This is a genomic window from Streptomyces telluris (assembly GCF_024519335.1).
Lineage (GTDB): Bacteria > Actinomycetota > Actinomycetes > Streptomycetales > Streptomycetaceae > Streptomyces > Streptomyces telluris.
This window is the reverse complement of the sequence record NZ_JANIID010000033.1, coordinates 1-55,492: the sequence shown is the minus strand read 5'-3', so window position 1 is coordinate 55,492 and position 55,492 is coordinate 1. Positions and strand designations below refer to the sequence as shown.

The 55,492-nt window shown below is 72.7% G+C and carries 52 protein-coding genes (1 of these 52 cut by a window edge); 22 read left to right on the top strand and 30 right to left on the bottom strand.

The window, feature by feature from the left end:
• On the bottom strand, positions 1-116 hold the 5' portion of the coding sequence (gene aspS / locus NQU55_RS28780; RefSeq protein WP_168094129.1) for an aspartate--tRNA ligase. It extends 1,660 nt beyond the left edge of the window; 116 of the gene's 1,776 nt are visible here — the first part of the coding sequence; the start codon lies at positions 114-116; its stop codon lies off the left edge, out of view.
• Between the two features lie 177 nt (positions 117-293).
• Here aspS and NQU55_RS28775 point away from each other — a divergent pair, with 177 nt between their 5' ends.
• On the top strand, positions 294-2,468 hold the full coding sequence (locus tag NQU55_RS28775; protein WP_168094130.1) for an ATP-binding SpoIIE family protein phosphatase: 2,175 nt from the start codon (positions 294-296) through the stop codon (positions 2,466-2,468).
• Positions 2,469-2,538: 70 nt separating this feature from the next.
• On the opposite strand, the gene NQU55_RS28770 is transcribed toward NQU55_RS28775, so the two are convergent.
• Positions 2,539-3,486 carry a pirin family protein gene (locus NQU55_RS28770; RefSeq protein ID WP_168094131.1) on the bottom strand — a complete coding sequence of 316 codons (948 nt, stop codon included), beginning with the start codon at positions 3,484-3,486 and terminating at the stop codon, positions 2,539-2,541.
• A 208-nt stretch (positions 3,487-3,694) separates the two neighbouring features.
• Between NQU55_RS28770 and NQU55_RS28765 the strand changes: the two genes are divergently transcribed.
• Positions 3,695-4,633 carry a trypsin-like serine peptidase gene (locus NQU55_RS28765; RefSeq protein ID WP_256791461.1) on the top strand — a complete coding sequence of 313 codons (939 nt, stop codon included), beginning with the start codon at positions 3,695-3,697 and terminating at the stop codon, positions 4,631-4,633.
• Positions 4,634-4,745: 112 nt separating this feature from the next.
• Here NQU55_RS28765 and NQU55_RS28760 read toward each other — a convergent pair whose 3' ends face one another.
• Positions 4,746-5,216 carry an SseB family protein gene (locus NQU55_RS28760; RefSeq protein ID WP_168091730.1) on the bottom strand — a complete coding sequence of 157 codons (471 nt, stop codon included), beginning with the start codon at positions 5,214-5,216 and terminating at the stop codon, positions 4,746-4,748.
• Between the two features lie 211 nt (positions 5,217-5,427).
• Here NQU55_RS28760 and NQU55_RS28755 point away from each other — a divergent pair, with 211 nt between their 5' ends.
• The 5 genes from NQU55_RS28755 to NQU55_RS28735 all read left to right on the top strand — a co-directional run bounded on the left by NQU55_RS28755 (position 5,428) and on the right by NQU55_RS28735 (position 10,907).
• Positions 5,428-7,254, top strand: coding sequence for an acyl-CoA dehydrogenase (locus NQU55_RS28755; RefSeq protein WP_168091729.1), 1,827 nt, complete (start codon positions 5,428-5,430; stop codon positions 7,252-7,254).
• A 152-nt stretch (positions 7,255-7,406) separates the two neighbouring features.
• Entirely contained in the window at positions 7,407-8,684 is a 1,278-nt protein-coding gene (locus NQU55_RS28750; RefSeq protein WP_168091728.1) for an RNA-guided endonuclease InsQ/TnpB family protein, read from the top strand.
• Positions 8,681-9,973, top strand: coding sequence for a M18 family aminopeptidase (locus NQU55_RS28745; RefSeq protein WP_168091727.1), 1,293 nt, complete (start codon positions 8,681-8,683; stop codon positions 9,971-9,973). The genes NQU55_RS28750 and NQU55_RS28745 overlap by 4 nt, the downstream gene beginning before the upstream one ends.
• 5 nt (positions 9,974-9,978) lie before the next feature.
• Complete coding sequence (locus tag NQU55_RS28740) at positions 9,979-10,590, top strand: DUF4232 domain-containing protein (protein WP_168091726.1); 612 nt, start codon at positions 9,979-9,981, stop codon at positions 10,588-10,590.
• 86 nt (positions 10,591-10,676) lie between these two features.
• Entirely contained in the window at positions 10,677-10,907 is a 231-nt protein-coding gene (locus NQU55_RS28735) for a hypothetical protein (protein ID WP_168091725.1), read from the top strand.
• A gap of 33 nt (positions 10,908-10,940) precedes the next feature.
• On the opposite strand, the gene NQU55_RS28730 is transcribed toward NQU55_RS28735, so the two are convergent.
• Positions 10,941-12,743 carry an NHL domain-containing thioredoxin family protein gene (locus tag NQU55_RS28730; protein WP_168091724.1) on the bottom strand — a complete coding sequence of 601 codons (1,803 nt, stop codon included), beginning with the start codon at positions 12,741-12,743 and terminating at the stop codon, positions 10,941-10,943.
• A gap of 129 nt (positions 12,744-12,872) precedes the next feature.
• Positions 12,873-13,652: a carbon-nitrogen family hydrolase gene (locus NQU55_RS28725; protein WP_168091723.1), complete on the bottom strand. Its 780-nt coding sequence runs from the start codon at positions 13,650-13,652 to the stop codon at positions 12,873-12,875.
• Positions 13,653-13,775: 123 nt separating this feature from the next.
• Here NQU55_RS28725 and NQU55_RS28720 point away from each other — a divergent pair, with 123 nt between their 5' ends.
• Positions 13,776-14,606 (top strand): maleylpyruvate isomerase family mycothiol-dependent enzyme, encoded by an 831-nt coding sequence (locus NQU55_RS28720; RefSeq protein ID WP_168091722.1) that lies wholly within the window; start codon positions 13,776-13,778, stop codon positions 14,604-14,606.
• A gap of 41 nt (positions 14,607-14,647) precedes the next feature.
• On the opposite strand, the gene NQU55_RS28715 is transcribed toward NQU55_RS28720, so the two are convergent.
• From NQU55_RS28715 to pdhA (NQU55_RS28690), 6 genes are all read right to left on the bottom strand, one after another.
• Positions 14,648-15,952, bottom strand: a complete 1,305-nt coding sequence (locus NQU55_RS28715) for an MFS transporter (RefSeq protein WP_168091721.1) — start codon at positions 15,950-15,952, stop codon at positions 14,648-14,650.
• Positions 15,953-15,971: 19 nt separating this feature from the next.
• The gene (locus tag NQU55_RS28710; protein WP_168091720.1) at positions 15,972-16,643 is read right to left on the bottom strand and encodes a GntR family transcriptional regulator; all 672 of its coding nucleotides are present in this window, start codon (positions 16,641-16,643) and stop codon (positions 15,972-15,974) included.
• A 115-nt stretch (positions 16,644-16,758) separates the two neighbouring features.
• On the bottom strand, positions 16,759-17,586 hold the full coding sequence (locus NQU55_RS28705; RefSeq protein WP_168091719.1) for a helix-turn-helix transcriptional regulator: 828 nt from the start codon (positions 17,584-17,586) through the stop codon (positions 16,759-16,761).
• Positions 17,587-17,853: 267 nt separating this feature from the next.
• The gene (locus tag NQU55_RS28700; protein WP_168091718.1) at positions 17,854-19,284 is read right to left on the bottom strand and encodes a dihydrolipoamide acetyltransferase family protein; all 1,431 of its coding nucleotides are present in this window, start codon (positions 19,282-19,284) and stop codon (positions 17,854-17,856) included.
• Between the two features lie 23 nt (positions 19,285-19,307).
• On the bottom strand, positions 19,308-20,288 hold the full coding sequence (locus NQU55_RS28695; protein ID WP_058047414.1) for an alpha-ketoacid dehydrogenase subunit beta: 981 nt from the start codon (positions 20,286-20,288) through the stop codon (positions 19,308-19,310).
• On the bottom strand, positions 20,288-21,439 hold the full coding sequence (gene pdhA / locus NQU55_RS28690; RefSeq protein WP_168091717.1) for a pyruvate dehydrogenase (acetyl-transferring) E1 component subunit alpha: 1,152 nt from the start codon (positions 21,437-21,439) through the stop codon (positions 20,288-20,290). Before pdhA (NQU55_RS28690) ends, NQU55_RS28695 begins: the two co-directional genes overlap by 1 nt.
• Positions 21,440-21,802: 363 nt before the next feature.
• On the opposite strand from pdhA (NQU55_RS28690), the gene NQU55_RS28685 reads away from it, so the two are divergent.
• From NQU55_RS28685 to NQU55_RS28675, 3 genes are all read left to right on the top strand, one after another.
• Positions 21,803-22,462, top strand: coding sequence for a response regulator (locus NQU55_RS28685; RefSeq protein WP_168091716.1), 660 nt, complete (start codon positions 21,803-21,805; stop codon positions 22,460-22,462).
• Positions 22,463-22,555: 93 nt separating this feature from the next.
• The gene (locus NQU55_RS28680) at positions 22,556-22,990 is read left to right on the top strand and encodes a pyridoxamine 5'-phosphate oxidase family protein (protein ID WP_168091715.1); all 435 of its coding nucleotides are present in this window, start codon (positions 22,556-22,558) and stop codon (positions 22,988-22,990) included.
• A 15-nt stretch (positions 22,991-23,005) separates the two neighbouring features.
• Positions 23,006-24,121, top strand: coding sequence for a phosphotransferase (locus NQU55_RS28675; protein ID WP_168091714.1), 1,116 nt, complete (start codon positions 23,006-23,008; stop codon positions 24,119-24,121).
• Between the two features lie 109 nt (positions 24,122-24,230).
• Here the strand turns inward: NQU55_RS28675 and NQU55_RS28670 are convergent, their stop codons facing one another.
• Positions 24,231-25,886, bottom strand: a complete 1,656-nt coding sequence (locus NQU55_RS28670) for a protein kinase domain-containing protein (RefSeq protein WP_168091713.1) — start codon at positions 25,884-25,886, stop codon at positions 24,231-24,233.
• Between the two features lie 383 nt (positions 25,887-26,269).
• Here NQU55_RS28670 and NQU55_RS28665 point away from each other — a divergent pair, with 383 nt between their 5' ends.
• Entirely contained in the window at positions 26,270-28,042 is a 1,773-nt protein-coding gene (locus NQU55_RS28665) for a protein kinase domain-containing protein (protein WP_168091712.1), read from the top strand.
• 106 nt (positions 28,043-28,148) lie between these two features.
• Here NQU55_RS28665 and NQU55_RS28660 read toward each other — a convergent pair whose 3' ends face one another.
• From NQU55_RS28660 to NQU55_RS28650, 3 genes are all read right to left on the bottom strand, one after another.
• Positions 28,149-28,709 carry a bacterial proteasome activator family protein gene (locus NQU55_RS28660; protein ID WP_168091711.1) on the bottom strand — a complete coding sequence of 187 codons (561 nt, stop codon included), beginning with the start codon at positions 28,707-28,709 and terminating at the stop codon, positions 28,149-28,151.
• A gap of 173 nt (positions 28,710-28,882) precedes the next feature.
• Entirely contained in the window at positions 28,883-29,515 is a 633-nt protein-coding gene (locus tag NQU55_RS28655; protein WP_168091710.1) for a hypothetical protein, read from the bottom strand.
• Positions 29,516-29,740: 225 nt separating this feature from the next.
• Positions 29,741-30,718 (bottom strand): NAD(P)H-quinone oxidoreductase, encoded by a 978-nt coding sequence (locus tag NQU55_RS28650; protein WP_168091709.1) that lies wholly within the window; start codon positions 30,716-30,718, stop codon positions 29,741-29,743.
• Positions 30,719-30,769: 51 nt separating this feature from the next.
• Between NQU55_RS28650 and NQU55_RS28645 the strand changes: the two genes are divergently transcribed.
• Positions 30,770-31,870 carry a potassium channel family protein gene (locus NQU55_RS28645; RefSeq protein ID WP_206329056.1) on the top strand — a complete coding sequence of 367 codons (1,101 nt, stop codon included), beginning with the start codon at positions 30,770-30,772 and terminating at the stop codon, positions 31,868-31,870.
• A 20-nt stretch (positions 31,871-31,890) separates the two neighbouring features.
• Here NQU55_RS28645 and NQU55_RS28640 read toward each other — a convergent pair whose 3' ends face one another.
• From NQU55_RS28640 to pdhA (NQU55_RS28620), 5 genes are read right to left on the bottom strand one after another with little or no spacing between them, the layout of a single operon-like run.
• Positions 31,891-33,453, bottom strand: coding sequence for a molybdopterin molybdotransferase MoeA (locus NQU55_RS28640; RefSeq protein ID WP_256791457.1), 1,563 nt, complete (start codon positions 33,451-33,453; stop codon positions 31,891-31,893).
• Entirely contained in the window at positions 33,450-34,529 is a 1,080-nt protein-coding gene (locus NQU55_RS28635) for an NTP transferase domain-containing protein (protein WP_168095444.1), read from the bottom strand. Before NQU55_RS28635 ends, NQU55_RS28640 begins: the two co-directional genes overlap by 4 nt.
• 35 nt (positions 34,530-34,564) lie before the next feature.
• Positions 34,565-35,956 (bottom strand): dihydrolipoamide acetyltransferase family protein, encoded by a 1,392-nt coding sequence (locus NQU55_RS28630; protein WP_168095445.1) that lies wholly within the window; start codon positions 35,954-35,956, stop codon positions 34,565-34,567.
• On the bottom strand, positions 35,956-36,972 hold the full coding sequence (locus NQU55_RS28625; RefSeq protein WP_168095446.1) for an alpha-ketoacid dehydrogenase subunit beta: 1,017 nt from the start codon (positions 36,970-36,972) through the stop codon (positions 35,956-35,958). The genes NQU55_RS28630 and NQU55_RS28625 overlap by 1 nt, the downstream gene beginning before the upstream one ends.
• The gene (pdhA, locus tag NQU55_RS28620; RefSeq protein ID WP_168095447.1) at positions 36,969-38,126 is read right to left on the bottom strand and encodes a pyruvate dehydrogenase (acetyl-transferring) E1 component subunit alpha; all 1,158 of its coding nucleotides are present in this window, start codon (positions 38,124-38,126) and stop codon (positions 36,969-36,971) included. Before pdhA (NQU55_RS28620) ends, NQU55_RS28625 begins: the two co-directional genes overlap by 4 nt.
• A gap of 183 nt (positions 38,127-38,309) precedes the next feature.
• Here pdhA (NQU55_RS28620) and NQU55_RS28615 point away from each other — a divergent pair, with 183 nt between their 5' ends.
• A complete protein-coding gene (locus NQU55_RS28615) occupies positions 38,310-38,798 on the top strand; it encodes an Lrp/AsnC family transcriptional regulator (RefSeq protein WP_168095448.1) in 489 nt (162 codons plus the stop codon).
• Here NQU55_RS28615 and NQU55_RS28610 read toward each other — a convergent pair.
• The gene (locus NQU55_RS28610) at positions 38,795-39,394 is read right to left on the bottom strand and encodes a TetR/AcrR family transcriptional regulator (protein WP_256791456.1); all 600 of its coding nucleotides are present in this window, start codon (positions 39,392-39,394) and stop codon (positions 38,795-38,797) included. The genes NQU55_RS28615 and NQU55_RS28610 overlap by 4 nt on opposite strands.
• A gap of 2 nt (positions 39,395-39,396) precedes the next feature.
• Entirely contained in the window at positions 39,397-40,917 is a 1,521-nt protein-coding gene (locus NQU55_RS28605; protein ID WP_168096020.1) for a 3-hydroxyacyl-CoA dehydrogenase, read from the bottom strand.
• A gap of 139 nt (positions 40,918-41,056) precedes the next feature.
• On the opposite strand from NQU55_RS28605, the gene paaN reads away from it, so the two are divergent.
• Entirely contained in the window at positions 41,057-42,760 is a 1,704-nt protein-coding gene (paaN, locus tag NQU55_RS28600; RefSeq protein WP_168096019.1) for a phenylacetic acid degradation protein PaaN, read from the top strand.
• On the opposite strand, the gene NQU55_RS28595 is transcribed toward paaN, so the two are convergent.
• Genes NQU55_RS28595 through NQU55_RS28585 form a run of 3 tightly spaced genes read right to left on the bottom strand, consistent with a single transcriptional unit; the run spans position 42,757 to position 45,417 of the window.
• The gene (locus NQU55_RS28595; RefSeq protein WP_168096018.1) at positions 42,757-43,527 is read right to left on the bottom strand and encodes a TrmH family RNA methyltransferase; all 771 of its coding nucleotides are present in this window, start codon (positions 43,525-43,527) and stop codon (positions 42,757-42,759) included. The two genes, paaN and NQU55_RS28595, sit on opposite strands and share 4 nt — an antisense overlap.
• A 4-nt stretch (positions 43,528-43,531) precedes the next feature.
• On the bottom strand, positions 43,532-44,752 hold the full coding sequence (locus tag NQU55_RS28590; RefSeq protein ID WP_256791455.1) for an HTTM domain-containing protein: 1,221 nt from the start codon (positions 44,750-44,752) through the stop codon (positions 43,532-43,534).
• Positions 44,749-45,417, bottom strand: coding sequence for a DUF5819 family protein (locus NQU55_RS28585; RefSeq protein ID WP_168095382.1), 669 nt, complete (start codon positions 45,415-45,417; stop codon positions 44,749-44,751). The genes NQU55_RS28590 and NQU55_RS28585 overlap by 4 nt, the downstream gene beginning before the upstream one ends.
• Positions 45,418-45,601: 184 nt before the next feature.
• Between NQU55_RS28585 and paaA the strand changes: the two genes are divergently transcribed.
• The 6 genes from paaA to NQU55_RS28555 all read left to right on the top strand — a co-directional run bounded on the left by paaA (position 45,602) and on the right by NQU55_RS28555 (position 50,403).
• Complete coding sequence (gene paaA / locus NQU55_RS28580) at positions 45,602-46,567, top strand: 1,2-phenylacetyl-CoA epoxidase subunit PaaA (protein WP_168095383.1); 966 nt, start codon at positions 45,602-45,604, stop codon at positions 46,565-46,567.
• Entirely contained in the window at positions 46,564-46,851 is a 288-nt protein-coding gene (gene paaB, locus NQU55_RS28575) for a 1,2-phenylacetyl-CoA epoxidase subunit PaaB (RefSeq protein ID WP_168095384.1), read from the top strand. The genes paaA and paaB overlap by 4 nt, the downstream gene beginning before the upstream one ends.
• A gap of 11 nt (positions 46,852-46,862) precedes the next feature.
• Positions 46,863-47,588 carry a 1,2-phenylacetyl-CoA epoxidase subunit PaaC gene (gene paaC / locus NQU55_RS28570; RefSeq protein WP_256791454.1) on the top strand — a complete coding sequence of 242 codons (726 nt, stop codon included), beginning with the start codon at positions 46,863-46,865 and terminating at the stop codon, positions 47,586-47,588.
• Complete coding sequence (gene paaD / locus NQU55_RS28565; RefSeq protein WP_168095386.1) at positions 47,582-48,085, top strand: 1,2-phenylacetyl-CoA epoxidase subunit PaaD; 504 nt, start codon at positions 47,582-47,584, stop codon at positions 48,083-48,085. The genes paaC and paaD overlap by 7 nt, the downstream gene beginning before the upstream one ends.
• The gene (locus tag NQU55_RS28560; protein ID WP_168095387.1) at positions 48,086-49,180 is read left to right on the top strand and encodes a 2Fe-2S iron-sulfur cluster-binding protein; all 1,095 of its coding nucleotides are present in this window, start codon (positions 48,086-48,088) and stop codon (positions 49,178-49,180) included.
• A gap of 83 nt (positions 49,181-49,263) precedes the next feature.
• Complete coding sequence (locus NQU55_RS28555) at positions 49,264-50,403, top strand: acyl-CoA dehydrogenase family protein (protein ID WP_168095388.1); 1,140 nt, start codon at positions 49,264-49,266, stop codon at positions 50,401-50,403.
• A 10-nt stretch (positions 50,404-50,413) separates the two neighbouring features.
• Here the strand turns inward: NQU55_RS28555 and NQU55_RS28550 are convergent, their stop codons facing one another.
• The 3 genes from NQU55_RS28550 to NQU55_RS28540 all read right to left on the bottom strand — a co-directional run bounded on the left by NQU55_RS28550 (position 50,414) and on the right by NQU55_RS28540 (position 53,284).
• Positions 50,414-50,761: a rhodanese-like domain-containing protein gene (locus tag NQU55_RS28550; protein ID WP_256791453.1), complete on the bottom strand. Its 348-nt coding sequence runs from the start codon at positions 50,759-50,761 to the stop codon at positions 50,414-50,416.
• 10 nt (positions 50,762-50,771) lie between these two features.
• Positions 50,772-51,554, bottom strand: coding sequence for a J domain-containing protein (locus NQU55_RS28545; RefSeq protein ID WP_168096778.1), 783 nt, complete (start codon positions 51,552-51,554; stop codon positions 50,772-50,774).
• Between the two features lie 320 nt (positions 51,555-51,874).
• Positions 51,875-53,284, bottom strand: coding sequence for a DUF2252 domain-containing protein (locus NQU55_RS28540; RefSeq protein WP_256791451.1), 1,410 nt, complete (start codon positions 53,282-53,284; stop codon positions 51,875-51,877).
• A gap of 217 nt (positions 53,285-53,501) precedes the next feature.
• Here NQU55_RS28540 and NQU55_RS28535 point away from each other — a divergent pair, with 217 nt between their 5' ends.
• On the top strand, positions 53,502-53,852 hold the full coding sequence (locus NQU55_RS28535; RefSeq protein ID WP_168096936.1) for an antibiotic biosynthesis monooxygenase: 351 nt from the start codon (positions 53,502-53,504) through the stop codon (positions 53,850-53,852).
• On the opposite strand, the gene NQU55_RS28530 is transcribed toward NQU55_RS28535, so the two are convergent.
• Both NQU55_RS28530 and NQU55_RS28525 read right to left on the bottom strand, forming a co-directional pair.
• Positions 53,830-54,117, bottom strand: a complete 288-nt coding sequence (locus NQU55_RS28530; RefSeq protein ID WP_168096937.1) for a hypothetical protein — start codon at positions 54,115-54,117, stop codon at positions 53,830-53,832. The genes NQU55_RS28535 and NQU55_RS28530 overlap by 23 nt on opposite strands.
• Before the next feature lie 447 nt (positions 54,118-54,564).
• Positions 54,565-55,248 carry a ScbR family autoregulator-binding transcription factor gene (locus tag NQU55_RS28525; RefSeq protein ID WP_256791450.1) on the bottom strand — a complete coding sequence of 228 codons (684 nt, stop codon included), beginning with the start codon at positions 55,246-55,248 and terminating at the stop codon, positions 54,565-54,567.
• Positions 55,249-55,492: the final 244 nt, after the last annotated feature.

The following is a 55,492-nucleotide window of genomic DNA, read 5'->3' as shown; positions in this document are numbered from 1 at the left end:
ATGAAGAGGATGCCGCCCAGGTCGCGCCGATTGTGCAGCCAGCCACTCAGTCGCACGTCGGTGTCGACGTCAGCCGCACGGAGCTCGCCGCAGGTGTGGGACCGGTACCGATGCATCGTTCATCCAAGTCGTGATCGAGGGCGTGGGCCAGCCCGCCTACGGCACAGGGCTCGTACCTGTGGCACAGGGCTGGCGTGCATACAACACGGGAGCAAGGGTACTGCGCGCTTGTGAAGATCCGCCCACCGTACCTTCGGTGGTACCCATTGCGGAGACCTGCATAAAGTGGGGCAATGCGCACCGAGGACGTACTGGCCGCCACCGCGACCGGCCTGTGGCACTGGGACGACGCCACGCGCATCGCCACCTTCGACGCCGAGGCCGCCCGGCTGCTGGGGCTCCCGGCCACCCGTACGGAGCTGACGGATTCCGCCACCAGGGCCCGGTTCCACGCGGTGGACTGGGTGGAGTTCCAGGGCATCATCAGCCTGGCCGTGGCGGAGGGCATCCTCGTCGAGGCGCGGCTGCGGGTCGTGGACGACGAGGGGCGGGTCCTGCGGACGGTGCGCGCCCGCAGCCGCCCGCAGCTGCGGGCCGCGGTCGCCGGGCGGATGGACTTCGTCCTGGTCGGCACGGTGCAGGAGGTGCCGGAGCCGCAGTCGGGGGCGGCGGCGCGGACGACCGTCACGGGCGACTGGCGGCGCAACCGGGAGGCCTTCCTACTGGACGCCGGGCGGGCGCTCGCGGAGGCCCGCTCCACCGCCGAGGTGCTGCGGGTGGCCGCGGGGCTGTCGATGCCGGGCTTCGAGCCGTCGGGCCTCGCGGTCTTCAGCGGGGAGGGCAGCCGGGTCCGGGTGATCGGGCACCACGGCTACGCCCCGGGCAGCGCGGAACCGTTTCTGGACCTGCCCATGGACGCGGCCTACCCCGCCGCCGAGGTCATCCGCACCGGCCGGGCCATCTACCTGCCCGCTCCCGAGGACTACCAGCGCCGCTTCCCCGAGGCCTGGGAGGACGTCGCGCACTTCGGGCGGCAGTCCTGGGCGTTCCTGCCGCTGATCAACGCGGGCCAGATCATCGGGGCGTGGATGGCCGGGTTCAGCGTGCCGGTGTCCTTCACCCCCGACGAGCGGTCCGTGCTCACCACGGTGGCCAGGATGCTCGCCCAGGCCCTTAGCCGGGCCAGCGTGCACGAGTCCGAGCGCGAACTGACCGTCGGCCTGCAGCGGTCCATGATGCCCACCCTGCAGCAGGACATCCCCGGCATGGCCGTCGCCGCGCGCTACATCCCCACCGGCGGCGGACTGGAGGTCGGCGGCGACTGGTACGACATGATCCCGCTCCCGCTCGGCCGGATCGCGCTCGTCATCGGCGACGTCCAGGGCCACGACGTACGCGCCGCCGGGCTCATGGGCCAGCTCCGGATCGCCCTGCGCGCCTACGCCTCCGAAGGCCACCACCCCGACGCGGTCCTCTCCCGCGCCTCCCGCTTCCTGGCCGGCATCAACGCCTCCGAGACCGAGGGCGACGAGGCCGAGCCGCGCTTCGCGACCTGCCTGTACATCGAGGTCGACCCCGAGAGCGGGCGGCTCGACATCGCCCGCGCCGGCCACCCCAACCCGGCCATCCGGCTCGGCGACGGCACGATGCTCGTCCGCAACACCGCCGGCGGCCTGCCGCTCGGCATCGACCCCGACACCGACTACCCCACGACGCGGCTCGTCCTCGAACCCGGCGAGACGATGATCGTCTGCACGGACGGGCTGATCGAGACCGGCGGCCACGACCTGGACAGCGGGTGGGACCGGCTGCGCGGCGTCATCGAAGGGCAGCCCCTGGAGCTGACGGGAACCGGCAACGGCAGCGGGCCGGACGGCGACCTGGAGGCGCTCGCCGACGCCCTCGTCCAGGCCGTCCACGGCCCCTCGTCCCACTACACGACCGGCCCGCTCCTGGACCGGCGCGAGGACGACATCGCCGTCCTCCTGCTCGCGCGCGCCGTCGGCGCGGCCGGCGCGGAGCCCGCGGCCGTACCGCGGCCCGTACGGCGCACCGTCCTCACCATCGCCCAGGCCGAGCCGGAACGGATCGCCGAGGCGCGGCAGCAGGTCCGCGACCTCATGCACGACTGGCCGGACGGCGACCAGGTCGACTCCGCCGTCCTCATGGTCTCGGAGATGGTCACCAACGTCCTCGTCCACACGGACGGGGACGCGGTGCTGATCGCCCGGATCACCGGCGACCGGGGCGCGCGCTGCGTCCGCGTCGACGTCTCCGACAGCAGCGACGAACTGCCCCACCGGCGCCACCCCGGGGAGATGGCCTCGTCCGGGCGCGGCCTGGTGCTGATGGAGCTCCTGGCCGGGGCGTGGGGGGTGGACCCGCGGGGCGAGGGCAAGAACATCTGGTTCGAGCTGTACGAGAAGGAGGCGGTGGGGGCGGACGCGGCGGTGGGGGTGGCGGGCTAGGGACGGCGGGCCACGGGCGGCGCCACCCCGCCCGCGCCGAGCCCGCACGGTCCCCCGCCGCGCGTGGCGGCTACGCCGCCGGAATGACGCCCAGGCGACCCGCCTGGTAGTCGTCGAAGGCCTGGGCCAGTTCGGCGTGGGTGTTCATGACGAACGGCCCGTAGTGCTGCATCGGTTCGCGGATCGGCCGCCCGCCGAGCAGCACGACCTCGAAGTTCTCCGTCCGGGACTCCTGCTTCTTGCCGGCCCGGATGGTCACCGAGTCGCCCTGCCCGAAGACGACCGTCTGCCCCATCGCGAAGGGCCGCCCCTCGGCGCCCGCCGACCCGTGCCCGGCGAGCCCGTAGGCCAGGGCGTTGAAGTCGGTGCGCCACGGGAGCGTCAGCTCCGCGCCGGGGCTCACGGAGGCGTGGATCATCGTGATGGGCGTGTGCGTCGCACCCGGACCCTCGTGCCCGGCCACGTCGCCGGCGATCAGCCGGACCAGCGACCCGCCGTCCTCGGAGGCCAGCAGCCTGACGCTGCCCCCGCGGATGTCCTGGTACTTCGGGGCGATCATCTTGTCCTCGCGGGGCAGGTTCACCCACAGCTGCAGCCCGTGGAAGAGGCCGCCGCTGGTGACGAGCTCCTCCGGCGGCGTCTCGATGTGCAGCAGCCCGGAGCCGGCCGTCATCCACTGCGTGTCGCCGTCGGTGATGACGCCACCGCCGCCGTGCGAGTCCCGGTGGATGAAGGTGCCGTCGATGATGTAGGTCACCGTCTCGAACCCGCGGTGCGGGTGCCAGGGGGTGCCCTTGGGCTCGCCGGCGGCGTAGTCCACCTCGCCCATCTGGTCCATCATGATGAACGGGTCGAGGTACTTGTAATTGATCCCCGCGAAGGCCCTGCGCACGGGGAATCCCTCGCCCTCGAACCCCGTCGGAGCCGTGCCGACGTACAGCACCGGCCGCTGCGGGGCGCCCGCCGGGGCGGAGACCCGCGGCAGGGTCAACGGGTTCTCGACGGTCACTGCTGGCATGACGACCTCCTCGGTTCGTTCACCGTTCAATTTAGTTGAAGGATGAACAACCTGCAAGGACTCCCGTATTCCCGCGACGGATACCCATGGCGGACGCGACGGCGGACGCGACGGCTGACGCGACGGCGGACGTCATGGCGGATCCCACGACGAACCCCACGACGGATCCGCCCGGTCGCTCCCGCCGCGGATCATGGACACTGGATCAATGCGCCAGAACGCCACCGGCCCCCGCCCGGCCGCCGTCACCGCCTTCGTCGCCGCGGTCGTGGCGCTGGCCGGACTCGGCGTCGTCGTGGCGAACCACGGCCTCGCGACGGACTCCCCCGTGGCCGACGGCGACGCCTCCGGCCACTTCGCCCAGCCGAAGGAGAAGGGGGACGAAACCGCGGAGGCCATGCGGTCGGCCGTCCGCACCGAGAAGAACACGGCCCCCCTCAAGCCCGCGGGCAGCGGCAGGACCGACCCGCTCCCCGCCTCCGAGCCCCTGCGCGCCACGGAGGCCCCGGCCTCGCCCGCCGTCGGCCCGCTGTTCTACACGGGCCAGGGCGAGCCCGGGCACGGCTGCAGCGCGAGCGTCGTCCACAGCCCCGCGGGCGACCTGATCGTCACCGCCGCGCACTGCGTCTACCTGGACGGCTTCCGCACCGACATCGCCTTCGTCCCGGGCTACCGCGACGGCGTCGCCCCGTACGGGGTCTGGGTGCCGACGTCGGTGGACATCGCCCCGGAGTGGGCGGCCGACCGCGACCCGGACCACGACGTGGCGTTCCTGCGGGTGCGCCGGCCGGACGGGGACGGCAAGCCGATCGAGCAGGTCACGGGCGCGGAGCGGATACGCTTCCGGCCGCCTGCGGACCGCCCGGCGCGGGTGATCGGCTACCCCCTGGGCGAGGAGCGCCCGGTCTCCTGCCAGAACCGCACGCGGACCCACAGCCCCACCCAGCTCCGCTTCGACTGCGCGGACATGCCCAACGGCACCAGCGGCGGCCCGTTCCTGACGGACGTCGACCCCGCGACCGGGCTGGGCACGATCAACGGGGTCGTGGGCGGTCACGAAGAGGGCGGCGACGAGGAGACGTCGTACAGCTCGTACTTCGGCGACGGCATCGAGTCCCTCTACCGGAGGGCAACGGGCAAGGGCTGAGCCCCGATCCTGAGGCCTGAGCCCCGGGCAGGGGGCCCGGCGTCCGGCACCCCGCGCCCCGCACCCCGCGCCCCGCACCCCGCGCCCCGCGCCCCGCGCCCCGCCTCCGGCGTCAGCCGTAAAGCCGTCGCATCGTGAAGTCCACCATCTGCTCGACCGCCTTCGCGTCGAACACCATCCGGTGGTCGCCCTCGATGTCCAGCACGAAGCCGTAGCCCGTCGGCAGGAGGTCGATCACCTCCGCGCCCGTGATGACGAAGTACTTCGACTCCTTGCCCGCGTACCGCCGCAGCTCCTTCAGCGAGGTGAACATCGGGATCACCGGCTGCTGGGTGTTGTGGAGCGCGAGGAAGCCCGGGTTGTCGCCGCGCGGGCAGTAGACCTTCGACGTGGAGAAGACGGTCTGGAAGTCCTCCGCGGACATCGACCCCGTGGTGAAGGCCCGCACCGCGTCGGCGAGCGACGGAGGGGACGGCTCCGGGTAGAGCGGCTGTTCGCCGTAGACACCGGGACCGCCGGGCTGCTGCGGCGGCGGTGGCGGCGCGTAACCCTGCGTGCCCGCGTTCTGGTCGTAGCCGTACATGGGCCAAAGCGTAGCGGCGTACGCCGCGTCCGGGGCACGGGCGGCCAATCTCCGCCGGACCGGCCCCGGCTTGCCCGAACCCGGTCGATTGAGACTGGTCACAGTAGGTCGAACAGGGGTTGCGTCTTATTACCCGTGGGTAGCATCATGCAGATTACTGCCCGGTACGTATTTGAGGGTTCGTCCTCCCAGTCACTACGGAGCCGTTGTCATGGGCCACTACAAGTCGAATCTCCGCGACATCGAGTTCAACCTCTTCGAGGTTCTCGGCCGCGACAAGCTGTACGGCTCCGGCCCGTTCGCGGAGATGGACGTCGAGACCGCCAAGGACATCCTGTCGGAGATCACGCGCCTCTCGGAGAACGAGCTGGCCGACTCCTTCGCGGACACCGACCGCAACCCCCCGGTCTTCGACCCCGAGACCAACACCGCCCCGATTCCGGACACCTTCAAGAAGAGCTACCAGGCGTACATGGACGCCGAGTGGTGGCGTCTGGGCATCCCGGAGGAGATCGGCGGCACCACCGCCCCGCGCTCGCTGATCTGGGCCTACGCCGAGTCCATCCTGGGTTCCAACCCGGCCATCTGGATGTACTCCTCGGGCCCGGCCTTCGCCGGCATCCTCTTCGACGAGGGCACCGAGCAGCAGAAGCACATCGCGAAGATCGCGGTGGAGAAGCAGTGGGGCTCCACCATGGTGCTGACCGAGCCCGACGCGGGCTCGGACGTGGGCGCCGGCCGCACCAAGGCCGTGCAGCAGGAGGACGGCTCCTGGCACATCGAGGGCGTGAAGCGCTTCATCACCTCGGGCGAGCACGACATGGCGGAGAACATCCTCCACTACGTCCTCGCCCGCCCCGAGGGCGCCGGCCCGGGCACCAAGGGCCTGTCCCTCTTCCTCGTGCCGAAGTACGAGTTCGACTTCGAGACCGGTGAGCTGGGCGAGCGCAACGGCGTCTACGCCACCAACGTCGAGCACAAGATGGGCCTGAAGGCCTCCAACACCTGCGAGATGACCTTCGGCGACAAGCACCCCGCCAAGGGCTGGCTCATCGGCGAGAAGCACGACGGCATCCGCCAGATGTTCATGATCATCGAGTTCGCCCGGATGATGGTCGGCACGAAGGCCATCGCCACCCTCTCCACCGGCTACCTCAACGCGCTGGAGTACGCCAAGGAGCGCGTGCAGGGCCCGGACCTGGCCAACTTCATGGACAAGACCGCGCCCAAGGTCACCATCACGCACCACCCCGACGTGCGCCGCTCGCTGATGACGCAGAAGGCGTACGCGGAGGGCATGCGCGCCCTCGTGCTCTACACCGCCTCCGTCCAGGACGAGATCATGGTCAAGGAGGCCGCGGGCGAGGACTCCAAGGCGCTGCACGGCCTCAACGACCTGCTCCTGCCGATCGTCAAGGGCTACGGCTCCGAGAAGTCCTACGAGCAGCTCGCCCAGTCGCTGCAGACCTTCGGCGGCTCCGGGTACCTGCAGGAGTACCCGATCGAGCAGTACATCCGCGACGCGAAGATCGACACCCTCTACGAGGGCACCACGGCCATCCAGGGCCAGGACTTCTTCTTCCGGAAGATCGTCCGTGACCAGGGCCAGGCCCTGAACACCCTCTCCGAGGAGATCAAGAAGTTCCTGGCCACCGAGGCCGGCGGCGAGGACCTGGCCGGCGCCCGCGGCGCGCTCGCCAAGGCCGCGGTCGACCTGGAGGCGATCGTCGGCAAGATGATCACCGACCTCACCGCCACCGGCGAGGACGTCAAGAACATCTACAAGGTCGGCCTGAACACCACCCGCCTGCTGCTGGCCTCCGGCGACGTCGTCGTCGCCTACCTGCTGCTCAAGGGCGCGGCCGTGGCCGCCGAGAAGCTCGCCGACGCCTCCGCCAAGGACAAGGCGTTCTACACCGGCAAGATCGCGGCGGCGAAGTTCTTCACGACCGAGGTCCTGCCGCGCGTCTCCGTCGAGCGCACGCTCGCCGAGGGCGTCGACAACTCCCTGATGGAGCTGGACGAGGCCGCGTTCTGATACCGCTGACGTAGCTGAGACCCTCGGGGCGGGGCCGGGTGCTGTAAGCACACCCGGCCCCGCCCCGAGGGCGTTCCGGGAATCCCAACGCTCTGCCGGTCCGGCCTCCTAGAGTCGGACAGGTCGCACGAGAAGCGCGGGAGGGGGGTCCCATGCTGGTCGGCCGCAAGTACCGGCTCGCTCTCGACAGCGAGCAATCGGAAGTGGCGGAGGGCTTCGGGGACATCTGCCGAGCGGTGTGGAACACCGGCCTGGAGCAGCGGCGTGCGTACCGCCAGCGCGGCGGCTGGATGAGCTACGTCCAGCAGGCCCGCGAGATGGCCGAGGCGAAGTCCGAGCATCCGTGGTTGCGGGCGGCACCTTCGCACATCCTCCAGCAGACGCTCCGTGACCTCGACCGTGCCTGCCGCGCGCACGGCACCTTCTCCGTGCGGTGGAAGTCCAAAACCCGTTGGCGTCCCTCGTTCAGGTTTCCCGACCCGAAACAGATCACGGTGGAACGCTTGAACCGCAAGTGGGCCCGGGTGCGGTTGCCGAAGCTGGGATGGGTGAGGTTCCGCTGGACCCGCCCCCTCGACGGAGCCGTAAAGGCGGCCACCCTTTCCCGGGACGGTGCCCAGTGGCACATCAGCTTTCTGGTGGAGACCGGCCGGAAGGCTCCCGCGGTCTCACTCGAGCGCGGCAGGGTCGGAGTGGACCGGGGTGTTGTCTTCGCTGCCGCCACCGACGACGGCCGCTTCTTCGATCGAACGTTCATCAGCCCCGGCGAGGCGGCGCGGTACCGACGCCTCCAGCAGCAGCTCGCCCGCACCCGCAAGGGTTCGAAGCGCCGTAAGAGCTGCATGGGGAAGATGGGCCGCATCATGCGCCGGGTCCGTAACCGCCGCCGTGACTTCCACGCCAGGACTGCGTGCCGGATCGTGGACGGCAACGCCCTGGTGGTCCTCGAACGACTGCCCGTACGGAACATGACCGCCTCTGCCAGAGGCACCGTGTCCCGGCCCGGAACGAAGGTCCGCCAGAAGGCGGGCCTGAACCGTGCCATCCTCGACAAGGGCTGGCACGGCCTCGAACTTGCCATACGCAACCGCGCCCGGAAGACCGGCGCAGTGGTGCGGAAGGTCAACCCGGCCTATACGTCGCAGACGTGTCCCGTCTGCGGACATGTGGATTCGAACTCCCGTAAGAGCCAAGCGAAGTTCGTATGCACGTCCTGCGGATACGCGGAGCACGCCGACACGGTCGGGGCGAAGAACACACTGGCCCGTGGACATACGGGTTTCAGGGCGTGGAGACCTCGGGGTTGCCCGGTCCGTGAAGCGCCAACCGACAGCCGGGGCAACCCGGCCGCGAGCAGCCTGGGTCACCGGGCTGGTAATTCCCCGGCTTCAGCCGCGGGAAGGAACGTCAACCTTATTCTGGGCGCATGAGCTCTGCGCACCGCTTCGACCGCGGCCACACCGACGACCTGATGTCCTTCCTCGCCGCCAGTCCCTCCCCGTACCACGCGGTGGCCAACACCGCGGAGCGGCTGGAGAAGGCGGGCTTCCGTCAGGTCGCAGAGACCGACGCGTGGGACGGCACGACCGGCGGCAAGTACGTGACGCGCGGTGGCGCGATCATCGCCTGGTACGTGCCGGAGGGCGCGACGCCCGCCACCCCCTTCCGGATCGTCGGTGCGCACACCGACTCCCCCAACCTGCGCGTGAAGCCGCTGCCGGACACCGGTGCGGCGGGCTGGCGCCAGGTCGCCGTCGAGCTCTACGGCGGCACGCTGCTCAACACCTGGCTGGACCGCGACCTCGGCCTCTCCGGCCGGGTCTCGCTGCGGGACGGCAGCCACCACCTCGTCAACGTGGACCGGCCGCTGCTGCGCGTGCCGCAGCTCGCCATCCACCTCGACCGCGGCGTCAACCAGGACGGCCTCAAGCTCGACAAGCAGCGTCACATGACCCCGATCTGGGGCCTGGGCGAGCCGCGCGAGGGGGATCTGATCCGCTTCGTCGCGCAGGAGGCGGGCCTGGCCGCCGAGGACATCACCGGCTGGGACCTGATGGTCCACAGCGTCGAGCCGCCGGCCTACCTCGGCCGCGACGAGGAGCTCCTGGCCGGTCCGCGCATGGACAACCTGCTGTCCGTGCACGCCGGTACGGCCGCGCTGCTCGCCGCCGTCGGCTCCGAGGGGCTGCCGTGCATCCCGGTGCTGGCCGCGTTCGACCACGAGGAGAACGGCAGCCAGTCCGACACCGGCGCCGAGGGCCCGCTGCTCGGAAACGTGCTGGAACGATCCGTCTTCGCCCGTGGCGGGACGTACGAGGAGAAGGCCCGCGCCTTCGCCGGCACGATCTGCCTCTCCTCCGACACCGGCCACGCCGTCCACCCCAACTACTCCGAGCGCCACGAGCCCGGCCACCACCCGGTGCCCAACGGCGGCCCGATCCTGAAGGTGAACGTCAACCAGCGCTACGCCACGGACGGCAGCGGCCGGGCCGTCTTCGCCGCCGCCTGCGAGCGCGCGGGCGTGCCCTGGCAGCACTTCGTCTCCAACAACTCCATGCCCTGCGGCACCACCATCGGCCCCATCACCGCCGCCCGGCACGGCATCGCCACCGTCGACATCGGCGTGGCCTGCCTGTCGATGCACTCGGCGCGGGAGCTGTGCGGCGCGGACGACCCGTTCCTGCTGGCCGCGGCGCTCACCTCCTTCCTCGAAGGCTGAGGCCCGTGCGGCACGGACGTGCACTGCGCCTCGCGGGCGCGGCGCTCACCGTCACCGCCGCCCTCGGCCTCACGGCCTGTGGCGGTGACGGCGGCAAGGACGACGGAAAGGGCAACGGCAAGGGCGCCGCGGCGGCAAGCCCGTCCGGCGACGCCGCCGAGGCGCCCTCCGTGGACGACGGCAAGCCGCAGGACAAGGGCGACGCCTGCGGCCCCGGCGACCTGACGGTCGAGGCCCGCAAGGCGCCGGGCGGCCGTCTCCTGCTGGTGGCGACGAACACCGGCGCAAAGCCCTGCACCGCTTACGGCTTCCCGTTCCTGCGCTTCGACCAGGACCAGGCGACGGCGGGCGTAGGGGAGGAGTCCAAGCCGAAGGCGCCGGTGAAGGTCGCGCCGGGGAAGGCGGCGTACGCGGGCGTCACGCCCACTGCGGCGGACGGTTCGGGCGGTCCCGGACGGGACGTCAAGAAGCTGTCGGTGACCTTCCAGACGGCGGGCGGCGACCCGCTGCCCGGCGACCCGGCGGCGCCCGCCCTGCCGGGCGGTTCGCTGCACGTGGACGACCAGGCCCGCGCCACGTACTGGGTGGACGGCGAGGCCGCCGCGCTCAAGGGCTGAGGGCTCCGGCCGATTGGCCGTTCCGGTGCGGGGTAGGCGCATGCGTGCCGGCACCGGAACGGCCAATCGATTCGGAGGCTTCAGCCATGGGCATGGGATGGTGCATCGGTCTGATCGGGATCGGGGCGGTCCTCACCTTCGCGGTGGACTGGCGCGTCGACGGCATGAACGTCCCGTTGGTGGGGCTGATCCTGATGGCGGTGGGGATCATCGGCACGTGCGCGTATGTGAGCATCTACAAGCGCCGCCACACACAGCCGCCGCGCCCGGCCGCTCCCGTGGTCGAGGTCGAGGAGGACCACCGCTATACGCGGTGATCCCCACCCCTTCTTATAAAGAAGACGGCCGCGTCAGCCGTCCAGGCCCGCCAGGACCAGCGGCAGCCGGTCCGCGCCGCCCGCGGTGATCCGCACCGGGACGCCCCAGTCCTGCTGGTGCATGTGGCACGCCGGGTACTCGTTCTCCGGGTCGTCGTCGCAGGACGCCGCCATCGCGGAGACGTGCAGCACGCCTTCCGTCACGGTCTCCCCCAGCACCAGGTCCCGGCCGAGGTCCGTGCCCTGTCCCGAGCCCTCCGCGAGGAGCTCGGGCGGGGTGGAGCTGACGAGCAGGCGCGTGGAGGGCCCGTAGCGGGTGTCGAGCTTCTGGCCGGCCGGGGCCTGGAAGACGACGTCCAGCCGCAGCCGCCCGGGGGCGACGTCCGTGGCGGCCCGCTGCGTGCGGTGGGCCACGGACTCGACCCGTACGGCCTCCTCGGGAAGGCGCAGCCGGGTGAGCCGGTGCCGGGCGGACTCGACGACGACGATGTCGTCGCCGGCGAGGACCGCGGCGGAGGGCTCCCGCAGGTCGGTCGCGAGTGTGGTGACCTCGCCGGTGGCGGGGTCGTAGCGGCGCAGGGCGTGGTTGTACGTGTCGGAGACGGCCACGGAGCCGTCCGGCAGGGCGGTGACGCCGAGGGGGTGCTGGAAGAGCGCCTGTGCAGCGTCCCCGTCGCGGTGGCCGAAGTCGAAGAGGCCGGTGCCGACGGCGGTCCGGACGGCGAAGCCTTCCCCGTCGCGCTCGACGTACCGCAGCGCGGACGTCTCGGAGTCGGCGACCCACAGGCGGTCCCCGGCCGCGGCGAGCCCGGACGGCTGGGCGAACCAGGCCTCGCGCGCGGGCCCGTCGACGAGCCCCTCGTTGGTCGTGCCGGCCGCGACCTCGACGGTGCCGGTCCGCGGGTCGTACGTCCACAGCTGGTGCACGCCGGCCATGGCGATCCACAGCCGGTCGGCGAACCAGGCGACGTCCCAGGGGGAGGACAGGGAGACCTCGCGGGCGGGGCCGGAGGTGGGCTGCCCCTGCATCCACTGGCGCCCGGTGCCGGCGATGGTTTCGACGGCGCCCGTCCGCAGGTCGTACGTCCGCAGGGCGTGGTTGACGGTGTCGGCGACGACGACCGTCTCCCCGCCCGGCAGGAGCGCGAGGCCCTGCGGCTCGCTGAAGGCGTCGGCGCCGAAGCCGCGCTCGCCGCTGCCGACGCGGCGGACGACCGTCTCGCCGTCGGCGGCCAGCTCGACCAGCTGGTGGCGCGTGGAGTCGGAGACGAGGAAGCCGCCGCCGGGCAGCACGACGGCCTTACCGGGGAAGCGCAGGTCGGTGGCGACGGGCTCGGGGGCGACGTACGGCCCGTCGCCGCGGCGCAGCGTCCCCTTGGCCGCGTGCTCGGCCTCCAGCTCCTCGACGAGCTTCTCCAGGGCGTGCGCGTGTCCCTCACCCGCGTGCTGGGCGACGACGTAGCCCTCGGGGTCGATCACGACGAGCGTGGGCCAGGCGCGCACGGCGTACTGCTTCCACGTGGCCAGCTCGGGGTCGTCGAGGACGGGGTGGTGGACCTCGTAGCGCTCGACGGCGTCGACGACGGCCTGGTGCTCGGCCTCGTGCACGAACTTCGGCGAGTGCACACCGATGATCACCACGGTGTCGCGGTGCTTCTCCTCCAGCTCGCGCAGCTCGTCCAGGACGTGCAGGCAGTTCACACAGCAGAACGTCCAGAAGTCGAGGATGATAATGCGTCCTCGCAGGTCAGCGAGGGAGAGGTCGGTGTTGCCGGTGTTCAGCCAGCCGCCCTTGCCGATCAGTTCGGGGGCGCGGACGCGTGCTCGTGGGGCCATACACCCATCCAACAGCATCGGCTGCCGCGGCCATTCCCGCGTCCGGGGAATGACACGGGCCGTTCACGAACGGCCCGTGGAACAGGGAACGCCCGGGGAACGGCCCCCCGCAGCGCATGTCCACGGGCGTCAGCGCCCGAGCACCCGGTCCTTCAGCGCCGGGAACTCCTCGCGGACCTTCGTGACCCTCGCCGGGTCGAGGTCCACGGTGAGGACCTCCTCTCCGGGGCCCGCCTCCGCGACGGTCTCGCCCCAGGGGTCGAAGACGACGCTGTGGCCGGCCTGCTCGACGCCCGCGTGGGTACCCGCCGTGCCGCAGGCGAGGACGTAGGAGAGGTTCTCGACCGCGCGTGCGCGGGCCAGCAGCGTCCAGTGGCCGCGCCGCTTGGCGGGCCAGCCGGCCGGGACGACGAAGGTCTGCGCCCCGGCGTCGACCAGGGCCCGGAACAGTTCGGGGAAGCGCAGGTCGTAGCAGGTGGCCAGGCCGAGCGTGGTGTCCGGCAGGGGGAGGGTGACGGGCTCCGTGCCGGCGGTCATCAGGACGGCCTCGCCCTTGTCGAAGCCGAAGCGGTGGATCTTCCGGTACGTGCGGACGAGTTCGCCGGAGGGCGAGAAGACGAGGGAGGTGTTGCACAGCGCCCCGCCGGGGGCCTCTTCGACGATGGAGCCGGCGTGCAGCCAGACGCCCGCGTCGCGCGCCGCGGCGGACATCGCGCGGGCCGTTGGGCCGCCCAACGGTTCCGCCGCGGCGGCGAACGACTCGAAGGCGAACGCCCCCACGTGCCACAGCTCCGGCAGGACGACGAGATCGCTGCCGGCCTGCTCGTGCACGAGCGCGGCGGCGCGGACACGCCGCTCGGCGGCCGGCTCCTGCGGATCGACGTTTATCTGAATCAGGGAAGCGCGCACAGTACCCACCACTCTCAGCACACGAAACCTCTGCCGGGTCGCCCGTGCGCAGCGTAACTTAACTGCAGAGCACCCAGACAGCACTTGCCCCGCACCCGCTGCCCAGCACGCCCGAGGGATCACGTGACCGTCCACCCGAATCTTCAGCCGGCCATCGACGCCTGGACCCACTCCATCGAAGCCATCAACGACCTGGTCACCACGCTGGCCGAGAGCGACTGGAACCGGGCCACCGAGTGCCCGGGTTGGTCGGTGCGCGATGTCGTCTCGCACGTCATCGGCGTGGAGACCGAGATGCTGGGCGAGCCGCGGCCGATGCACACGCTGCCGCGCGATCTCTTCCACGTCACCGACGAGTTCTCCCGCTACAACGAGGTGCAGGTCGACGTGCGGCGCTGCCACACGGCCCTGGAGATGACCTCCGAGCTGGAGCTCGTCGTCATCCGCCGCTCCCGGCAGCTGCGCAACGAATCGCGCGGGCCGCAGACGGCGATCCGCTGGCCGCTCGGCTCCGGCAACGAACAGCCCCTCGAACGGGCCCTGGTGGTACGGGCCTTCGACGTATGGACGCACGAGCAGGACCTGCGGCGCGCGCTCGGCGTGCCGGGCAACCTCGACTCGCCGGCGGCCGTCATCTGCCGTGACTTCCTGCTGGGCGCCCTGCCGAAGGTCGTGGCGAAGGACGCGGGCGCGCCGCCGGGATCCGCGGTCGTCTTCGACGTGCACGGCCCGCTGGAGTTCCTGCGGACCGTGCGCGTCGACGCGCAGGGCCGGGGAAAGATCGACAGCAGTGTGTCGCTGGGCCCGACGGTCACGTTCGGGATGGACTGGGAGACGTACGCCCGGCTGGCGTGCGGCCGGGTGCATCCGGAGGCGGCGGCGGGGCGGATCAAGGTGGAGGGTGACGCGGAGCTCGCGGAGGCCGTCCTCCGCGAGTTCGCGATCACTCCCTAGGCGGGGCGCGGCCGGCTCCGGACCGGCCGCCGGCCGCCCGCTCACGCCGGTACGTGCACCGTCTCCACTCTCGACGCCACGATCCGCTCGCGCTCGCGCTGCTGCGCCCGGGTGCGCAGCCGCAGGATCTGCGACAGTCCCAGCGCCTCCAGGACGAAGACGGAGGCGAAGGCGACCCGGTAGTCGTCCCCGGTCGCGTCGAGCAGCACGCCCACGGCCAGGAGCGTCGTCATGGAGGCGATGAAGCCGCCCATGTTGACGATGCCGGAGGCGGTGCCCTGGCGCTCGGGCGGGTTGGCGGGGCGGGCGAAGTCGAAGCCGATCATCGAGGCGGGGCCGCACGCGCCGAGCACGAGGCACTCGGTCACCAGCAGCCACATGGGCGCGTGCGCGCCGGGCCAGCCGGCCACCGCCGCCCACACCAGCGCGGTCGCGGCGACCGTGCCGAGCGCGAGCGGCAGCCGGGCCGCGTGGTGGCGGGCGATGATCTGCCCGTAGACCAGGCCCACGGCCATGCTGGAGAGCACGACCAGGGTCAGCAGCAGCCCCGCGGTCTCCCGGGACAGGCCCTCCTCCTCGACGAGGAAGGGCATGCCCCACAGCAGCAGGAAGACCATCGCGGGGAACTGCGTCGTGAAGTGCACCCACATGCCGAGCCGGGTGCCGGGCTCGCGCCAGGCCCGGGCGATCTGCCGGCGGACGAAGCCCTTGCCGCCGGCGGGCGCGGTGGCCGGCGGTTCGTGGCCCTCCGGGTGGTCCTTCAGGAACAGCAGCATCAGGACGAGGGCGAGCACGCCCGCGGCCGCGCTGCCGGCGAAGGTGGCGGTCCAGCCGGCCGAGTGCAGCAGCCGGGCCAGGAGCATCGTGGAGACGAGGTTGCCCGCCATGCCGAAGAGCGCGGCGACCTGCGCGATCAGCGGGCCGCGGCGGGCGGGGAACCAGCGGGCGCCCAGGCGCAGCACGCTGATGAACGTCATCGCGTCGCCGCAGCCGAGCAGGGCCCGGCTGGCCAGGGCCGTCCCGTAGGAGTGGGAGAGGGCGAAGGCGAGCTGCCCGGCGGTGAACAGCACGGCGCCGAGGGCCAGCACCTTCTTGGTGCCCAGCCGGTCGATCATCAGGCCGACGGGTATCTGCATGCCCGCGTAGACGAGCAGCTGGAGTATGGAGAAGGTGGACAGCGCGGAGGCGTTGATGTGGAAGCGCTCGGCGGCGTCGATCCCGGCCACGCCGAGGCTGGTGCGGAAGATGATCGCGACGAAGTACACCCCGACGCCGATCCCCCAGACGGCGACCGCGCGCCGTCCGCCGGGTGGGTCGCCGGGCAGCGCTGCGGCCCCCTGACTCATCGGTGGTCCCCCCGCTCGTTCATCGGATCTCGCCCCGGGCCAGGTTGCGCACCCAGCTGACGTGCTGGTCGATGACGGCGACGGCGCCCTCGGCGTCACCGGCGCGCAGGGCTTCGAGGATCTCGGTGTGCTCGCTGTGGTTCTTGGCGATGCGGTCGGGGTGGGCGTGCATCACGGCCACGCCCATCCGCAGCTGGCGGTCGCGCAGCTGGTCGTAGAGCCGGGAGAGGATCTGGTTGCCGGCGCTGCGCACGATCTCGGCGTGGAAGGCGCGGTCGCTGACGGAGACCGCGGCCAGGTCGCCGGCGGCAGCCTGGCGGCCCATGTCGTCGAGCAGTTCCTCCAGGCGGGCGATGAGCAGCGGGGAGGCGGGGACGGCCTTGGCCGCCGCGTACTTCTCCACCAGCAGCCGGGTCTCGACCACGTCCGCGATCTCCTGGGCGGAGACGGGCAGGACGAGGGCGCCCTTCTTCGGGTAGAGCTTGATCAGCCCTTCGGCCTCCAGGCGGAGCAGCGCCTCGCGCACGGGGGTCCGCGAGACGCCGGTGGCCTCGGCCAGGTCTCCCTCGGTGAGCAGCGTGCCGCCTTCGTAACGGCGGTGCAGGACGGCTTCCTTGACGTGCGCGTAGACGCGTTCGGCGGCGGGGGGCTGCTTGGTCCGCCGGAGCGGCGCGGGCGGGGCGGTTGGCATGAGCACAGCTTAGATACAACATATATACGCAGAAAGAGGGGGTCCGCGATCCGGACAAGGGGCGTCCGTGCTTACGGCCCCGTCCAGCCGGATCCGCGGCCCCGTCCCGCCGTTCTTACGGCCCCGTCCAGCCGTCCGCGGGCGTGATGAAGACGAACCTCAGGTCAGGACGCTGTATCGGCAACAGGACATGACTGGTCACCCGCACCTCCCGTCCACCGTGGAACGGCAGTTGCAGCCGGAAGACGTCGCCGTCGCGGTGCTCGACGACGTCGTGCTCCTCGGACCAGATGCGCCGGCAGTCGGCGTCCGCGTCGAGGATGTCCCGTACGAGCGTGCGCAGTTCGGCGTTGTCGGGGTTGCTGTTGGCGGCGACGCGCAGCATGGCGAGGTAGGTGCGGGCGCAGGCGTCCTCCCAGTCGAGCATCTGCTCGCGGGCCTCGGGGTCGAGCAGCGCCCAGCGCATCAGATTGGCGCCGGGCCGGATCGCCCAGGGAAACCACTCGCCCATGAGGGAATTCGCCGCGACGATATTCCAGGCCACGTCGGAGAGATAGGCGGGATAGGACACCTGCTGTTCCAGCAGGGCTTTGACGCCGTGCGGCAGATCGCCCGGACCGCCCGGTTCGCGGGAGAGTCCGGGCGGCCGGCGGCCGCACACGGCGAGAAAGAGCGTGAGCGTCTCGGCCTCGCTCAGCCGCAGTGCGCGGGCGACCCGGAGGAGGAAATTCTCGGAGAAGTCCTGGCGGCGGCCGGCCTCCAGCGCGCGGTACCAGCCCTCGCTCACGCCGGTGAGCCGGGCCACGTGGGCCTGGGAGAGGCGGCGGCCGGGGCGCGGGAAAACACCGCGCAGCTCGGGGACGGTACGTGCGTCCACGCGCGCCCGCCAGGCGCGGAGAAGACGGCTGATGGATTCCCCGTCCACGTGGTCGGCGCCGTCCACGCGTCCTCCAATTCCGACACTGCAAGTGTTGGTCAATCTTAAGTAAATTGCGCCGCACGGGCTATTCCAGCCGCTGACCTGGGTGGATTCCCGAGGCCGCTCCGCATGACGGCAGAGGCCCGGACGCTGTTCTCTCTCCTCGCTGGAGGGGGGTGAGGAGGGAGGCGTCCGGGCCTTTTGTCGTTTCTTGTTCAACTATTGGTTATTGCACCAGGTGTCATTGCCCGGTACACCGCCCCGGGGCGTTATCCCCCGGGTGATCGGCCGCTATCCCCAGGTGATCAGCCGCTGCGGATTCTCGAGCACGGCGGCCGTATCGGCCAGCACCTTCGAACCCAGCTCCCCGTCCACCAGACGGTGGTCGAAGGAGAGCGCCAGCGTCGTCACCTGGCGCGGCTTGACCTTGCCCTTGTGCACCCACGGCTGCAGCTTGATCGCACCCACGGCCAGGATCGCCGACTCGCCCGGGTTGAGGATGGGCGTGCCGGTGTCGACGCCGAAGACGCCCACGTTGGTGATGGTGACCGTGCCGCCGGACATGGCCGCCGGGCTCGTCTTCCCCTCGCGGGCGGTCGCCACCAGCTCGGACAGCGCCGTGGACAGCTCGGGGAGCGTCCTGGCGCCCGCGTCCTTGATGTTCGGCACGATCAGCCCGCGCGGCGTGGCCGCCGCGATGCCCAGGTTCACGTAGTCCTTGCGGACGATCTCCTGGTTGGCCTCGTCCCACGACGCGTTCACGTCCGGGTTCCGCTTGATCGCGACGAGGAAGGCCTTCGCGACGAGCAGGAGCGGGTTGACCCGCAGCCCGGCCATGTCGGGGTCGTCCTTGAGCTTCTGCACGAGCTTCATCGTGCGGGTGACGTCGACGGTGACGAACTCCGTGACGTGCGGCGCGGTGAAGGCGCTCGCGACCATCGCCTGGGCGGTGGCCTTGCGCACGCCCTTGACCGGGATCCGCGTCTCGCGCGCGGCGAGGTCCGTCACGGCCGCGGGCACCTCCGCGACGGCCGCCGGCTCCTCCGCGACCGGGGCAGTCGCGGCCGAGGCGGCGGCGTGGACGTCCTCGCGGGTCACGATGCCGTCGGCACCGGACGGCACGACGGAGGCGAGGTCGACCCCGAGGTCCTTGGCGAGCTTGCGCACGGGGGGCTTGGCGAGGGGACGGGCGCCCGCCGGTGCGGCGGGGGCGGGCTTCTCCGCCGCCGGGGCGGGGGCGGGGGCCACGGCGGCGCTCCCGTTGAGCTCCGCCTGTATGGCGGCGGCCACCGGCTGGGCCGGAACGACCTGCTGTTTGCGCGCGCGCCGCTTCGTGGAGGACGGCGCCGCCCCGTAGCCGACGAGCACGGCCTGCCGCCCCTGCGGCTCCTCGGGCTCGGCGGCGGCCGGCGCCGCGGCCGGTGCGCTCTGCTCCGGCGCGGCCGGCCCCGCACCGGGCCGGGTGTCGACGGAGATGATCACCTGTCCGACGTCGACCGTCGTCCCCTCGGGGAAGCGCAGTTCGTGCACGACCCCGTCGAAGGGGATCGGCAGCTCCACGGCGGCCTTGGCGGTCTCGACCTCGCACACCACCTGCCCGTCGGCGACGGTGTCGCCGACGGCCACGTACCACTTGAGGATCTCCGCCTCGGTGAGCCCCTCGCCCACGTCGGGCATCTTGAACTCGCGGAAGCGCTGGTCGTCGGCAGTCCTTGCAGTCATGGTCACGACTCTCCTCAAACCCCTCAGTACGCCAGCGCGCGGTCGACGGCGTCGAGCACCCGGTCCAGACCCGGAAGGTACTCGTCCTCCAGCCGGGACGGCGGGTAGGGCGCGTGATATCCGCCGACCCGCAGGACCGGTGCCTCCAGGTGGTAGAAGCAGCGCTCCGTGATCCGGGCGGCGATCTCCGCGCCGGTGCCCAGGAAGACCGGGGCCTCGTGGACGACGACCAGGCGGCGGGTGCGCTCCACGGACGCCTGGATCGCGTCGAAGTCGACGGGCGACATCGAGCGCAGGTCCAGGACCTCCAGGGACTTGCCCTCCTCCTCGGCCGCGGCCGCGGCCTCCAGACAGGTCTTCACCATCGGCCCGTAGGCGGCGAGGGTGAGGTCCGTGCCCGGGCGGGCGACGCGGGCGGCGTGCAGGGGGGCCGGGATGGCCTCCGTGTCCAGCTCGGACTTGTCGTGGTAGCGGCGCTTGGGCTCGAAGTAGATCACCGGGTCGTCGCTCTGGATGGCCTGCTGGAGCATCCAGTAGGCGTCCGAGGCGTTCGACGGGGAGACCACCTTCAGACCCGCCACGTGGGCGAACAGCGTCTCGGGCGACTCGCTGTGGTGCTCGACGGCACCGATGGCGCCGCCGTAGGGGATGCGGATGACGACCGGCAGCTTGATCTTGCCGAGCGCGCGGGCGTGCATCTTCGCCAGCTGGGTGACGATCTGGTCGTACGCCGGGAAGACGAACCCGTCGAACTGGATCTCGACGACGGGGCGGTAGCCGCGCAGGGCCAGGCCGATCGCGGTGCCGACGATGCCGGACTCGGCGAGCGGGGTGTCGATGACCCGGTCCTCGCCGAAGTCCTTCTGCAGGCCGTCGGTGACGCGGAAGACGCCGCCGAGCTTGCCGACGTCCTCACCCATGACGAGGACCTTGGGGTCGTTCTCCAGCGCGGTGCGCAGCGAGGCGTTGATCGCCTTGACGATCGAGAGCTTCTGGGCGGTCATCAGTGGCTCTCCTCGGCGAACGAAGCCTGGTAGGCGGCGAACTGGGCGCGCTCCTCGTCGACGAGGGCGTGGCCGTCGGCGTAGATGTTGTCGAAGATCGCCATGTTGTCCGGGTCCGGCATGGTGCGGACGCGGTCGCGCACGTGCTTGGCGAGCTCGTCGGCCTCGGTCTCCAGGGCGGCGAAGAAGGCCTCGTCGGCGTGGCCCTCGCGCTCCAGGTACGCGCGCAGGCGCGCGATGGGGTCCTTGGCCTCCCACAGCTCGCGCTCCTCGTCGCGCCGGTAGCGCGTCGGGTCGTCGGAGGTGGTGTGGGCGCCCATGCGGTACGTGAAGGCCTCGATCAGCATCGGGCCCTGGCCGGTGCGGGCCCGGTCGAGGGCGGCCTTGGTGACGGCGAGGCAGGCGAGGACGTCGTTGCCGTCGACGCGGACGCCGGGGAAGCCGTAGCCCTGCGCGCGCTGGTAGAGCGGGACGCGGGTCTGCTTCTCGGTGGGCTCGGAGATGGCCCACTGGTTGTTCTGGCAGAAGAAGACGACCGGGGCGTTGTAGACGGCCGCGAAGGTGAACGCCTCGGCCACGTCGCCCTGGCTGGAGGCGCCGTCGCCGAAGTAGGCGATGACCGCGGAGTCGGCGCCGTCCTTGGTGATCCCCATGGCGTAGCCGGTCGCGTGCAGCGCCTGCGAGCCGATGACGATCGTGTAGAGGTGGAAGTTGTTCTCGTTCGGGTCCCAGCCGCCGTTGTTCACGCCGCGGAACATGCCGAGGAGGTTGGTGGGGTCGACCCCGCGGCACCAGGCCACGCCGTGCTCGCGGTAGGTCGGGAAGACGTAGTCGTCGGGGCGGGTCGCCCGGCCGGAGCCGATCTGGGCGGCCTCCTGGCCCAGCAGGGAGGCCCACAGGCCCAGTTCGCCCTGGCGCTGCAGCGTGGTCGCCTCGGCGTCGAACCTGCGGGTCAGCACCATGTCGCGGTACAGGCCACGCAGTTCCTCGGCGGTCAGGTCGATGGAGTAGTCGGGGTGCTCGACCCGCTCGCCCTCCGGCGTCAGCAGCTGTACGAGCTCGGGTGCGCCCGCCGCCGCGGCGGTCTTGGCGCCGGCGCGCTTGCTGCCGCCGCGGCGCGGCTTGCGCGCGGCAGTGCTGTCCACAGTCACGTGTGCTCCTCCGTCTGTCCGGCCCCCGGGGTCGCCGGCGGCCAGAGGGGGTTCCCCCGCCGTGAGGCAGGAGAATGCTCGCTCGATCCCCGACGGCACACGGGGTGGGTGTGCCGAGGCCGGAACCGGGCGTGACAGGCGCCCCGGCGAAAGGCCTGCAATAAGCACGTTACCCAGAAGGCCGCATTCCTGCGAAACCCCGCCTGACCTGCAATTTTGCTTGGATTTCCAAGTAAATCGAGAAAGCGGGGCGACGCTCCTGGTCACGACCTTGTGAGCACAGCCCGTGCGGGCTGCCGGAACGACGGCACGTTATCCCGGAGGACAAGAGCAGGGGAAGACTCGGTGTGTGAGACTGGCCCTGTGCCCGAACAAGGAAAAATCACGGTATTTCTGCTCGACGACCACGAGGTCGTCCGGCGCGGGGTGCACGAGATGCTCTCCGTCGAGGCCGACATCGAGGTCGTCGGGGAGGCCGGTACGGCCGCCGACGCGCTGGTGCGCATTCCGGCCGTGCGGCCGGACGTCGCCGTTCTGGACGTTCGCCTTCCGGATGGCAGCGGCGTCGAAGTCTGCCGGGAAATCCGTTCACAGGATGAGCGGATCAAATGCCTGATGCTCACCTCCTTCGCCGATGACGAGGCGCTCTTCGACGCGATCATGGCGGGCGCGTCCGGTTACGCGCTGAAAGCCATTCGCGGCAATGAGCTGCTCGCCGCCGTACGGGACGTGGCGGCCGGGAAATCCCTGCTCGACCCGGTGGCGACGGCGCGGGTGCTGGAGCGGCTGCGCGACGGCAAGGCCCCCAAGGGCGACGACCGGCTCGCGAGCCTGACCGACCAGGAGCGCCGGATCCTGGACCTGATCGGCGAGGGCCTGACCAACCGCGTGATCGGCGAGCGTCTGCACCTGGCCGAAAAGACGATCAAGAACTACGTCTCCAGCCTGCTCTCCAAGCTCGGCATGGAGCGGCGCTCCCAGGCGGCGGCGTACGTGGCCCGGCTGCAGGCCGAGAAGCGGTGAATCTACGGTAAACCGGTGATTCGGGACCTATGGCCCACGCCAAAGGGGCGGGTGTCCCTGGAGGCGGGTGAGGCGGGCGTGCACAGTGGTGCCATGCTCTCCGCGCCGCCCGACCGATACCGAGCCCTCGAACTGCTCGGCAGCACCCCGTACGGCCGCCTTTCGGTCAGCATGCGCGCACTCCCCTTCGTCACCGTCGCCCGCCACGTCGTCTCCGGCGGGAGCGTCCTGCTCCGCCTCCACGGCGACTTCGGCTACGCCCAGGCCTGCGACGGCAACGTCGTCGCCTACGGCGCCGACAACTTGAGCGACCGGCGCGAGGGCGACGAGGCGGTGTGGACCGTGCAATTCGTCGGCACGGCACGCCTCTTCATCCCGTCCGGGGACGACCTGGAGCGCTTCGGCCGGCCGCCCCGCACGGCGGACGCCGCACCCTTCCGCCCCGAATACCTGTGCATCGAACCGCAGTTCATCACCCTGCATCACCTTGAAGGGGTCCCCGCGCGACAGGCCGCACACTCAGCGTGATCTAACATTTGGGACGTGCCACGCTCACTTGTCACCGATGTCCCGCCCACCGCCCCACCCGACATCGGACCCGGCATCGGCACCCTGCGCACCCTGTTGCGCCGCTACGACCGGGCCGGCGAGCCCGTCTCCTGCATCCCGCTGACCGAGGGCCTCCTCAACCGCGGCTACCGCCTCACCACCACCCGCGGCGACTTCTTCCTCAAGCACCACCTCGACGGCGACCAGGCCGCCATCGCCCGCCAGCACGGCGTCACCCTGCGCCTGGCCGCCCTCGGCCTGCCCGTCGCCCCGCCCGTCGCCCGCACGGACGGCACGACCGTCACCGTCCTCGGCGGCCGCTGCTACGCCCTCCACCCGTGGGTCGACGGCCGCCACCGCGACGGCGGCGAACTGACCCGCGCCCAGTCGCGCAAGCTCGGCGCCCTGCTCGGCCACGTCCACACCTGCCTGGCCAAGGTCTGCCGCGAGGAGCCCCCCGACGCCCCGCCGGGGGCCGCGGAAGGCCCTGGAGGGGCCTGTGAGGGCCTGGGAGGGGGCCGGCGGCCCGCGGACGCCTCGGCGGATCCCCAGGACACGTACGCCCTCATCGAGGAGCTCCTCGGGCTCGTACGCCGGGGCAGGGGCAGCCGGCCCCGCGACTCCTTCGACGAACTCGCCGAGCACCGGCTGATCGAGCGCCGCGCCCTGCTGGAGCGCCACGCCCACCGCCGCCCGGCCGACGGCACCGCCCCCGGCTGGGTGCACGGCGACTTCCACCCGCTCAACCTGCTCTACCGCGGCGGCGAACCCGCCGCGATCGTCGACTGGGACCGCCTCGGCGTGCAGCCCCGCGCCGAGGAGGCCGTCCGCGCGGCCGTCATCTTCTTCCTGCGCCCCGACGGCACCCTGGACCTCGCGAAGATACGCCCGTACGCGCGCGCGTACCGGCGGGCGAGCGGCGCGGACCCGGCCGAGCTGGGCGCGGCCGTCCACCGCGTGTGGTGGGAGCGGCTGAACGACTTCTGGATGCTGCGCTGGCGCTACCAGCTGGGCGACCACCGGGCGGACCCCGGCTTCCCGGCCTCGGCGGCGCTGACGGTCTGGTGGACGCGGTCCTACGAGGCGGTGCGGGACGCGTTCACGGAGTGAGCGGGAGGCCCCGCAGGGCGCCTCCCCGCGGACACGGCCGAGGGCACCCGATCCGGGATCGGGTGCCCTCAAGTACTTGCCGCTTACCGGCCGCTTGCCGCCGGCCGGATCAGGTGCCCGGGGTCGTACCCGTGCCGCCCTGGCCGGCGGTGGTGCCGACGGTGCCGGACTGCCCGGTCGTGGTGCCCGTGGTGGTGCCGGTGCTGCCGGACTGGCCCGTGGTGGTGCCGGGCTTGTTGTCGCCGCCGGTGGACGGCTTGGTCGACGGGTCGGGCTGGGTCGACGGGTCCGTCGAGGGCGGGGCGCTGGACGGCGGCGCGGACGTCCCGTGCGACGGCTTGTGCCGGCCGGTGCCCTCGTCGGTGTCCGTGGTGTCGTCCTCGCTGTCCGAATCGCGCTGACGGCCCGTGCCGCCCGTCGTGCCGTTGTGGCCCGGGGAGGGGGACTTCTGGGCGTCGGGGCTCTGCGAGCCGGACGGACCGGGGGTGGACGGGCCGACGGAGGTCTTGTCGGGCTTCTTGTCGGTCTTGCCGCCGCCGCTCGTCTGGAACGACTTCAGCGCGTACACCGCGCCCGCCACCAGCACGATCGCCACGACGGCGGCGACGAGCAGCATCCTGCCCCTGCCGCCGTTTCGGCCGCCGTTGCCGCCGTAGCCGTCGAAACCGCCGTCGTCGCCGTGGCGGGGCGGCAGTATCGGCTGCTGGGAGGTGCCACCGCCGTGCTGCGGGTGCTGCATGGCGGTGGTGTGCGGGCCGCCGACGGCGCCCATCACCTGCGTGGCGCCGCCCATGTGGTCGATCGGGCCCGTGTCCCAGGCGCCGGAGTGGGCGCCCGCGTCGTGCAGCATCTGCAGGGCGTACTGGACCAGCCCGCGCATCTCCTCGGCGCTCTGGAACCGGTCGTCCGGGTCCTTGGCGAGGGAGCGCATGACCAGGCCGTCGAGCTCCGGCGGCACGCTGCCGAGCACCTGCGACGGCGGCACCGGCATGTCCTGGACGTGCTGGTAGACGACCGAGAGCGGGGTCTCGCCGGTGAACGGCGGACGCAGCGCCAGCAGTTCGTACAGCAGGCAGCCGGTGGCGTAGAGGTCCGAGCGGGCGTCTACGGTCTTGCCGAGGGCCTGCTCGGGCGAGAGGTACTGCGGGGTGCCCATGACCATGCCGGTCTGGGTCATGGTGGAGGCCGCGCCGTGCAGGGCGCGGGCGATGCCGAAGTCCATGACCTTCACCGCGCCGCTGTTGGTGATGATCACGTTGGCGGGCTTGATGTCACGGTGCACGATGCCGTGCTGGTGGCTGTAGGCCAGGGCCTCCAGCACGCCGGAGACGATGATGAGCGCCTGCTCGGGCGGCGGGGCGTCGGCGTTGAGCAACAGGTCGCGGATGGTGCGGCCTTCGACCAGCTCCATGACGATGTACGGCACGACGTTGCGGCCGACGGTGTCCTCGCCGGAGTCGTAAACGGCGACGACCGCGTGGTGGTTGAGCCCGGCGACCGACTGCGCCTCGCGGGTGAAGCGGGCCTTGGACACCGGGTCCTCGGCCAGGTCGGCGCGGAGCAGCTTCACCGCGACCGTGCGGCCCAGGCGCACGTCCTCGGCGGCGAAGACCTCGGCCATGCCGCCGCGGCCCAGCCTGTGCGTGAGGCGGTAACGGCCGTCCCCTACGAGCCCCCCGTTACCCCACATTTCCGGCACATCGGGCATTCCGCCCTCGTTGGCGTCAGGGTCGGACGGACCCTGGGCGCTCTGCGTCTGTGCCATCAGTCCTCGCCGTCGTGTCTGGCCGCGTCGCGCGGAAGGCGCTGCGGTGGGAAAACGGTCTTCCGCTAAGGCACGCTACAGGTTCCACGGCGCGCGCCGGTCCGGGATGGACGCGCTATCAAACCCGCACGGGCCTGGGCAAGGCAAATCTCGTGACGTCTTGTCGCGCATCCCGTCACGGAACGGGCACGCGGCTTGACGTGCCCGCGGCCTGGGGCAGACTTGGCCGAGATATATCGACAGAACCGACGGAACAGGGCCGCACGGATCACCGTACGGATCGCCGGGCCGGCGGACCATAAGCCGAATCACATGCCAAACCGTATGCCGAACCGAATGCCGGAACGTATGCCAGGCAGTGCGCCCAAGGGGGAAGTAGAACGATGAGCCAGGACGGCGCACAGGGCCGCTACACGGGCCGGTCTGTCGGTGGCGGCCGCTACCAGCTCCGCGACCTGCTGGGCGAGGGCGGCATGGCCTCGGTCCACCTGGCCTACGACTCCGTCCTGGACCGCCAGGTCGCCATCAAGACGCTCCACACGGAGCTGGGCCGCGAGGCGTCCTTCCGCGAGCGGTTCCGGCGCGAGGCGCAGGCCGTCGCCAAGCTCACACACACCAACATCGTCTCGGTGTTCGACACGGGCGAGGACGACCTGGACGGGTCGACCATGCCGTACATCGTCATGGAGTACGTCGAGGGCCAGCCGCTGCGCTCCGTCCTCGACGCCGACGTGCACCAGTACGGCGCCATGCCGGCCGAGAAGGCGCTGAAGATCACCGCCGATGTGCTGGCGGCGCTCGAGGTCAGCCACGAGATGGGCCTGGTCCACCGCGACATCAAGCCCGGCAACGTGATGATGACCAAGCGCGGCGTGGTCAAGGTCATGGACTTCGGCATCGCCCGCGCCATGCAGTCCGGCGTCACGTCGATGACGCAGACCGGCATGGTCGTCGGCACCCCCCAGTACCTCTCCCCCGAGCAGGCGCTCGGGCGCGGCGTCGACGCCCGCTCGGACCTGTACTCGGTCGGCATCATGCTCTTCGAGCTGCTGACCGGGCGGCTGCCGTTCGACGCGGACTCCCCGCTGGCCATCGCCTACGCGCACGTCCAGGAGGAGCCCGTCGCTCCCTCCTCGATCAACCGCTCGATCCCGCCGGCGGTCGACGCGCTGGTCGCCCGGGCCCTGAAGAAGAACCCGAACGAGCGCTTCCCGAGCGCCGAGTCCATGCGCGACGAGTGTGCGCGGGTGACGAGCACGGCGCAGACCGCGCCCTCGCCGATCATCATCGCGGGCGGCCCGCCGGCGCGCAGCGGCGCGGGCGTCAGCTCCGCCGTCTTCCCGCCCGTCGACCAGCAGACCCCCGCACCGGGCCCGGGGGGCGTCCAGACGCCCTACCAGACCCCGGGGGCCCCCGGGCCGTACAACGGCGGCTACGGGCCCTCCTCGGGCGCCCAGCAGGCCACCCAGGGCGCCGGGGGCTACCCGACGCCCGTGGCGCCCTTCCAGGGCGCCCAGGGCCCCAGCACGCCCCCGCCCTACTCGATCAGCCCGTCCTCCGGCCCGTCGACCTCCGTCGGGTCGCCGTCGGGCGGCGGCAAGAGCAACAAGCCCGTCGTCATCGGCTCCGCGGTCGTCGCGGGCCTCGCGGTCATCGGCGTGATCGCGGCGATCGCGCTGAACGGCAGCGGCGAGAAGAAGGAAGAGGCCGGGGGCACCACCGGCGGCACCACCGGCGGAACGCAGAGCCAGGCGCCCGTCACCCCGGGCGGCGGCACGACCACCGGCGGTGGCGGCGGCACCAGCGGCGGCGGCACGACCACGGCGGGCGGCACCACCGGCGGCTCGCAGAGCAAGCACAAGGAGGGCGACAAGAGCAAGACCATCGACCCGTCCAAGTGCACCAAGGCCTACGAGTACTACAGCGACAAGTCGAAGAAGTCGTCCCCCGACTTCCGGTACATGTACATCGACTCGGTGAAGTCGTGCCTGCAGGCCGCCGGCTGGAAGTACCGGATCGACGTCTCTCCCGAGAACACGTGGGGCAAGGGCACGGTGCTCAACCAGGTGCCGGCCGCGGGCGACCCGTTCGACCCGAAGTCGCCGTCGGACCAGTTCGTGCTGACCGTCTCGACGGGCGACCCGGCGTCCTCCTGATCAGCCGGGCGGGGCCTTCGGGCCCCGCTCCCGGTCTTCAGAGCCGATCTTCGAGCCGGACTTCGAGCCGGTCTTCACCGGGCTTCGAGCCGGCCTTCGGAGGTATTCAGAGGTAGGGGCCCGAACGCGCGCCGCCGTGCTGCGGGCCCTCGCCGTCGTCCTCGCCGAGGACACCGGCCGGCAGCGCCCGGCGCATCTGCTCCAGCTGGGCGCGAGCCGCCATCTGCTGGGCGAACAGCGCGGTCTGGATGCCGTGGAACAGGCCTTCCAGCCAGCCGACCAACTGGGCCTGCGCGATGCGCAGTTCCGCCTCGGTGGGCACCGTGTCGTCGGTGAACGGAAGCGACAGGCGCTCCAGCTCCTCGACCAGCTCGGGGGCCAGGCCGTCCTCCAGCTCCTTGACGGAGCTGCGGTGGATCTCCTTGAGCCGGACCCTGCTCGCCTCGTCGAGAGGGGCGGCCCGCACTTCCTCCAGCAGTTGCTTGATCATGCTGCCGATGCGCATGACCTTCGCAGGCTGTTCGACCATCTCCGTCACCGGGACCTCGCGCGACTCGTCGTCGCCCTCCCCGCCGCCGGGGCTGGCGCTGCCGAGAGCCATGCCGTCCGGGCCTACGACCAGGACCTGCGGGCTCTCCTGCGACCGTTCATTCCTCGGCATATCCATGCCGCCATTCTCTCGCACATGTGATTTCCCCCTGTTGATGCCCCCGTACACGCCTGATCCACCGTGCCACGCCCTCTGACACGCGCCCCTTTTTCACTCCGTGCGCCCCTTTTTCCCCGGCCTTTCCGGGCAGTTCGTCATTTCCGCGGCTTCGCGCGCGGCATCTCATCGCCTTATCGCGGCCGCCTCAGGCGCAGGGCGAAGAAGCCGAGGCCGAGGCCGGTGAGGGCGAGGCCCGTGCCGAGGGGCAGGACGCGCAGCACGCGGTCGCCGTAGGCCGCGCTCCTGGCGTTGCGGGCGGCGGCGGTGCGGGTGGAGACGGGGTCGGGCGTCACCGGCCCGAAGGGGCCCTGCGGCTGCTCGGCGGCGCCGTCCGCCTCGTCGGCGGGCGCCGGGGGCCCGGTGCCCGGGGCGTCCTCCCCGGGCGCGTCCTCCACGGGGCCGACGGCCTCGCCGCCGTCGCCGGAGGGGGCCTCGGAGGGGACCGCGGACGGTGATCCGCCGGGCGGGCCGGACGAACGGGGCGGCCCGGATATCCCGGAGGGCGAGGGCGGGGCCGTCCGGCCGGGGTGGAGACGGCCCTCGCCCGCGGACGTCCCGGCGAGCCGGCCGTCACCGGAGCCCTGCGGGGGCGGGGGGCGGAGCGTGGGGCCGGGCGCGGGGCCGGCCGGGCCCGGCGGAGGCCGTCCGGGAGAGGGGTCCGGGGGCTCCGGGCCCGGTGCGACGGCGACGACCAGCACGGTGGCCGCGAGCACCGGCCCGGCTATGACCCCGGTCCGCAGGCCCGCCCGCAGTCGGCCGCCCATGCCCACGTCGCCTCCCTCCGCTCGCCGCCGGAGCCGCTCGCACCCACCCTCACACGGGGTGGGCGGGGCGGCGCGGTGGGTGGTTCAGGAGGGTGGCCGCAGGGCCGGGGGCCGGGCCGGGCGGTGCGCCGGCCGGACCGGAGCGTCAGGCCGATCGGGTCCGGACCGGAGGGTCAGGGCGATCGGTGCGGACCGGAGCGTCAGGGCGATCGGTGCGGACCGGTCTCAGACCGTGAGGAGGATCTTCCCCACGTGGGCGCTCCGCTCCATGACGCGGTGGGCCTCGGCGGCCTCCGCCATCGGCATCGTGCGGTCGACGACCGGCCGCACCCGTCCGCCGGCGATGAGCGGCCACACGTGCTCCCGCACGGCCGCGATGATGGCCGCCTTCTCGGCGAGCGGGCGCCCGCGCAGGGAGGTCCCCATGACCGCGGCGCGCTTGGTGAGGAGGGCGGCGAGGTCGAGCTCGGCCGTGCGGCCGCCCTGCAGGCCGATGATGACCAGGCGGCCGTTGACGGCGAGGGCGTTCACGTTCCGCTCGAGGTACTTCGCCCCGACGATATCGAGGATGACGTCGGCGCCGACGCCGCCGGTGACCTTGTGCAGCTCCTCGACGAAGTCCTGCTCGCGGTAGTCGATGAGGATGTCCGCCCCCAGCTCGCGGCAGGCCTCCAGCTTGTCCTCGCTGCCCGCGGTGACGGCGACGCGCGCGCCGACGGCCTTCGCCAGCTGTACGGCCATCGTGCCGATGCCGCTGCCGCCGCCGTGGACCAGGAAGGTCTCGCCGGGGCGCAGGTGGGCCACCATGAACACGTTGGACCAGACGGTCGCGGTCACCTCCGGCAGACAGGCCGCCGTGACCAGGTCCATGCCGTCGGGCACGGGCAGCAGCTGGCCCGCGGGGACGCAGACCTTCTGCGCGTACCCGCCGCCCGCCAGCAGCGCGCACACCTCGTCGCCGACCGCCCAGCCGCTGACCCCGGGGCCGAGCGCCGCGATCCGGCCGGAGCACTCCAGGCCCGGGTAGGAGGACGCGCCGGGCGGCGGGTCGTAGAAACCCTGCCGCTGGACGACGTCGGCACGGTTGACCGCACTGGCCACGACCTCGACCAGAACCTCGCCCTCACCGGGTACGGGATCGGGCACTTCGGTCCACACCAGGGCCTCGGGCCCGCCTGGCTCGGGAATGGTGATCGCATACATGGTCGCGAGGCTACCGCCGGGGTACCGGGAAGATCACGGAATATGGGGGCCATGGTGACGCGCAAGATGAACCGGATCTCACTGTTCCGCACTCTGTGGGACCGCACCCGCAGCGAGGCCGGCGACGACGCCGAGGCGGGCCGCTCGATCGTGATGCCCGCCCGGCGCGTCGCGGCCCCGCTGCGGCAGGTCCTGCAGCGGCTGGTCATGGCCCTGCTGGTGCTGGCCGTCACCACGCTGATCGTCTACGCCGACAGCGCGGGCTACCACGACAACGCCGACGGCGGGGTCGACTTCCTGGACGCCGCCTACTACGCGACCGTGACCCTGTCGACCACGGGCTACGGCGACATCACGCCGGTGAGCGACTCGGCGCGGCTCACCAATATCTTGTTGGTCACGCCGCTGCGCGTGCTGTTCCTGATCATTTTGGTGGGAACGACCCTGGAAGTGTTGACCGAGCGGACGCGCCATCAGGTGCAGGTCCACCGTTGGAGGAACCGGATGCGGGAGCACACCGTCGTCGTCGGCTACGGCACCAAGGGCCGGCACGCCGTCGAGACGCTGCTCGGCCAGGGCAAGCCCAAAAGTCAGATCGTCGTGGTCGACCCGCAGAAGAAGGTCGTCGACGCCGCGGCGGCCGAGGGCCTGGTGGGCGTCCTGGGCGACGCCACCCGCTCCGAGACCCTGCTCCGGGCGGAGCTGGCGCGCGCCTCGCAGATCGTGATCACCACTCAGCGGGACGACACGGCGGCGCTGGTCACCCTGACGGCCCGGCAACTGAACAAGTCCGCCAAGATCGTCGTCGCCGTCCGGGAGGACGAGAACGTGCCGCTGCTGCGGCAGAGCGGCGCGAACACGGTCGTGACCAGCTCCAGCTCGGCCGGCCGCCTGCTCGGCATGTCGATGATGAGCCCCAACGTCGGCACGGTCCTGGAGGACCTGCTGACGTACGGGAACGGCCTGGACGTGGCCGAACGCCCGGTCACCAAGCGGGAGGCGGGCCATTCGCCGCGCGACTGCGAGGACCTGGTCGTGGCGGTGGTCCGCGGGCACCGCCTCCTGCACTTCACCGACCCGGAGGTGGAGACGCTGCAGCTGGCGGACAGGGTGATCACGATCAGGCAGGCGAGGGCGCCCGAAGGGGGCTGAAACCGCGGGGGCCCGGGCGGCTACGGGAGCTTCAGGACCTCGACGGACCGTCCCGCTCCGCCCGGCGGTACGACCGCCAGCGCGTCGGCCGCGGCCAACCCCCGCAACATCGCGGGCCCGTGGAACCGCAGAGGCCGCACCCGGCCGCGGCCGCCGGCGTACGTGACCGGCACGAGCCGGGTGTCGGCAGGGTGCCCCGGCACCTCCTCCACCGGCACGGCCCGCGCGGGCTCGTCCACCGCACGCCCGGTGAGCGCGCACAGCAACGGCTCGGCGAGCGTCAGCAGACCGGCCACCGCGGCGAGCGGATTCCCCGGCAGCCCGACGACGAGCCGCCCGGGCGCGAGCCGGGCGAGCAGCATCGGGTGCCCGGGCCGCACGGCGACCCCGTCGACCAGCAGCTCGGCACCCAGCCGGTGCAGCGTGGGGTGGACGTGGTCCACGGGCCCGGAGGCGGTGCCACCGGTGGTGACGACCACGTCCGCGGTGGAGGTGTCGAGCGCCGCGTACAGCGCGTCCGCGTCGTCGCCGATACGCAGCGCCTCGCCCGGATCGGCGCCGAGCGCCCGCAGCCAGGGTCCGAGCATCGGCCCGAGGGCGTCCCGGATCAGTCCGCCTTCGGGCAGGCCCTCCTGGAGGAGCTCGTCGCCGAGGACGAGCACGTCGACGCGGGGGCGGCGGGTGACGGTCAGCGTGTCGTAGCCGGCGGCGGCCGCGAGGCCGAGCAGGGGCGGCGTGACGACCGTCCCGGCGGGCACGAGCCGGTCGCCCTGCCGGCACTCGCCGCCGCGCGGCCGGATGTCCTGGCCGTGGCTGACGTGCCGGTTGGCGAGCAGCTCGCCCTGCATGGTGACTTCGCCGTGCTCGCTGCGGAGCACGGCCGTCGCCCCGGCCGGGATGCGGGCCCCCGTGGCGATCCGCAGGGCGTGCCCGTCGCGCAGCGGGCCCGTGCCGGGGCGGCCGGCGAGGACGTCCTGTTCGCCGGGCGGGGGCAGGCGCCAGGGGCCGGGGCCGGAGACGGCCCAGCCGTCCATGGCGGAGGTGTCGAAGGAGGGCAGGTCGGTGAGGGCGACGAGCGGCTCGGCGAGGACCTGCCCGAGGGCGTCGCCGAGAGGCCGCTCCTCGGCGGGGAGGGCCTCGGCGGCCGCGGCGGCGACGGCACGGGCCGTGGGCCAGGGGGTGGAGTGGGGGGCGCAGTGGGGGGTGGCGTCGGCCGTCATGTGGCGGGCCCGCTTTTCGTCCTCGGCGACGTCGATGAAGGGGAAGGCGTCGAAGGCGGGGGCGATGGCGGTTGCGGGGCCGGTCTCGTCCTCGGGGCCGGGCCTGCGGGGCGTGGTGCCGACGCTTCGTCCGCCGTCGACCACGCCGCCCCCGACGGGTATCTCGTCGAACGGGAAGTACGCGAAGGGGGCTCGGGTGCTGCCGCGCGGGGCGTCGTCGACGTCGTGGGCGGTCCGCTCGGCGCGGCGGTCCGCGGGGCGGTCTGCGGGGAGGGCGTGGTGGCTCCGCCGGTCGTCGGCGAAGAGGGCCAGTGCCTCGTCCGTGGCCCGGTCGAGCGAGGAATCCGCGTCGGCGTCGCTCATCGCGCCCCGTCGGCCTTCCCGTCCGCGCCACGGTCGGCGGGGTTGCCGGCTGCGCCGCCGTCGACGGGCTTCCCGTCTGCGCGACCGATGGCGGGATCGCCGGCCGTGCCGTCCGGGGCGGCCTCCGCACCCGTGCCGTTCTCGGTCGGCTTCCCGGCCGCACCGTCCTCGGCGGGCTTCCCGGCCTTGCCGTCCTCGGCGGACGCCGCGACCGCGCCACCCCCGGCTGCAGCCGCCCCCGCGGCGGCCTCCGCCGCCCAGCGCTGGGCGAGCGCCACGGCCTTGCGGGTCGCTTCGGCCACCGCTTCGGGGCCGCCGCCCGCGCGCCCCGCGGCATAGCCGACGAGGAACGTCGTCAGGGGCGCGGCGGGGCGGGCCACGCCGTGCGCGGCGTCGCGCGCGAGGTCCAGGAGGGCGGTGGTGTCGACGTCGAGGTCGATGCCGAGTTCGGTCTTGGCCGCGGAGATCCATTCATCCAACACGCTCCCATCGTCCCTGATGCGCGCGCGGGCGGTGGCGACGTCCTCCCAGGTGTCACAGTCGAAGGAGGCCGTCGGGTGCGCGAAGCGGCCGAGGGTCAGCTCGTCGGTGAGCAGCCGCAGCGGCAGCCCGGCGAGGCCGCCGTGCTCGGTGGCGAGCAGCGCCAGCTCCCGGCGCAGCGGCTCCGTGCGGTAGGCGGCGACCAGCGGCTGGTCGCGCCCGTCGAAGTCGGTGAGCAGGACGCCCTCCACGTACGGACCGCCGGTGGCCGCCGCGGCGAGCAGCGCCCGTACGGTCTCGGCGCGCAGGAACGGCAGGTCGGCGGAGAGCACGAGCGTGGTGGCGGAGGCCGTCTGGCGCAGGCCGGCGGCGAGCCCGGCGAGGGGGCCGCCGCCGGGCGGCTCCTCGCGGGCCCACCGCACGGGCCGCGCGGTGGGGCGCCGGGGCCCCACGACGACGGTCTCCTCGGCGTCCGCGCACGCCTCCAGCACCCGGTCCAGCAGCGTCCGCCCGCCCACGCGCAGGGTGGGCTTGTCGGCGCCGCCCAGTCTGCGGGCCGCGCCACCGGCGAGCACTACGGCGTCGTAACCAGTCACCCGACGAGTATGGCCGTTCGGGGCGGGGCGAAAGCTCAGAGAGAGCGCAACAACACAGCGGGCTGCTCGACGCAGTCGGCCACGTACCTCAGGAAGCCTCCCGCCGTGCCGCCGTCGCAGACCCGGTGGTCGAAGGTGAACGACAGCTGCACCACGTGCCGTACCGCCAACTCTCCCTGGTGGACCCAGGGCTTGGGGGCTATCCGGCCGACGCCGAGCATGGCCGCCTCGGGGTGGTTGATGATCGGCGTGGAGCCGTCGACGCCGAACACGCCGTAGTTGTTCAGCGTGAACGTGCCGCCGGTGAGGTCGGCCGGGGTCAGCGTGCCGGACCGCGCGGCCTCGGTGAGGCGGGCGATCTCCTCGGAGAGGCCGGCGGCGCTGCGCAGGTGGGCGTCCCGGACGACGGGGACGACCAGGCCGCGCTCGGTCTGGGCGGCGAAGCCGAGGTGGACGCCGGGCAGGCGGACGATCTCCCGGGCTTCGGTGTCGACGGTGGCGTTGAGGCCGGGATACCGGGCCAGGGCGGCCGTGCAGATGCGGGCGAGCAGGGCCAGGAGGGAGACCTTCGGCCCGTCCGCGGCGTTCATGGCCCGGCGGGCGGCGAGCAGCTCGGTGGCATCGGCGTCCACCCAGCAGGTGGCGTCGGGGATCTCCCGACGGCTCCGGCCGAGCTTCTCGGCGACGGCACCGCGCACCCCGCGCAGGGGGATGCGCTCGGCGGCCGGGACGCGGGGGGCGACCGCCGAGGTGGGCTCAGGCACGGCCTCGGGCGGGGCCGCGGCGGCGCGCAAGGCGCGCTCCACATCGGCGCGCAGAATCAGCCCGTCCCGCCCGGACCCGCTCAAGGCCCGCAGGTCGAGCCCGTGTTCCCGAGCCAACTTCCGCACCAGCGGAGAAACGACGGCAACGGGCCCGGCCTCTCCTCCCGTCGCAGCGGCGCCCGGCCCACGCAAAGACGACCGGCGGTGCCCGCCCGCCTCCGGGCCGTCCGGTGCCGCCGGATCCCCGACAGCAGAGCGGTCCGCAGAACCGTCCGCGGAGCCGTCCGACAGGGGCGGCACCCCGACCCCGGGGCGCCGTACCCGGCGGCGCCGCGCCGCAGGCGCCCCGGTGCCGTAGCCCACGAGGACGTTGCCGGAGCTCTCCGCGGAGGCGGGCTCGGCGGCCGTCTCCGCGGGCGCGCCGACGGCGACCGTCAGCAGCGGCGCCCCCACGGGCAGTTCCGTGCCCTCCTCGCCGAAGCGCGCCGTGACCACGCCCCCGTACGGGCAGGGGACTTCGACCATCGCCTTGGCGGTCTCGACCTCGACGACCGGCTGGTCGACGGCCACGACCTCGCCGACCTCGACCAGCCAGCGCACGATCTCCGCCTCGGTGAGCCCCTCGCCGAGGTCGGGCAGCCGGAATTCCTTGACCTCGGGCATCAGCTCTCCGCCTCCCACTGCAGCCGTGCGACCGCGTCCAGCACCCGGTCGACCCCGGGCAGGTGGTGCCGCTCCAGCATCGGCGGCGGGTACGGGATGTCGAAGCCGGCGACGCGCAGCACCGGTGCCTCCAGGTGGTGGAAGCAGCGCTCGGTGACGCGGGCCGCGATCTCCCCGCCGGGGCCTCCGAATCCGGTCGACTCGTGGACGATCACGGCGCGTCCGGTGCGCCGGACGGAGGCGCAGACCGTCTCCTCGTCGAAGGGCACGAGGGAGCGCAGGTCGACGACTTCGAGGTCCCAGCCTTCGGCGACGGCCGCCTCGGCCGCTTCCATGCAGACCGGCAGGGACGGCCCGTAGGTGATGAGCGTGGCGGACGTGCCGCGGCGGCGGACGGCGGCGCGCCCTATGGCGGGCACCGTCTCGGGCGCCTCGGGGTCCCACTCGGCCTTGGACCAGTAGAGCCGCTTGGGCTCCAGGAAGACGACGGGGTCGTCGGAGGCGATCGCCGCGCGCAGCAGCCCGTAGGCGTCGGCGACGGTGGCGGGGGTGACGACGTGGAGGCCGGGGGTGGCCATGTAGTACGCCTCGGAGGAGTCGCTGTGGTGCTCGACGCCGCCGATGCCGCCGCCGTAGGGCACGCGGACGGTGAGGGGCATGGGCATCGCTCCGCGCGTGCGGTTGCGCATGCGGGCGACGTGGCTGATGAGCTGCTCGAACGAGGGGTAGGCGAAGGCGTCGAACTGCATCTCGACCACGGGCCGCAGCCCGTACATGGCCATGCCGACGGCGGTGCCGAGGATGCCGGCCTCGGCGAGCGGTGTGTCGGTGCAGCGGTCCTCGCCGAACTCCTTCACCAGGCCGTCGGTGACGCGGAAGACGCCGCCGAGCGCTCCGACGTCCTCTCCGAGGACGTGGACGGCCGGGTCCTCGGCCATGGCGTCGCGCAGGGCCCGGTTGAGGGCCTGGGCCATGGCGGAGGGCCGGGCTCCGGCCCTGACTGCCGTGGTGGTCATCGCTGCTTCCCTTCCGGGGAGTCCGGGGCGGCTTCCGCCGCGGCGTCGAGCTCGGCGCGCAGCAGCCCGGCCTGCTCCCGCAGTTGGGTGGTCTGCTCGGCGTAGACGTGGGTGAAGAGGTCCATGGGGTCCAGCACGGGGTCCTGGTTCATGCGCTCGCGCAGGTCGGCGGCCATGCGCTCGGCCGCTTCCCGCTCGGCGGCCATGCCGGCCTCGTCCAGGAGCTTGCGCGCGGTCAGCTCCTGCTCCAGCAGGGCGAGGGGGTCGTGGCCGCGCCAGGTCTCGACTTCGGCGTCGCTGCGGTAGCGGGTGGCGTCGTCGGCGTTGGTGTGGGCTTCCATGCGGTAGGTGACGGCTTCCACGAGGGTGGGGCCGCCGCCTTCGCGGGCCCGCCGCACGGCGTCGGTGAGGACCTCGTGGACGGCGGCGGCGTCGTTGCCGTCCACGAGCCGGCCGGGCATGCCGTAGCCGACGGCCTTGTGGGCGAGCGAGGGGGCCGCGGTCTGCTTGGCGAGCGGCACGGAGATCGCGAAGCCGTTGTTCTGCACGAAGAAGACGACGGGGGCCCGCCAGACGGCGGCGAAGTTCAGCGCCTCGTGGAAATCGCCCTCGCTGGTGCCGCCGTCGCCGACCATGGCGAGCGCGACCACGTCGTCGCCCTTGAGGCGGGCGGCGTGGGCGAGGCCCACCGCGTGCGGCAGCTGGGTGGCCAGCGGGGTGCACAGCGGTGCGATCCTGTGCTCGTGGGGGTCGTATCCGGTGTGCCAGTCGCCGCGCAGGAGCGTGAGCGCCTGGACGGGGTCGAGGCCGCGGGCGACGGCGGCGAGGGTGTCGCGGTAGCTCGGGAAGAGCCAGTCCTGTTCCCGCAGGGCGAGCGCGGCGGCGACCTCGCACGCCTCCTGCCCGGTGGAGGAGGGGTAGACGGCGAGCCGGCCCTGGCGGGTGAGCGCGGTGGCCTGGACGTTGTATCTCCGGCCGCGGACGAGGTGACCGTAGAGCCGGAGCAGCAGCCCGGCGTCGAGCCCGTCCGCCGCCTCCGTGCCCAGCACGCGATACGGCTCCGCGTCGGGAAGCAGGGGGGCGGGGTCGGTGCGGGGCCGCCAGGCGGGGGGCGGGGTGGGCCGGTACGAACCGGGCTGCTCCAGAACCGTCATGACGAGCACCTCCTTTGTGGGGACGGGCTTGACCGGACGTACGGCGACATCGCGCCGACGCCCTCCCTACCGATTGTTCGGTCGTCGGCACATTTTGGCTACAGGCGGCCCGAGCCTGTGGACAAACGGTTCTCCACAGCCTGAGATATGGCCAGGACGTCCAAGAGGGGGAGGCGGGACGCCATGCCGGACGAACAGATGGCCTTCACCGGGAGCAGGGCCCCGGCGCGGCCGCTGGACGAGATAGACCGCGCCATCCTGCGCATGCTCCAGGCCGATGGCCGCGCGTCGATACGCTCCGTCGCGGAGCGTGTGCACGTCTCGCGCGCCAACGCCTACGCCCGGATCAACCGGCTGATCGACGACGGGGTGATCCGGGGGTTCAGCGCGCGGGTCGACCAGGAGCGGGCGGGGCAGAGCGCGTCGGCGTACATCACGCTGAAGATCGTGCAGAACTCCTGGCGCACGGTCCGCGACAAGCTCCTGGAGCTGCCGGGGGCCGCGCACATCGCCCTGGTCAGCGGGGACTTCGATGTGCTCCTGCTGGTGCACACCAAGGACAACCGCGCCCTGCGCGAGCTGGTGCTGACCCGCATCCAGTCGATGGAGGAAGTGCTCAGCACCCGCACGCTGCTGATCTTCGAGGAGACGGACCTGGAGGAGAAGGGCTAGTCCCGCCCGGGGGTGCGCAGGCCCGCGAACGCCGTCAGCACCACCGCATCGGCCACTTCTTCGCTGGTCGCCGCCCCGCCGTGGCCGGGGCGGTACCACTCCACCACGGAGTTGATCATCCCGAAGAGCAGCCGGGTGGCCAGCCGTGCGTCCACGTCCGCCCGCAGGTCGCCGTCGGCCGCCGCCTGCTTGAGCAGGTCGGCGACGCGGTGGTCGAATTCGCGGCGGCGCTCCATCGCCCAGCGCTCGGTGTCGGTGTTGCCGCGCACGCGCAGCAGCAGCGTCACGTAGGGCAGCTCGGCCATGAGCACCTCGACGGTGCGCCGGGTGACGTACTGCAGGCGGTCGACGGCGCGTCCCCCGGTCGCCTCCGGCTCGTCCAGCACGGCGAAGAGCCCGTCCAGGGCACGGCTTATCGCGAGCCGGAGCAGCTCTTCCTTGCCCTTCACGTGGTGGTAGATGGAGGACTTGGAGATCCCGGCCGCCTTGGAGAGGTGCTCCATGGACGTGCCGTCGTAGCCCCGCTCGTTGAACACCTCGACGGCGACCGCGAGCAGCGATTCGGGCGTGTAGGTGTCGCGCTTGGCCATGGTCACGATTACAGCACCCGTGCCTCTCGGTCCGCACGGCGCCTCAGGGCCCGCGACGGCGCGTAGCGCTCGCCCGCCCCTTCGTCGTGCAGGTTGTACAGGAAGTTCCACAGCCAGACCGCGCCGAGGCGGCTCGCCCACTCCAGGGGGCCGCCCGGATAGTTCACGCCCAGCCGCATGGCCCGGTCGATGTCCTCGGGGGTCGCCACCTCGCGGGCGGCGGCGTCGGCGGCGAAGTCCACGATCATCGCGACGGTCCTGCCGACGATCATCCCGGGGACGTCGTCGATCACGCTGACCGCCTTGCCGAGCGCCTGCAGGAGGCCCGTGGCCTCGCGGACGTCCTCGGGTGCGGCCTCCGCGGACGGGGCCAGGGCGATGCGGGTGGCGGCGCGGTAGTCGAGTGACAGGTCGAAGAAGATGCCGCGCTCTCCCGGAGGGCCCTCCAGGGCGGCGGAGCCGTCGGTCAGGGCCAGGCACGCGCCGCCGGGCAGCCTGATGTGGCCCCCGGAGGCCTGCCCGTCCCCCTCCACGGTGACCTCGATGCCCGCCTCCCGGATCATCTCCACCAGGGCGGCGGCGGGCCCCAGGCCGCCCGTGACGCGGACCGCCGCCGGGGCGTCCTGCGGCTCCGCAGTGTGCGGCAGGGGCCGCTGCGCGTCCGCGGAGTGGTCGAACCACCCCCGGCCGCTCTTGCGGCCCAGCAGGCCCGCCTCCACCAGCCGGCGCTGGGCCAGGGACGGCCGGAACTTCGGGTCGTGGAAGAACGACTCGTAGACCGAACGGGTGACGGCTTCGTTCACGTCCTGGCCGATGAGGTCCGTGAGCTCGAAGGGCCCCATCGCGAACCCGCCGCACTCGCGCAGGACGGCGTCGAGGGTGGCGGGGTCGGCGGCGCGCTCCTCGTACAGCCGGAAGGCTTCGGCGTAGAAGGGCCGGGCGATGCGGTTGACGATGAAGCCGGGGGCGTCGGCGCAGGTCACCGGGGTCTTGCCCCACGCGGCGACCGTGGCCGCCGCCTGCTCGGCGGCGGCCGCGTCCGTGGCGAAGCCCCGGACGACCTCCACCAGAGGCAGCAGCGGTGCGGGGTTGAAGAAGTGCAGGCCGACGAAGCGGCCGGGGAGCTTCAGGCCTCCGGCGACGGCGGTCACCGACAGGGACGAGGTGTTGGTGGCCAGCAGGCACATGTCGGGAACGACCGATTCCAGCTCGGCGAACAGCTTCTGTTTGACGGGCAGTTGCTCGACAATCGCCTCGATGACGAGCGCGGAGTCGGCGAGTTCGGCGAGCCGTGCGGCGGGCTGCAGACGGGCGAGGGCAGCGTCCCGGCCGGCCGCGTCGAGCCTGCCCTTGTCCACCAGGCGGCCGAGCCGGGCGGCGATCGCCCGCGCCGCCTCCTCCGCACGGCCGGGTGCGGCGTCGTACAGCCGCACGGGGTGGCCCGCGGTCAGGGCGACCTGGGCGATGCCCTGGCCCATGGTGCCGGCGCCGACGACGGCGACGGTGCCGGCCGGGTCGATTGCGGTCATGGCAGTGATCCTCCCCGAAGTGTTTTTCCACAGGATTGCCGGGCCCCCTTGTCCCGACCGATCGTTCGGTTACTGTATCCACCGGGGGTGCGTCTGGTCCCCCGTATCGGAGCCCCGCTCGACAAGGAGTTGGTCAGCCGTGACCGCCGGACTCACCACCGCTCAGTTGACCGAGAAGCACCGCCCCACCCTGGATCAGGCGCTGGATGCCGTCCGCACGCGCGCCTACTGGTCCCCCTTCCCCGAGCACCCGAAGGCGTACGGCGCGGAGGGCGCCGTGCCGGGCAGCCTGAGCGCCGCCGAAGGTCAGGCCGCCTTCGAGGCGCTGCGCGGCGCGCGCTTCGAGCTGGACCAGCCGGGCACGGACGGCTGGGCGGGCGCCGAGGTCTCGCCGTTCGGGATCGAGCTCGGCATCGAGTATCCGCACCCGGCCGTCGAGGAGCTGCTGCCGGCGCTGCGCGCGGCGATGCCGCAGTGGCGCGAGGCGGGGCCGGAGGTGCGGGCCGCGGTCTGCCTGGAGATCCTCGCGCGGATCAACGCCCGCTCGCACGAGTTCGCCCATGCCGTGATGCACACCAGCGGCCAGGCCTTCATGATGGCCTTCCAGGCCGGCGGCCCGCACGCCCAGGACCGGGGCCTGGAGGCCGTCGCCTACGCCTATGCGGAGCAGGTCCGCACGCCCGGCTCGGCCCAGTGGTCCAAGCCGCAGGGCAAGCGCGATCCGCTGGAGCTGCGCAAGGAGTTCACGGCCGTCCCGCGCGGTATCTCCCTGCTCATCGGCTGCAACACCTTCCCCACGTGGAACGGCTTCCCCGGCCTCTTCGCCTCGCTCGCCACGGGCAACGCCGTCCTGGTCAAGCCGCACCCGCGCGCGGTGCTGCCCCTGGCCCTGACCGTGCGCATCGCGCGCGAAGTGCTGCGCGAGGCCGGGTTCTCGCCCGACCTGGTGGCCCTGGCCGCCGAGCGGGACGGCGAGGGCATCGCCAAGACCCTGGCCGTGCGCCCGGAGATCCGCATCATCGACTACACCGGCTCCACCGCCTTCGGCGACTGGCTGGAGGCCAACGCCCGCCAGGCGCAGGTCTACACGGAGAAGGCCGGCGTCAACACGGTCGTGCTCGACTCCACCGACGACTACAAGGGCCTCCTCGGCAACCTGGCCTTCTCGCTGTCCCTCTACAGCGGCCAGATGTGCACCACCCCGCAGAACTTCCTGATCCCCCGCGGGGGCATCGCCACCGACGCCGGGCACAAGTCCTACGACGAGGTGGTGTCCGATCTGGCCGCCGCGGTCGAGGGCCTGCTGGGCGACGACGCCCGGGCGAACGGCCTGCTGGGCGCGATCGTCAACGACCAGGTCAAGGAGCGGATCGACGCCGCCGCCCAGCTCGGCGAGGTCGCCCTCGCCTCCCGCACGGTGACCAACCCCGACTTCCCCGGCGCCACCGTGCGCACCCCGGTGATCGTGAAGCTGGACGGCGCCAAGCCCGACGCCGAAGCGGCCTACTTCTCGGAGTGCTTCGGCCCGGTCTCCTTCGCCGTGGCCGTCGACTCCGCGGCGGACGCCGTGGAGCTGCTGCGCCGCACGGTGCGGGAGAAGGGCGCGATGACCGTCGGCGCGTACACCACGTCGTCCGAGGTCGAGCGGCTGCTGGAGGAGGCCTGCCTGGAGGAGTGCGCCCAGCTCTCGCTCAACCTGACGGGCGGGGTGTTCGTGAACCAGACGGCGGCCTTCTCCGACTTCCACGGCTCCGGCGGCAACCCCGCCGCCAACGCGGCCCTGTGCGACGGCGCGTTCGTCGCCAACCGCTTCCGCACGGTCGAGGTGCGCCGCCCGGCCTAGTCCCGGGCCGGGCCCGGGCCCGGGCCTCCCCAGTGGAAGAGCGCCATGGCGACGCTCGTGGCGAGGTTGTAGCTGGAGACCTGCGGGCGCATGGGGAGGGCGACCAGCCGGGTCGCCCTCTCGCGCAGCTCGGGCGAGATGCCGTGACGCTCGGAGCCGAAGGCGATCAGCGCGTCGTCGGGCAGCGTGAGGGAGCGGATGTCGTCCCCCTCCGGGTCCAGGGCGTACAGCGGCCCCGGCGGGAGCTCGGGCAGGGGCAGCCGTTCGACGGCGGTGGCGTAGTGCAGGCCCGCCCCGGCGCGTACGGCGTTGGGGTGCCAGGGGTCCATGTCCCCGGTGGTGACGACGCCCGTGGCGCCGAAACCGGCCGCCAGCCGGATCACGGCGCCCACGTTGCCGAGGTTGCGCGGGTTGTCCAGGACGACGACGGGCGCCTGCCGGGGCGCCCGTGAGAGCGCGTCGAGGTTCGCCCTGCGGGCCGGCCGCGCGGCGAGCGCGGCCACGCCGGTGGGGTGGATCCTGGGCACCAGCTCGCGCAGGGCCCGCACCGGGATCTCCACCAGCCGCTCGGCGAGGGCGTCCGTGAGGTCGTCGGCCAGCGCGGCGGCGAGCTGCAGTGCCGCCGCCTTGTCGCCGGCGACCGCGAGCCGGACGTCCGCGCCGAAGCGCAGGGCGTGCTTCAGGGCGTGGAAGCCGTCGAGCAGTACGGCGTCGGGGGCGTGCTCGCCCCACCGCCGCACGGCGGCAGCGGCTTCGTCCTCGGTCATGCCCTCAGCCTACGAGAGTCCGGTCGGCCGCTTCGTCCCCCTCGCGCTGCGCCGGGACGGGCTGCTTACGGGCCGGCAGCAGCCGGTCGCGGGCCCGGCCGGCGAGGGGGCCCAGGCGGCGCAGGAAGGAGGTGGGGAGGAAGACCGCGTCGGCCACGATCATCGCGAGGGAGAAGAACGGCAGCCCGAGCAGCAGGGCGATGCCGAGGTGCTCCATCATCATCACGGCCAGCAGGACGTTCTTCACCCGCCGGTTGAGCAGGGTGAAGGGGAAGGCGACCTGCACGGCCACGGTGCCGTAGCTGAGCAGCAGCACGAGCAGCCCGCTGGCGGCGAGCGCGTGGGAGAGCTCGGGCCAGGGCGAGAAGTAGTCGAGGTGCAGCGGGTAGTAGAGCGCGGTGCCGTCCTGCCAGCGCGAGCCCTGGATCTTGTACCAGCCGGCCGTGGCGTAGATCAGGCAGACCTCCGCCATGATCACCAGCAGGCCCGCGTTGTGCAGCAGGTTGGCCAGGATGTCCAGGACGGCGCGGGGTTCGGGTGCGTAGCGCCCCGCGAGCCACCACAGCGCCTGGACGAGCCACAGGCCCCACAGCGCGGTGGCCCAGCCGACGCCGGGGAGCGGGCCGTGGTCGGTCCAGGACATCCGGGTTTCGCCGAGGACCTGCGCGGCGGCCAGGGCGATTCCGCAGGCGGCCCACAGCACGATGCCCGTCACGTCCGGGCGGGCGGGGGCGCCGGCCTGCTTCTCGGCGCGGCGGGCGTCCAGCGACCAGACCCGCCCGCAGCGCGTGAGGATCAGGTAGAGGGCCATCAGGTGGATGACGTTGTCGCCGCCGTCGCCGAGGAAGACGCTGCGGTTCTGCAGCGACAGCACGCCGACCATGGAGAGCACGGTCATGGTGCGGGTGCGCCAGCCCAGGGTCAGCAGGGCGGCGGTCACCACGGCGAAGGCGTAGACGGCCTCGAACCACAGGCCGCCGTCGGACCACAGCAGGGCGGTGAAGGCGTGGTTGTCGGCGGTCAGCCGACGGGCCATCTCCCAGCTCCACGGACCGTCGGGCCCGTACATCTCGTGCCGGTTCGACCATTCGCGCAGCAGGAAGACCAGCCACGTGAAGGAGAGGCCGATGCGGATCACGGCCGTCTGGTAGGCGCCCAGGGGGCTGCCCGTGACGCGGTCGGCGGCGCGCGAGATCCGGGCGCCGAGCGGCAGGGTCGTGCTCATAGGTTCTTCGCCTCCGTACGGTCGGCGGCGGTGACCGGCCACCAGCCCAGCACCCGGTAGGCGGGCTTGGCCCCGCCCTTCTCGTCGCTCCAGACCGGCGGCGTGACCAGGGTGGTCACGGCGCGCACCTGGACGCGGCGGATGCTGCGCCCGTCCTGCTCAGGGCCGAGGCGGCCGACGACGATGCGGCGTATGTACTGCTCGGAGAGCTCGCCGCGCAGCCCGTTGGGCGCTTCCTTGACGTCGTGGGAGTTGGTGTAGAAGTCCCAGGCGCGGCGCAGCTCGTTCTGCTGCGTGTGGCTGGGGAGGAGGTTGTGCCGGATGGCTGCGCCGTCCTTCGCGGTCAGGTCGGTCCAGGTGGTCACCGTGGTCCGCCCGTCGGGGCCGGCGAGCTCGGCGCGGGCCTGCACGGCCACGTTCTGCTGGAGCGGGTTGGGAGCGAAGAACTTCCAGTTCTGCTCGTACTCCGGGTAGATGTAGTCGTCTATCGCCGCGGCGTTCTGCTTGGTGACCGTGTTCGACGGCGCCACGTGCAGGAACACCATCGCCAGGTGCACCCCCGCCGTCACCGCGATCACCGCTGCGCCCGCCGCGACGACGAGGCGCGCGGGCAGGGACAGCCCCGCTAGGGCGCCGGCCCGCTCGTGCCCGTCATCCGACTCCATGCCCCGCCCCGTTCCTGCGTCCCGCCTGTGCTGTGCACCCGAACGGTACCCAGGTCGTCCCGCGGGGCACAGCGGCCGGGGGTTATCCACAGGCTTGACACCCCTGGGCGGCCGCACCACCATTGAACCGAACGATCGGTCGGTCGGGCCGGTCGCATGCGGGCGGAGAGGCAGGGGGCATGCCATGACGACGATGGCGCCGGACACAGGAGCCCGGGACACCGCGGCCTACGAGGCGGCCTTCGACGCCGCGGTGGCGGCCGAGGAGCGCATCGAGCCGCGGGACTGGATGCCCGACGCCTACCGCGCCACCCTCGTCCGCCAGATAGCGCAGCACGCCCACTCCGAGATCATCGGCATGCAGCCCGAGGCCAACTGGATCACCCGCGCGCCCTCGCTGCGCCGCAAGGCGATCCTCATGGCCAAGGTGCAGGACGAGGCCGGCCACGGCCTCTACCTCTACAGCGCCGCCGAAACCCTGGGCACCGGCCGCGACGAGCTGCTCGACAAGCTCCACTCGGGCCGCCAGAAGTACTCCTCGATCTTCAATTACCCCACCCTGACCTGGGCCGACGTGGGCGCCATCGGCTGGCTCGTCGACGGCGCCGCCATCACCAACCAGGTCCCGCTGTGCCGCTGCTCCTACGGGCCCTACGCCCGCGCCATGGTCCGCATCTGCAAGGAGGAGTCCTTCCACCAGCGCCAGGGCTACGAGCTGCTGCTCGCCCTGAGCCGGGGCACCGAGGCCCAGCACGCCATGGCGCAGGACGCCGTGGACCGCTGGTGGTGGCCCTCGCTGATGATGTTCGGCCCGCCCGACGCCGAGTCCCCCCATTCGGCCCGGTCCATGGCCTGGAAGATCAAGCGGCACTCCAACGACGAGCTGCGCCAGCGGTTCGTGGACATCTGCGTCCCCCAGGCCGAGTCGCTCGGCCTGACGCTTCCCGACCCCGACCTCCGGTGGAACGAGGAGCGCGGGCACCACGACTTCGGTCCCATCGACTGGACGGAGTTCCAGGAGGTGCTCAGCGGCAACGGCCCCTGCAACGACCAGCGGATCAACCAGCGCCGGCGGGCCCATGAAGAGGGCGCATGGGTGCGCGAGGCAGCCGCCGCGTACGCGGCCAAGCACGGAAAGGCGACGGCATGACGAACGCTGACTGGCCGCTGTGGGAGGTCTTCGTCCGCAGCAGGCGCGGCCTCGCCCACACCCACGCGGGCAGCCTCCACGCCCCGGACGCGGAGATGGCCCTGCGCAACGCCCGCGACCTCTACACCCGGCGCTCCGAGGGGGTCTCGATCTGGGTGGTGCCCTCCGCCGCGGTCACCGCCTCCTCCCCCGACGAGAAGGACCCCTTCTTCGAGCCCTCGGCCGACAAGCCCTACCGCCACCCGACCTTCTACGAGATCCCGGAAGGGGTGCGGCACCTGTGAACGGCGAGCCCGTGACCGCTGTGAAAGCCCCCCTGGCCGCGGCCGCGCTGGCCCTCGGGGACGACGCCCTGGTGCTCTCCCACCGGCTGGGGGAGTGGGCCGGGCACGCCCCGGTGCTCGAGGAGGAGGTCGCCCTCGCCAACATCGCCCTCGATCTGCTCGGCCAGGCCCGCACCCTGCTCTCCCTCGTCGGCGACGAGGACGAGCTGGCCTATCTGCGCGAAGAGCGCGCCTTCCGCAACGCCCAGCTCGTCGAGCAGCCCAACGGCGACTTCGCCCGCACCATCGCCCGCCAGCTGTACTTCTCCGTCTACCAGCACCTGCTGTACGAGCAGCTGGCCGCCGCCGGCGGGCCGGTCGCGCCCCTGGCGGGCAAGGCCGTCAAGGAGGTCGCCTACCACCGCGACCACGCCGAGCACTGGACGCTGCGGCTCGGCGACGGCACGCAGGAGAGCCACGCCCGCATGCAGAGCGGCCTGGACGCCCTCTGGAGGTTCACGGGCGAGCTCTTCGAGCCCGTCGAGGGGCTGCCGGTCGACTGGAGCGCCCTGCGCGAGGCCTGGCTGTCCGCGGTGACCGGCGTCGTCGAGCGCGCCACGCTCACCCTGCCCTCCGGCCCGCAGAGCGGTGCGTGGACGGCGGGCGCGGGCCGGCAGGGCATCCACACCGAGCCGTTCGGGCGGATGCTCGCGGAGATGCAGCATCTGCACCGCAGCCACCCGGGGGCGTCATGGTGACCGCACCCACCGCCCTGGAGGAGCGGCTGCGCGCCCTGGCCGGAGCCGTCCCCGACCCCGAGCTGCCCGTCCTCACCCTGGCCGAGCTGGGCGTGCTGCGCGACCTGCACGTCACCGGCCCCGGCCGGGTCGAGGTCGAGCTCACCCCCACCTACACCGGCTGCCCCGCGATCGAGGCCATGTCCGCGGACATCGAGCGCGTGCTGCACGAGCACGGCCAGGCGGAGGTGTCCGTCCGCACCGTGCTCTCCCCCGCCTGGTCCACGGACGACATCACGGCCGAAGGGCGCCGCAAGCTCGCCGAGTTCGGCATAGCGCCGCCCCGGCCCACGGGCCCCGGCGCCGGCGGGCCCGTCATGGTGGGCCTGGGCATCCGGTGCCCGCACTGCGGCTCCACCGAGACCACGCTGCTCAGCCGCTTCTCGTCCACCGCCTGCAAGGCCCTGCGCCGCTGCGAGGCGTGCCGGGAGCCGTTCGACCACTTCAAGGAGCTGTAGATGGCAGCGGCCCGGCACGGCGCCTTCCACCCCCTGCGCGTGGTCTCCGTCGACCCCCTCACCGACGACTCGGTGGCCGTCGCCTTCGCCGTGCCCCCCGAGCTGCGGGAGACCTACCGCTACGCCCCCGGCCAGCACATCGCCGTCCGCCGCCCCACCCGCGACGGCGGCGAGATACGCCGTACGTATTCGCTGTGCGCCCCCGCGCCCGCTCCCGGGGCGCCGGGCCCCGCGGAGCTGAGGGTGGGCGTGCGGCTGGTCGACGGCGGCGAGTTCTCGACGTACGCCTTCAAGGAGCTGGCCGCCGGGGACACCGTGGAGGTGATGGCGCCGGCCGGGCGGTTCGTGCTGGAGCCGCGCGCGGGGCACTTCACCGCGATCGTGGGCGGCAGCGGGATCACGCCCGTGCTGTCCATCGCCTCGACCCTGCTGGCGAGGGCGCCCGAGGCCCGGTTCTGTCTCATACGCAGCGACCGGACCACCGCCTCCACGATGTTCCTGGAGGAGGTCGCCGACCTCAAGGACCGCTTCCCCGACCGCTTCCAGCTGGTGCACGCGCTCTCCCGCGAGGAGCAGCAGGCCGGGCTGCCGTCCGGGCGGCTGGACGAGGAGCGGCTGGCGCGGCTGCTGCCCGCCCTGCTGCCGGTGGAGGAGATCGGCGGCTGGTTCCTGTGCGGGCCCTTCGGCCTGGTGCGGGGTGCGGAGCGGGCGCTGCGCGGCCTCGGGGTCGGGCGGGACCGCATCCACCAGGAGATCTTCCACGTGGAGTCCGGGGCCGCCGGGGAGCCCGGCCGGGCCGCTCCCGCGGGCTCGCCCGCGCGCAGCACGGTGACCGCGCAGCTCGACGGGCGCGGCGGCAGCTGGCCGGTGCGGGAAGGGGAGACGCTGCTGGAGGCGGTCCTGCGGAACCGGCCGGACGCGCCCTACGCCTGCAAGGGCGGGGTGTGCGGGACGTGCCGGGCGTTCCTGGTCAGGGGCGAGGTGCGGATGGACCGGAACTTCGCGCTGGAGCCGGAAGAGATCGAGAGCGGCCATGTCCTGGCGTGCCAGTCGCATCCGCTGACGGAAGAGGTGGAGCTCGACTTCGACCGCTGAGCGTTCCCATTTGCCGTCACCCGCCCTAGATTGACGGACCGTCAGATTTGGCGGCCGGGGACCAGGCGCGGGAGGCGGCGGCAGTGGACTTCACCTTCACCGAGGAACAGCAGGCGGCCCGGGAAGCGGCACAGGCCGTCCTCTCCGGGGTCTCCCCCGACGGCGTGCCCAGCCCGGTCCTCTCCCGGGGCCCGGTCGCGCAGGACTTCGACCGCGCGCTGTGGCGCAGGCTGGCCGACGCCGGTCTGCTGAGCCTGACCGTCGCCGGCGAGCACGGCGGGGCGGGGCTCGGGCCGATCGCCCTGTGCCTGGTGCTGCGCGAGGCGGGGCAGGTGCTCGCCCGGGTGCCGCTGCTGGAGTCCGCTGCGACGGCGCTCGCGCTCAGCACGCACGGCGGCCCGGCCGGGGAGGCGGTCCTGCCCGCGCTCGGGCGGGGCGAGCTGGTCGCCACGGTCGCCTCCAGCGGGCGCACAGGGCACGATGCCGCCGAACTCGCGGTCGGCGCACGGCCGGTGGCCGGGGAGGGCTGGGTGCTCGACGGAGTCCAGACGGCCGTGCCGTGGGCGCCGTCCGCCGATGTGCTGGTGATCCCGGCGCAGATCGCGGACGGGCGCTCCGTGCTCGGGCTCGTCCCCCGTGATCACCCGGGGGTGGGCCTGGCCGGGCAGGTCTCCACCAACGGCGAGCGGTACGCCGAGGTGCGGCTCGACTCCGTACGCCTCGACGCCACGCAGGTCGTCACCGCCGAAGGGGCCTGGGAGCGGCTGCGCGCGCTGCTCACCGCCGGCACGTGCGCGCTCGCGCTCGGCGTCGGGACGGCGGTGTGCCGCATGACCAGTGCGTACACGGGGAAGCGGGAGCAGTTCGGCCACCCGCTGGCCACGTTCCAGGCGGTGGCCGTCCAGGCCGCGGACCGCTACATCGACCTGCGGGCGATGGAGGCCACCCTCTGGCAGGCCGCCTGGCGGCTGGAATCCGGGGCGGGCGGGCCGCTCCCGGCCGCCGCCGACCTCGCCGTCGCCAAGGTGTGGGCCTCGGAAGGGGTGCGCCGCGCCGTGCAGACCGCGCAGCACCTGCACGGCGGCTTCGGCGCCGACACCGACTACGCCCTGCACCGCTACCACGCCTGGGCCAAACAGCTGGAGCTGTCCCTCGGCCCCGCCGCGGCCCACGAGGAGGCGCTGGGCGACCTGCTGGCCGCCCACGCGCCCGACGGCGACTAGACCGGAACCGCTAGATCACGGTGCCGGGGGCGCCGTTGCCGTCCACGACCGGGCGGCCCGCGGCCTCCCAGACCTGCATGCCGCCGTCGACGTTCACCGCGTCCAGGCCCTGCTGCACCAGATAGGCGGTGACCTGCGCGGACCGGCCGCCGGAACGGCAGATGACGTTGATCCGGGCACCGTCGGGCGCCTTCTCCGTCAGCTCGCCGAAGCGGGCCACGAAGTCGCTCATCGGAATGTGCAGCGCGCCCTCCGCGTGGCCGGCCGCCCACTCGTCGGCCTCGCGCACGTCCAGCAGGAAGTCTTCGGAAGAAAGGGCGTCGACGCCGACCGCGGGAATACCGGAACCAAAGCTCATGCCCACGACGCTACCCGACGAGCTCCCGCAGATGCGCCTCGCGCTCCGCGACCTGGGCGCGCAGGCCCTCGGCGATCTCCTCCAGCAGACCGTCCGGGTCCTCCGGCGCCATCCGCAGCATCGAGCCGATCGCCGAACCCTCCAGCTCGGCCGCCAGCTCCGACAGCATCTCCTTGCGCCGCGCCAGCCACTCCAGGCGGGCGTAGAGCTCCTCCGCCACGTCCAGCGGGCGCGGCTCCGGCGGCGGGCCCGCGGCCCACTCCGCCGCCAGCTCCCGCAGCAGGGCCTCGTCGCCGTCCGCGTACGCGGCGTTGACCCGCACGATGAACGCCTCGCGGCGCAGCCGCTCGGCCTCGTCCCGCGCCAGGTCCGGGTGCGCCTCGCGGACCAGCTCCCGGAAGGCCTTGCGGGCCTCGTCGCTCGGGCGCACCCGGCGCGGCGGGCGGACCGGCTTCTCCGTGAGCATCGCCTGCGCCTCCGGGGACATGCCCTCCGAGTCCAGCCAGCCGTCGAAGAGCTGCTCCACGCCGGGCAGCGGCTGCACCAGCGCGCGGGCCTCGCGGGCCCGGCGCAGGTCCTCGGCGTCGCCGCTGCGGGCGGCCACGGCCTCGGCGATCTGCGCCTCCAGCTCGTCGAGCCGGGCGTAGACCGGGCCGAGGCGCTGGTGGTGCAGGCGGGAGAAGTTCTCCACCTCCACCCGGAACGTCTCCACGGCGATCTCGAACTCGATCAGCGCCGTCTCGGCCGTGCGGACGGCCTTTTCCAGGCGGGAAGTGTCTGCTTCCGGATTCATCACCCGACCAGCGTAGTTCCCTCCCGGAGGGTTCCCCGGGCGCCTCCGCCCCGCGCCGGGTGCGCCCCCTTGTCGCCGGGCGACGACGGGCCGCCCGTGGCGCGCGGCGACGGCGCGGCACCACGGGGGTGGGGGTCGGCGGTGCCGCGGCCGGCCGGCGGCCGGGGCCGGCCGGCGGCAGGCCGGTCGGCACCGCCGGGATGCGCCGTCTCGGCTGAGCGCCGTTGCGGCGGGAGATTTTGCCTGCGGCCTACCGCCAAAGTCGCCACAGGCGGGTGAACGACCACAGGAGGAATGCGCCCCGGCGGGATTGTGGACCGCTAGACGCCTCGTTCCGCCGCTATCCGGCCGGACTGGATCGCCTTTGTCAGGGTTTCGTGGTCCGCTTCTGTTTGGTTTGCGTAGGTGTGGGCGAAGTCGGCCATGGCCTCGTCCAGGGCCGGGGACTTGCCGCAGTAGGCCGCTATGAGGCGGGGGTCCGCGGTGTGGGAGTGGGCTCGGGCGAGGAGGGCGCCGGTGAGGCGGGCGTAGTCGTCCAGTTCGTCGGGGGTGAGGGCCGCCGGGTCGACGCTGCCCTTGCGATTGCGGAACTGCCGCACCTGGTACGGCCGGCCCTCGACCGTCGCCCAGCCCAGCAGCACGTCGCTGACGACCTGCATCCGCTTCTGGCCGAGCACGACGCGCCGCCCCTCGTGCCCGTCCGGCGGCATGGCGAAGCCGGCCTTCTCCGCGTACGGCAGCAGGACCGAGGGCCGGGCCTCCTTCACCTGGAGGACGAGCGGCTCGCCACGGTGGTCCAGGAGCAGCACCACGTACGAGCGCAGCCCCACGCTTCCGGTGCCGACGATGCGGAAGGCGACGTCCTGCACCTCGTACCGGGCCGTCAGCGGCAGCAGGTCCTCCGGGAGGGTGCCGAGGTAGCCGCCGAGGGCGAGGGCGACCGCCGCCGCCTCCCCGTCCGGCAGCCGGCGCAGCACGGGCGGGGCGTCCACGAAGCGCCGCCCGTCGCCGGTCTTCTCCGTGGCCTTGGCCGCGAAGCGGGCGCTCGTGTTCCGCCGGGCCTTCTCCGCGACCCGCTCCAGCGTGCCGACCAGCTCTCGGGCGTCCGCGTGGGAGACGAGCCGCTCGTCGGCGATGGCGTTCCAGGCCTCCGCGACCGGCATCCGGGCCAGCAGCCGCATCGTGTGCCGGTAGGAGCCGACGGCGTCCCGCGCCGCCGCCCGGCAGGTCGGCTCGTCCGCGCCCGCCTCCCGCCCGGCCAGCACCAGCGACGCGGCGAGCCGCTTCACGTCCCACTCCCACGGCCCGCGCAGGGTCTCGTCGAAGTCGTTGAGGTCGATGACGATCTCTCCGCGCGCGTCCCCGTAGAGCCCGAAGTTGGCGGCGTGGGCGTCTCCGCAGATCTGGGCGCCGACCCCGGTCACCACCGAGTCCACCAGGTCGTAGCCCATCAGCCCCGCGGACCCGCGCAGGAAGGCGAAGGGGGACGCGGCCATCCGGCCGACCCGTATCGGCGTGAGCTCCGGCAGCCGGCCCGCGTTCGACGCCTCCACCGCGGCGACCGCGTCCGGCCGGCCCGGCCCGGCGGTCCACTCCGCGTGCGCGGCCCGCGGCACCCGTTCCCGCAGCGCCTTCCCCTCGGCCTTCGGCGACCCGCCCTCCGCCTTCGGACGCGCGAACCCCGGCACGTACGGCAGTCGCGGCATCGCGCCCCACCTCCCCCTTCGCATGAGCGCTTTCGGCTGCCGAGAACCTACCCAAGGAGAAAGCCGGAAGGACCCCCGCCCCGGCCCGACGCACCGCGCATCGCACACCGCGCACCGCGCACCGCGTGGCCGGATCGTTGCCGTGCGCCGCCGCACCCCCTTGACCTCAAGCAAAGTCGAGGTTTGATGATGCGATCACGAGCCTCACACCGGCCACGCGGGGGAGAGAGCGAGAGAACGCATGACCAAGGAATCCGGCTTCTACTCGATCATCGACTACACCGTCGACGGGCCCGAGACACAGCGCGCCCTCCTGAAGGCGTTCACCGAGATCCAGAAGACCTGGGTGCGCTTCTACCCCGGATACCGCTCGGCGCAGTTCCACCTCAGCACGGACGGCACCCGCGTCGTGAACCTCGTCCACTGGGCCACCGAGGCCGACTACCGCAACTTCGTGGAGAACTCCGACACCGACGGCCGCATGGCCGCCATCCGGCAGGCCCTGGAGAACCTGCCCGGCAAGGCCGAGATCAACATGCCCGGGGCTCCGACCTACCTCGCCTACGAAGTCACGCCCGGGCCACGCCCGTAGCACCGCCCCCCACGGCAACTTCCAGTGATTGCCTGACCGCCCGCAGAGCGTCCGACACGGCCGCGGGAGCCACGGCCCCGGCCCCCGCGGCCTCCCGCGCCGTGGCATAACCCAGCACCTGGGCTATGCCCAGGGCCCGCAACGCCTCGTCGCCGCCGACGCTTTCGGGCTCCCCCAGCATCTGCCGCGCGGTGGACTCCAGCAGCACGCCGGCGACCGCGGCCAGCGCGGACGGCGGCAGGGCCTCTTCGAGCATCGTGGCCACGGACACCGCATCCGGCGCAGACACGGATGCGGAGACGGACGCGGATGCGGACGCGGACACGGACACGGACGCGGCAGAAGCAGCCGGAGCCGGAGCAGAAGCAGAAGCAACAGGCGTCTCGCGCCAGGACCTCAGCGAGCCGTAACGGGCCAGGCCGTCATGCAGCGCGGCCGCGAACGTGGACCCCAGACCGGACCCCGTCATCTCTTCCTTCGACGCTCGCACCGGCGCCTCCTCGAAGCCACGGGCACCGCTGCGGGCGCCCTCGCGGATGAGCGGCAGGGCACACGCGGAACACCCCCGACGCATAGCGCGAACGTAGCAAACCGACCAGTTTGTATGTCAAGGATGTACGGGACAGTTCGTCACGCTATGCGACCGGACTCGACTGTCCCTCCAGGGCTTTTCCAGCGCCCTTCCAGCAAGGCCCCGACTTCGCACCCACGGTCAGGAAGCGGCCCGTTCGGCCACCTGCGGCACCGCCGGGGCCGCGTACGCGTCGCCGTCCCCCGCCGTCACGTCCGACCCCGCCGGGTCCAGCCGGCCGACCATGTGCGACGCGGCGAGCCGGGGCATCAGCAGCCGCCAGAAGGCCGTCACCGACTCCCGGGACAGCCACTCCTGGTCGCCCCGGCCGAGCACCTCCAGCCCGGTCGTCGACGCCGTGATGACCGTGGCCGCGTCCTGCGGCGCCACCCCTTCGGCTAGCGCGCCTTCACTCCCCGCCCGCATCAGCTGCCGACGCACGAAGTCCTGCCACTGGCTGCGCAGATCGGACCTGGTCGCATCGACGACGTCGCAGCTCAGACGGAATCCGGCGCGGACGACGAGGTCGCTGCGGAGGCGGCTCACCATCGCGTGGGAGGCGTCCGCGAGCACCTGCAGGGCCGGTTCGTCGCTGCTGTCCGCGCAGCGCGTGATGGTGAGGAGCGCCTCGCGCGCCTCGGACTCGACGGCCGCGGCCAGCGACTCCTTGTCCTCGAAGTGGAAGTGGAACGCCCCGGTACTGACCCCGGCCCTGGCGCTGATCCCCGAGACCCGCGAACTCGCGTACCCGTACTCGTCGAACGCGGCGGCGGCGGAGTGGATCAGTGCGCGGCGGGTGCGTTCTGCTCGCTCTTGCTTCCTCATGGACGACTCCCGCGACGAACTCGAACCCCGGCGCCCCGACGCGGGGAGGTGGGAAGTGGACGGGGACATGTCACCCGTATTCAGCGTGTGAGAAGTGTAGCAAAACAAAACCATCTAGTTGGTTTTCATTGCCAGCCCTTTTCCGACTCTTGGGCTGGAAAAGACCGGTCGGCCAGGAAGGCCGACCGGTCCGGTGACCGCGTATCAGGAGATGACCAGGTGTCGGCAGGCCACCCCGTGCCGT

What these genes read in the sequence shown, in the direction of transcription:
- NQU55_RS28775 (WP_168094130.1), top strand. Translation starts at nt 294, where the DNA reads ATGCGCACCGAGGACGTACTGGCCGCCACCGCGACCGGCCTGTGGCAC.
- NQU55_RS28770 (WP_168094131.1), bottom strand. Translation starts at nt 3,486, where the DNA reads ATGCCAGCAGTGACCGTCGAGAACCCGTTGACCCTGCCGCGGGTCTCC.
- NQU55_RS28765 (WP_256791461.1), top strand. Translation starts at nt 3,695, where the DNA reads ATGCGCCAGAACGCCACCGGCCCCCGCCCGGCCGCCGTCACCGCCTTC.
- NQU55_RS28760 (WP_168091730.1), bottom strand. Translation starts at nt 5,216, where the DNA reads ATGTACGGCTACGACCAGAACGCGGGCACGCAGGGTTACGCGCCGCCA.
- NQU55_RS28755 (WP_168091729.1), top strand. Translation starts at nt 5,428, where the DNA reads ATGGGCCACTACAAGTCGAATCTCCGCGACATCGAGTTCAACCTCTTC.
- NQU55_RS28750 (WP_168091728.1), top strand. Translation starts at nt 7,407, where the DNA reads ATGCTGGTCGGCCGCAAGTACCGGCTCGCTCTCGACAGCGAGCAATCG.
- NQU55_RS28745 (WP_168091727.1), top strand. Translation starts at nt 8,681, where the DNA reads ATGAGCTCTGCGCACCGCTTCGACCGCGGCCACACCGACGACCTGATG.
- NQU55_RS28735 (WP_168091725.1), top strand. Translation starts at nt 10,677, where the DNA reads ATGGGCATGGGATGGTGCATCGGTCTGATCGGGATCGGGGCGGTCCTC.
- NQU55_RS28730 (WP_168091724.1), bottom strand. Translation starts at nt 12,743, where the DNA reads ATGGCCCCACGAGCACGCGTCCGCGCCCCCGAACTGATCGGCAAGGGC.
- NQU55_RS28715 (WP_168091721.1), bottom strand. Translation starts at nt 15,952, where the DNA reads ATGAGTCAGGGGGCCGCAGCGCTGCCCGGCGACCCACCCGGCGGACGG.
- NQU55_RS28710 (WP_168091720.1), bottom strand. Translation starts at nt 16,643, where the DNA reads ATGCCAACCGCCCCGCCCGCGCCGCTCCGGCGGACCAAGCAGCCCCCC.
- NQU55_RS28700 (WP_168091718.1), bottom strand. Translation starts at nt 19,284, where the DNA reads ATGACTGCAAGGACTGCCGACGACCAGCGCTTCCGCGAGTTCAAGATG.
- NQU55_RS28695 (WP_058047414.1), bottom strand. Translation starts at nt 20,288, where the DNA reads ATGACCGCCCAGAAGCTCTCGATCGTCAAGGCGATCAACGCCTCGCTG.
- NQU55_RS28680 (WP_168091715.1), top strand. Translation starts at nt 22,556, where the DNA reads ATGCTCTCCGCGCCGCCCGACCGATACCGAGCCCTCGAACTGCTCGGC.
- NQU55_RS28670 (WP_168091713.1), bottom strand. Translation starts at nt 25,886, where the DNA reads ATGGCACAGACGCAGAGCGCCCAGGGTCCGTCCGACCCTGACGCCAAC.
- NQU55_RS28665 (WP_168091712.1), top strand. Translation starts at nt 26,270, where the DNA reads ATGAGCCAGGACGGCGCACAGGGCCGCTACACGGGCCGGTCTGTCGGT.
- NQU55_RS28660 (WP_168091711.1), bottom strand. Translation starts at nt 28,709, where the DNA reads ATGGATATGCCGAGGAATGAACGGTCGCAGGAGAGCCCGCAGGTCCTG.
- NQU55_RS28655 (WP_168091710.1), bottom strand. Translation starts at nt 29,515, where the DNA reads ATGGGCGGCCGACTGCGGGCGGGCCTGCGGACCGGGGTCATAGCCGGG.
- NQU55_RS28650 (WP_168091709.1), bottom strand. Translation starts at nt 30,718, where the DNA reads ATGTATGCGATCACCATTCCCGAGCCAGGCGGGCCCGAGGCCCTGGTG.
- NQU55_RS28645 (WP_206329056.1), top strand. Translation starts at nt 30,770, where the DNA reads ATGGTGACGCGCAAGATGAACCGGATCTCACTGTTCCGCACTCTGTGG.
- NQU55_RS28640 (WP_256791457.1), bottom strand. Translation starts at nt 33,453, where the DNA reads ATGAGCGACGCCGACGCGGATTCCTCGCTCGACCGGGCCACGGACGAG.
- NQU55_RS28630 (WP_168095445.1), bottom strand. Translation starts at nt 35,956, where the DNA reads ATGCCCGAGGTCAAGGAATTCCGGCTGCCCGACCTCGGCGAGGGGCTC.
- NQU55_RS28625 (WP_168095446.1), bottom strand. Translation starts at nt 36,972, where the DNA reads ATGACCACCACGGCAGTCAGGGCCGGAGCCCGGCCCTCCGCCATGGCC.
- pdhA (WP_168095447.1), bottom strand. Translation starts at nt 38,126, where the DNA reads ATGACGGTTCTGGAGCAGCCCGGTTCGTACCGGCCCACCCCGCCCCCC.
- NQU55_RS28615 (WP_168095448.1), top strand. Translation starts at nt 38,310, where the DNA reads ATGCCGGACGAACAGATGGCCTTCACCGGGAGCAGGGCCCCGGCGCGG.
- NQU55_RS28605 (WP_168096020.1), bottom strand. Translation starts at nt 40,917, where the DNA reads ATGACCGCAATCGACCCGGCCGGCACCGTCGCCGTCGTCGGCGCCGGC.
- NQU55_RS28595 (WP_168096018.1), bottom strand. Translation starts at nt 43,527, where the DNA reads ATGACCGAGGACGAAGCCGCTGCCGCCGTGCGGCGGTGGGGCGAGCAC.
- NQU55_RS28590 (WP_256791455.1), bottom strand. Translation starts at nt 44,752, where the DNA reads ATGAGCACGACCCTGCCGCTCGGCGCCCGGATCTCGCGCGCCGCCGAC.
- NQU55_RS28585 (WP_168095382.1), bottom strand. Translation starts at nt 45,417, where the DNA reads ATGGAGTCGGATGACGGGCACGAGCGGGCCGGCGCCCTAGCGGGGCTG.
- paaA (WP_168095383.1), top strand. Translation starts at nt 45,602, where the DNA reads ATGACGACGATGGCGCCGGACACAGGAGCCCGGGACACCGCGGCCTAC.
- paaB (WP_168095384.1), top strand. Translation starts at nt 46,564, where the DNA reads ATGACGAACGCTGACTGGCCGCTGTGGGAGGTCTTCGTCCGCAGCAGG.
- paaD (WP_168095386.1), top strand. Translation starts at nt 47,582, where the DNA reads ATGGTGACCGCACCCACCGCCCTGGAGGAGCGGCTGCGCGCCCTGGCC.
- NQU55_RS28560 (WP_168095387.1), top strand. Translation starts at nt 48,086, where the DNA reads ATGGCAGCGGCCCGGCACGGCGCCTTCCACCCCCTGCGCGTGGTCTCC.
- NQU55_RS28550 (WP_256791453.1), bottom strand. Translation starts at nt 50,761, where the DNA reads ATGAGCTTTGGTTCCGGTATTCCCGCGGTCGGCGTCGACGCCCTTTCT.
- NQU55_RS28545 (WP_168096778.1), bottom strand. Translation starts at nt 51,554, where the DNA reads ATGAATCCGGAAGCAGACACTTCCCGCCTGGAAAAGGCCGTCCGCACG.
- NQU55_RS28540 (WP_256791451.1), bottom strand. Translation starts at nt 53,284, where the DNA reads ATGCGAAGGGGGAGGTGGGGCGCGATGCCGCGACTGCCGTACGTGCCG.
- NQU55_RS28535 (WP_168096936.1), top strand. Translation starts at nt 53,502, where the DNA reads ATGACCAAGGAATCCGGCTTCTACTCGATCATCGACTACACCGTCGAC.
- NQU55_RS28525 (WP_256791450.1), bottom strand. Translation starts at nt 55,248, where the DNA reads ATGAGGAAGCAAGAGCGAGCAGAACGCACCCGCCGCGCACTGATCCAC.